Source organism: Rhabdothermus arcticus (assembly GCF_055382915.1).
Genome location: NZ_AP043808.1, coordinates 1,808,784 through 1,863,239, shown reverse-complemented (window position 1 = coordinate 1,863,239; position 54,456 = coordinate 1,808,784). Strand labels below are relative to the sequence as shown.

Genomic DNA, 54,456 nt, shown 5'->3' with positions numbered 1-54,456 from the left:
CTCCGCCTGGGCCCGGTAGCGGGCCGCCTCCTCAAGGAGCCGTTGCGCCTTGGGTGAGAGCGCGAGCGCAAGGCCCAGCGCCGCGAGGATCAAGAGGGTCCAGACCCGTTTTCCCATGCCGACCTCCCACGTTTCCCAGGGTAGCCGCTTGCCCCAAGCCCTGGATGAGGGCTATATTGACCGCAGATGGCGGCCTTCTTTTTTCGCTAGGGGCGCGGGAAGCCGAGCTTCCCGCGGGGCGGCGTAGGGCCGCCCCCGCTTTTTGGAGGCGCGATGCTGGAAGACTGGTTGGCGGAGATCCGCGCGGCACCCACGCTGGAAGCACTGGACGCGATCAAGGTGCGCCTGCTGGGCAAGAAGGGCGAGCTCACCCGGGCCCTCAAGGGGCTCAAGGACCTCCCCCCCGAGGCGCGGCGGGAAGAAGGACGGCGGCTCAACGAGGCCAAGCAGGCGATCGAGGCGGCGATCGCCGAGCGCCAGCAGGCGCTCAAGCAGGCGGCCCTCGAGGCCCGGCTCCGGGCCGAGGCCCTCGACGTCACCCTTCCCGGGATCCCCTTTCCCGCCGGGAACCTGCACGTCCTCGAGCAGCTGATGCTGGAGCTGGTGGGGATCTTCGAGCGCATGGGCTACCGCGCCGTGCTCGGGCCGGAGGCCGAGGAGGAGTTCTACAACTTCGACGCGCTGAACATCCCCGCCCACCACCCGGCTCGGGACATGCACGACACCTTCTGGCTCAAGCCCGCCGAGGGGTTCGAGGGTGCCTTCCCCAAGCCCCTTTTGCTCCGCACCCACACCAGCCCGCTCCAGGTCCGCTACATGGCCAGCCACACCCCGCCCTTCAAGGTCGTCGCCCCCGGCAAGGTCTTCCGCCACGAGGCCACCGACGCCACCCACGAGGCGATGTTCCACCAGCTCGAGGGCCTGGTGGTCGGCGAGGACATCACCATGGCCGACCTCAAAGGCGCCCTGCTCTCGATGGCCCGGGCGCTCTACGGCCCCGACGCGCGGGTCAACTTCCGCCCCAGCTACTTCCCCTTCGTCGAGCCCGGGGTGGAGTTCGAGGTCTGGTGGCACAACCCCAAGACCGGGAAGGGCGGCTGGCTTGAGCTTGGCGGGGCGGGGATGGTCCACCCCGAGGTCTTCAAGGCAGTCGACGCCCTGCGCGAGGCGCGTGGCCTGGCCCCGGTCTACCGGGGCAAGACCGGTTTCGCCTTTGGCCTTGGCGTGGAGCGGGTGGCGATGCTGCGCTACGGCATTCCCGACATCCGCTCCTTCTTCCAAAACCGCCTGCCCTTCCTCGAACAGTTTCGGGAGGAGGTCTAGATGCGGCTCGTCTACTCCTGGTTGAAAGAACGCCTGCCCGAGGCCCCCGAGCCCGAGGCCCTGACCCCGGTCCTGGCCAAGCTGGGGCTCCCCGTCGAGGAGCTCCACGTCCTTCCCGCCCCCCCGGCGGGGGTGCGCTTTGCCCGGGTGCGCGCCGCCGAGCCGGTGCCGGGCACCGAGCTCAAGACGCTCACCCTCGACGTCGGCGACCGCGAGGTCACCGTGGTCAGCGCCGCCCCCAATGCCAAGGCCGGGGTGGGCGTGGCCTGGGCCGAGCCGGGAACGGTCCTTCCCGGCGGGGTGGAGGTCGGGGTGCGCCGTCTGGCGGGGATCGCAAGCGAAGGCATGGCTCTCTCCCCCGCGGAGATGGCGGTCGGCGAGTACGCGGGCGGGCTCTTGGAGCTGCCCGAAGACGCCCTTCCCCCGGGCACCCCGCTGGCCGAGGCCTGGCCCGAGGAGGTGGTCTTGGAGCTCGAGATCACCCCCAACCGCGCCGACGCCCTCTCGGTGCTGGGCGTGGCCCGGGACCTCGCGGCGGCGCTCAAGCTCACGGTCCGCGTCCCCGATCCCAAACCGCGGCGCGCGCCGCTCGGCTTCCCCATCGAGGTCCGGGTCGAGGACCCCCACGGCGCCGATCGCTACCTCGCCGCCTACGCCCGGAACCTCACCATCGCCCCCGCCCCCCTCCTCGCCCAGCGCCGCCTCCTGGCCGCCGGACTGCGCCCGATCAACAACGTCGTCGACGCCACCAACTACGTCCTCTTGGAGCTCGGAAACCCCCTGCACGCCTTCGACCGGGCCCAACTCCACGAGGGACTGGTGGTGCGCCGGGCCCGCGCCGGCGAGCGCATCGTCACCCTGGACGGCCTGGAGCGGGTCCTGACCCCCGAGGACCTTGTGATCACCGCCAAGAAGGGCGAGGCGACGTTCCCGGTGGCGATCGCCGGGGTGATGGGCGGGGCCAACAGCGAGGTCACCGAGGCGACCCGGGAGGTGGTTCTCGAGGCCGCCCACTTCGACCCCGTCTCGATCCGCAAGACCGCCCGCCGGCTGGGGCTCAAGACCGAGGCCAGCTACCGCTTCGAGCGCGGCGTGGACCCCAACCTGCCGCCGCTCGCGGCGCTACGCTTTTTGGAGTTGGTCCAGAAATGGGCCGGGGCCGAGGTCAGCGCCGACTGGGTGGACCTGGGCGGGGAGAAGCCGAGAAAGACCGTTCCCTTCCGCCCTAGCTACGCCAACCGCCTCCTGGGCACGGACTTTCCGGTCCCCGACCAGCTCGACGCCCTGACCCGCCTCGGGGTCGAGGTCCAGGGCCGGGCCGAGCCCTACACCGCCCGCCCCCCAACCTGGCGGGTGGACCTGAACATCGAGGAGGACCTCGTCGAGGAGGTCGCGCGCATCCTCGGCTACGAACACATCCCGGAGCGCCTGCTGGCGTTCTTCCCCGCCCCCGACAACCTCGACGCCGACGCCGACTGGCGCCGGGAGACCCGCTACCGGCGGGTGCTCTCGGGCCTGGGCTTTTTCGAGGCGATCAACTATCCCTGGCTAAGCCCGGCCTACCTGCACGCGCTGCGCGCCCCGGCCCCGCGGCTCCTCCTCGCCAACCCCACCAACGCCGAGGAGTCGGCGCTGCGCACCGCGCTCTACCCCAGCCTGATCAAGAACCTCCTGCAAAACCCGGCCCGCCCCCAGGTCCTCCTCTTCGAGCTGGGGCACGTCTTCCTGGAGAACGAGGAGGTCCACCTCGCGGCCCTGCTCGAGGGGGCCTACCACCCGAAGAGCTGGCAGCCGCCGATGGCCGGGGGCTACTTCGCCCTAAAAGGGCTGCTCGAGGCCTTCGCGCGCCGCCTCGGGGCCGAGGTCGAGGTCCGTCCCAAGGCCCACCCCCCGCTCCACCCGGGAATCTCGGGAAGCGTCTTCTGGAACGGCGAGGAGGTCGGCTTCATCGGGGAGCTGCACCCGGAGATCGCCGAGGCCCTGGAGATCGCGGCCCCCGTCCTCTTTGAGCTCAGGCTGCCCCTGCCCGAGGCCCCGCGGGCCTTCGAGGACCTCCCCCGCTTCCCCGCCGCCACCCGCGACCTGGCGGTGGTGGTACCCGAGGCCACCCCCCACCTCGAGGTCGCAAAAACGCTCCGGGCGGCCGCGGGAGGCTACCTGGAAGGGCTCGAGCTCTTCGACGTCTACCGCGGCAAGCCCCTGGCGCCGGGGGAGAAGAGTCTGGCCTACCGGCTTTACTTCCGCGCCCCCGACCGCACCCTGACCGACGCCGAGGTCGAGGGCTTCATCGCCGCGATCCTCGAGGCCATCCGGGCCAAGGGCTGGCGGATTCGCGGGTAGGGCGGCGGTATACTCGGGGCGTGCTCACCTGGCTGGACGTCCTGGTGCTGTTCTCGATGGCGGTCACCACCGCCGTGGGGGCACGAAAGGGCGCGGTCTTCCTGCCCACCTTCCTGATCGGGCTCTTGCTCTACGCGCTGGCGATCAGCTGGGTCCCGAGCTGGAGCTGGCCCATTCTGGGCCTGGTGGCGGGCCTTCTCGCCGCCCAGGTCGCGGGACGGCTGGGGCTCTTTTGGACCAGCCCGACCCTCGACGCCGCGATGGGCGCGTTGGGAGGGCTGCTCTGGGGAGGGCTGCTCGCGGTGGCCCTGTGGACCGGCCTCCCCGCCGAGTACAGCGTGGCCACCGGAAGCCTCCGCTACCCCTCGCCGGAGCTCCCGGTGGTCGTTCAGGAGGCGGTTCGCGACAGCCCCTTCGCGCTGAAGGTCTTCGACTTCGTTCAAAAACGCCCGGAGCTGCGGCGCCTCTTCCTGAGCGAGCGCATCGCCGACACCCGGCTCACCCGCCTACCCCGCTAGCACCCGCGCCAGCTCCACCAGCTCGAGGTCGATCGACTTCTTCTCGCTAACCGCCTCCTGCAAGGGGGTGAGGCGCACCTCCCCTTCGACCTCGCCCACCATCACCCCGCTCGTGCCCTCGAGCAGGGTGCGCGCCCCGGCCGCGCCGAGCCGGCTTCCCAAAAGCCGGTCCTTGGCCGTGGGGCAACCGCCGCGCTGGATATGCCCGAGCACCGTCACCCGGGCCTCGAAGCCAGAGATCTGGCGCACCGCCTCGTAGAGCTTCGCGGCCCCGCCCGGGTAGCCCCCCTCGGCGACCACGATGATCGAAGAGCGCTTGCCCTTGGCGAACGAGGCCTCGATCGTCTGGGCGATGTCCTTGGGGCTGATCGGCACCTCGGGAAGCACGATGACCTCCGCGCCCCCGGCAAGGCCCACGTCCAGGGCGATGAAACCCGAGTAGCGCCCCATCACCTCGATGAAGAAGACCCGCTCGTGGCTCGCGGCAGTGTCCCGGATGCGGTCGATCGCGTCCAGCGCGGTGTTCACCGCGGTGTCGAAGCCGATCGTGTAGTCGGTGCCGAAGAGGTCGTTGTCGATCGTCCCCGGCACCCCGACCACCGGGATGCGGTGCTCCTCGATGAACTTCATCGCCCCGCGGAAGGTGCCGTCGCCACCGATCGCCACCAGACCCTCGATCCCCGCCGCCTTGAGCCGCTCGGCGGCCTCGGCTCGTCCCTCGGGCTGCAGGAACGCCTTGGAGCGGGCGGTGAGCAGGATCGTGCCCCCGCGCTGGATGATGTTCGCCACGTCCCGGGGCCCCAGCGGGAGGAAGTCCCCCTCGATCATCCCCGCGTAGCCCCGGCGAATCCCCACCACCTCCACGCCCAGCGCCGCGGCCTGGCGCACCACCGCCCGCAGCGCCGCGTTCATGCCCGGGGCGTCGCCGCCACTGGTGAACACACCGATCCGTTTCATTCCCCGTATTCTAGAGCCAAGCGGTAGGCCTGGTTGCGCGGCACCCCAGCCTCGGCGAGGGCCTTGGCCAGGGCCTTGCCGCGAAGCCCCCGGGCTGCGAGCGATGCCAAGAGCCCCCGCGCGTCCGGCGGCGGGGGCCCCTTGGCTGGCGGGGCGAGGACCAAGACGAACTCCCCCCGGGGTTCCTCGAAGTGGGCCAGGGCCTCGTCAAGGGTGCCGCGAAAGACCTCCTCGTGGGCCTTCGTCAGTTCCCGGGCGACGGCGACGGAATGCCCGGGACCGAGCCGCTCGGCCAGCTCGGAGAGCGTGGCCCTGAGCCGGTGGGGCGATTCGTAGAGGATCACGGTGCGGTCCTCGGCGGCGATGCGATCCAGCCGCGCCGCGCGCTCGCGCCCGCGCCGGGGCAAGAACCCCTCGAAGGCAAAGCGGTCGCTGGGCAGGCCCGAGGCCACCAGCGCCGGGATCAGCGCGGTGGGACCGGGAAGCGCCTCGACCTCGCCGCCCCGGGCCAGCACCCAGGCCACCAGCTCCGCGCCGGGATCGCTGATCCCCGGGGTTCCGGCGTCGGTGACGTAGGCCAAGTGGGGGTGCTCGGCGAAGATCCGCTCCGCCCGGTTCAAGGTGTGCTGGTCGAGCCGCACCAGCGGTTTTTCGATCCCGTAGTGGACGAGCAGCTTCCGGGTGCGCCGGGTGTCCTCGGCGGCGATCGCGTCCGCCGCGCGCAGCGCGTTCAGGGCACGAAGGGTGATGTCCTCGAGGTTGCCGATCGGGGTGGGCACGAGCACCAGGCGCACGCCCTTAGCCTAGCGCCCGAGCTGGCTGTAGACGGTGGCCAAGAAGACCAAGCACGCCCCGATCACCCCTTGCGGCCCGAGCGCCTCGCCGAGGACCAGGTAGGCGAAGAGCGCGGCCCAGACCGGTTCGAGGGCGTAGAGCACCGCGGCCTCGGCGGCGCTGACCTGCTTTTGCCCGTAGGTCATCAACCAGGTGGTGAAGGCGGTGGCGACGACCCCCAGGTAGAGCACCGCGGGCCAGGGGATCCGGGCAACGGCGGGGGATTCGGCCCAGACCCAGACCCCGGCCCAGAGCAGCATCCCGCCGACCTGGGCCGCGCTCAAGAACCCCACCGGAACCCGGCGCAGGTAGGCCTCGAGGCGCAGGATGAAGATCGCGTAGGTCACCGCGGTGCCGAGCGTCCAGAGGTCCCCGCGGTTGGGCGGGGCGGCGTCGAAGGTCAAAAGCCCCACCCCGACCAGGGAAAGCGCCGCCCCGACCCAGACCCGGCGGGGCACCCGCTGCCCCAAGAGCCCGGCGAAGATCGGTACCAGCACCACGCTGAGCGCGGTGATGAAGGCGCTGCGGCCGGCGGTGGTGTAGGTCAGCCCCACCGCCTGGGTCCCGTAGCCCAGGGCCAGCCAGAGGCCGAGCTCGAGCCCGGCCAGCGCCACCCCACGGCCGCCGCGCATCCAGGGAAGGGAGAAGAGGGCGGCCACCAAAAAACGCAAGAACACCAGAAGGCTCGGGGGAAAGCTCGCCACCGCGTCGCGAATCACGACGAAGGACGACCCCCAGATCAGGGTCAAGAGCACCAGCGCGAGGAGCCCGCGCAGCCGCGGGCTCACCGGCCAAGCCCCGACAACCACGCCAGGAGCACGCCCAGGAGATTGAGGGCCAGGCTGAAGAGCAGGCTCAACAGCAGCATCGAGGTCAGGGGAATGTAGATGTAGACCCCGTCACGCTCGATGCGGATGTCGCCGGGAAGGTGGCCGAACCAGGCCAAGCTCTTCGGGGCCAGCCACAGCAGCGCCCCGACGAGGATCAGGATCACACCCAGGACGATCAGCCAGCGACCGATCTCCATGCCCTTTCTTATACTCTAGGCGATGGCCTTTGTCATTCGCGAAATGCAGGGGCTGGCGGAGGCCCTTGCGGTCGAGAAGCTGCAGATCGCCGCCTGGGGCTTCAGCGACCGCGAGGTCGTGCCCCACTCCTCGATGATCGTGGCCCAGCACACCGGGGGGCTGGTGGCCCTGGCCTGGGTCGGCGAGGAGGCCGCGGGCTTCGTCTACGGCCTCGCCGCCTGCGACGGGACGCGGCGCTGGCAGCACTCCCACATGCTGGCGGTCAAGCCCGAGCATCAGGGCAGCGGGATCGCCCCGGCCCTGAAGTGGTTCCAGCGCGCGTGGGCGCTTTCGCGCGGGATCGAGCTGGTCACCTGGACCTTCGATCCCCTCTTGACCAAGAACGCCCGGCTCAACTTCGGTAAGCTCGGGGCCTTTTCCCGCACCTACTACCCCGATTTCTACGGCGTCCGCTCCGGCCTCTACGCCGGCCTCCCCGCGGATCGCCTCTACGTCGAGTGGCGGCTTTCCGACCCCAGGGTCGTGGCCCGGGCCCAGGGGGAGGTGCCCCCGCCGCCCGTGCCCGAGGGCGCGCCCCTCAACCGCACCGAGGGCGAGGGGGTGAGCCTGAGGCCGGTCGCGCTGCTCGCGCCCAGCGCCCCCAAGGTCTACCTCGAGGTGCCCCGGGACATCGAGGCCATGAAGCGGGCCGACCTCGAGCTCGCCAAGGCCTGGCGCCTGCACACCCGCGAGGCCTTCCAGCGGGCATTCGCCGCCGGCTACAAGGTGGTGGACCTGGCAAGGGAGGGGGAACGGGTCTTTTACCAGCTAGAAATGTAAGGGACGGGGCCCTTGGCCCCGTCCGCTTGGTGTGGTGGGCGATGGTGGACTTGAACCACCGACCTCACGCTTATCAGGCGTGCGCTCTAACCAGCTGAGCTAATCGCCCGCCCAGCACCCATCAGCTTAGCGAGTTTCCTGGGCCTGGTCAAGCTTTAACGCTCGCTCGGTGCGCTGGCCCACGGCATCCACCGCGATGACCCGGGCCGCCGTCGCCGGAACCTCGACGAAAAAGCGCACTTCCCGCCCCTTGGGCAGGTTCAGCCGCGCGTAGGTCTTCCCGTAGCGCACCACCACGCGGTCCACCTCGACGTCGTCGGTGGCCACCCCGACGATGCGCATCCGCCCGTCCACCGCCTCCACGCGCTCGATGCGCACGCTCGGCGGCGCCTCGTCGAGGACCAGCTTCAAGGTCCGTTCCCGGCGGTGACCGGCGGCGTCCTCGGCGACCAAGGGCACCTCGATCTCCCCCGCCTTGGGCGCCTTGAGCTGGAAGCGAAAGCGCACCAGGCGCTTGCCCTTTTGGTTTTCGGTCAGGACCTCGGTCCCGGAGGCGCGGACGCTGACCACGCCGCGGTCATCGAAGGCATACCCCCGCACCTCGACGCCCTGGCCCTTGGCGATCGCGCCCCCGCCCGGGGAGGTCACCCCCAAAAAGGGCGGGGTTTCGTCGGGCCGCGCGGCGCAGGCGGTGAGCAGCAGCAAGACCGGCCAAAGGGGCCAAAACGCGCGCATACCAGGCCATCTTACTTCCTCGTGTGCTGCAAGAATGAAAAAAAGGGGGGCAGGCGTGATGCCCACCCCCTTTTCGCCACCTAAGGCTTACCTAAAGAGCAAGCCGAACTTCGAGTCATACACGATGGTGAAGATCCCAGATCCACCGCCGAAGATCATCGCCGGTCCGGCCCCCACCTCGGTAAAGATCGAGAGGTCGCTATCGGGTAGGGCCAATTCAAGGCCACCCATGCCATGGCCCTGAACGTACATGCCCGCCACCCCGAACGCGGTCACGATGCCACCGCCACCGCCGACTCCGTAGTAGAACTCGAGGGTCTGCTCGGACTCCTTCAACAAGTCGACCTTGCCAAGCATCAGGTCCAGGCTGCCGCCAACGGCGATGCCGACGAGCGGGGTGACCCCGATGCTGGCCCGCAGGTTGTCGCCTAGGAAGAACTGGCCGCCAAGCATGCCGTCGTAGCCATAGCCGGCGTAAAACCCATACTTTTGGGCCGCACCGAGGCTTCCCAGGGCCAACGCAGCCATCGCAAACAGGACCCACAACCCTTTCCTCATAAGACCCACGCTCCTTTCGTTTACGAACCCAGGATAGCACAACTTGCGCAGACCGCCATCAAATGTCCTTAGGTCGTGTACTCGGCGTTAAAGCGCACGTACTCCGGGCTGAGGTCGGGGCCCCAGGCCTGGGCTTCGAACGCCCCGTTTCTCAAGTCGACCTCGACGCGGACCTCGAGCTTGTCCAACGCCCTCCGCGCTTCGTCGCGATCGAAGGGCAGCGGCTCGCCGTCGTAGGTGGGGATCCCCTCGAGCTCGATGCGCACCCGGAGCGGGTCGAACGCCGCCCCGGAGTTGCCGAGCGCGGCCAGCACCCGCCCCCAGTTGGGGTCGTTTCCGTGAAAGGCGGTCTTCACCAGAAGGCTCGAGACCACCGCCCGGGCCGCCCGCCGCGCGTCCTCCTCGCTGGCGGCATGGCGCACCCGGACCTCGATCAGCTTGGTCGCCCCCTCGCCGTCGGCGGCGATCTGCCGGGCCAGGGCCCGGGCCACGATGTGGACCGCTTCCCAGAAGAGCTCCAAGGAAACCTTGCCCTTCAAACCGCTGGCGAAGATCGCCGCCATGTCGTTGGTCGAGGTGTCGCCGTCCACGCTGATCTGGTTGAAGGTCGCGGCGACGATCCCCGGCCAGCCCGCACGCAGCGCCTCCTGGTCCACCGCGGCGTCGGTAAAGAGAAAGGCGAACATCGTCGCCATGTTGGGGTGGACCATCCCCGCGCCCTTGGCGACCCCGACCACCCGTGCCCCGCCGGGGAGGGTGGCCTCGGCCAGCTTGGGCCGGGTGTCGGTGGTCAGGATGGCCTCGGCGAAGGCGTCGGCGCGGGGCTCGAGGCCCAGCCCCGGCAGGGCGGCGGCGATCTTCTCCACCGGCAGGGGCACCCCGATCACCCCGGTGCTCGCGGTCAGCACCTCTTCGGGCTGCACGCCGTAGCGCTCGGCGACGAGCTCGGCAAAGCGCAGGTCGTGGGCCACCCCCTTCAGCCCGGTGCCGGCGTTGGCGTTGCCCGCGTTCACCGCCAGCACCCGCAGGTGCCCGCCCCCTTCGAAGAGCTGCTGGCCGCGCACGACGCAGGGCGCGGCGGCCCGGTTCTGGGTGGCCACGAAGGCCCAGCCAAGGGGCAGGCTGGCGTAGGCCACCGCCAGGTCAGGGTTCCCCGAGGGCTTGATCCCCGCCCGCGTCGCCGCCATCTCGAAACCTTCAGGAAGCTCCATGTCCTTCAGTTTAGGGCCAGCGTCCGAAGGCCTCGAGCCCCAACCCCTCCTCGAAGCCGTGCATCAGGTTGAAGTTCTGCAAGGCCTGCCCCGCCGCCCCCTTGACCAGGTTGTCGATCGCCGAGAACACCACCCACCAGCCGGTGCGGGGGTCCTTGTGGGGCGTGATCCAGACCCGGTTCGCGCCCATCACCGCCTTGGTCCGGGGCAGGGCGCGGTCCAGGTGCACGAAGGGCTCCCCGGCGTAGAACGCCCGAAAGGCCGCCTCGACGTCCTCCGGCGTCGCCGCCTTTGGCAGGCGCAGATAGCTGGTGGCCAGGATGCCCCGGGTCATCGGGACCAGGTGAGGGGTGAAGCTCACCCGCACCGGGGCCTCCGGCCCCCAGGTGGTCGGCCAGCGCCCCTGGGCGCGCACCCGCCCCAGGTTCTGCTCGATCTCCACGGTGTGGCGGTGGGTCCCGGCGGGCTTGTAGGGGCGAAGGTCCTCGTTCACCTCGGCGAAGGCGGTCCCCTGGGCCTCCCGCCCCGCCCCCGAGACCCCGCTCCCCGCGGCCACCAGGACCTCTTCCACCCAGCCCCGGGCCACCAGCGGCGCGAGCGCCAGGCTCACCGCGGTCACGTAGCAGCCGGGGTTGGCGACCAGGGTCGCGCCCTTGATCTCCGGCCGGTGCAGCTCGGAAAGCCCGTAGACCGCAGTGCTCAAGACCTCCGGCGCGGCGTGCGCTTGGCCGTACCACCGGGCGTAGCGCTCGGCGCTGAGGCGAAAGTCCGCGGAGAGGTCCACCACCCGCTTGCCCGCGGCGAGGAGCGCCGGGGCCAGGGTCATCGCCACCCCGTTGGGGGTCGCCAGAAAGACCGCCTCGGCCTCGCGGACCGCCTCTTCTGGATCCGCGAAAGAGGGCAGGTCGGCCCCGGCAAGCTGGGGCCAGACCGCGCCCACCGGCTGCCCCGCGTGGCGGCGGCTGCCCAGCCCCACCACCCGGGCCCTGGGGTGGGCGAGCAGCCCGCGCAGGAGCTCGGCGCCCCCGTAGCCGCTGGCCCCGACGACGGCGACGTCTACCATCCGCCCTCCGCGATCCGGGTGAGCACCGCCTTGGCCGCGTGCAGGCGGTTCTCCGCCTGATCGAAGACCCGGCTGCGCGGGTGATCGACGACCGCCGCCTCCACCTCCTCGCCGTAGTGGGCGGGCAGGCAGTGCATAAATATCGCGGTGGGCTTGGCCTTCGCAAAGAGGTCCAGGGTCACCGTGTAGCCCGCGAAGTCGCGCAGCCGCTTTTGGCGCTCTTCCTCCTGCCCCATCGAGGTCCAGACGTCGGTGTAGACCGCGTCCGCCCCGGCGACCGCTTCCTCGGGGTCGCGCACGATCTCGATGGGCAGGGGCTCGGCCGGCTCGTAGCCCTCGGGGATCGCGGCCACCACCTGCATCCCCTCCCGGGCCAAGGCCTTGGCCAGGGAGGCAAGGACGTTGTTCCCATCCCCCACCCAGGCCAGGCGCAGCCCCGCGAGGTCCCCGAAGGCCTCGCGCAGGGTCTGCACATCGGCCAGGGCCTGCAGGGGATGGGCCCGGTCGGAGAGGGCGTTGATCACCGGCAGGCCGCTGTGCTCGGCGAAGCCCTCCAGGGTGCGGTGGTCGTTGACTCGGGCGGCGATCCCGGCCACCCAGCGGGCCAGGTTCCGGGCCACGTCGCGCAGCGGCTCGCGGCTGCCCACGCCGATCAGCCGCTGGTCCAGAAAGAGGGGGTGCCCACCCAGCTCGGCGACCGCGATCTCCAGCGTGCTGCGGGTGCGCAGCGAGGGTTTTTCGAAGTAGAGCGCCCAGGTCTGCCCGCCGAGGACCTGGGTCGGGCGGCGCTCACGCTTATGGCGCGCGGCCAGGTCCAGGAGGTCTTTGAAGACGGGCTCGGGAAGGTCGTCGATGTCCAAAAGGAGCGGCGGCATGGCCGGATTTTATACCGCAGCCCCTCAACTTCATACGCATTTATTTAAGTCTTGAAACTATTTAAATCTTAAAGGTAAAATGAGGGGCGTGGAACGCGCGTTCCTCACCCGCCTTTGGCGGCTCGAGCGCCGCCTGCTCGAGCGCGCCCGCCCCTGTCTGAAAGCGACCGGCGTGCCCATGCGGGCGGTGGTCGTCCTCGCCCACCTCGACGCCCACCCCCATCCTAAGGCGCTCGCCGAGGCCCTGAGCCTACCCCCCGCGCGGGTCAGCCAGATCCTCGGGGAGCTCGAGCGCGAGGGGTGGATCTTGCGCGGACCGGACCCCGAGGACCGGCGCCGCACCAAGCTCAGCCTCACCGAGGCCGGGCGCAAAGCGCTGGGACACGCCCGCGGCTGCCTGGAGGCGGCTGCGCGGGAGGCCTTTGCCGCCCTCAGCGAGGAGGAGCGCAAGACGGCGCTCTGGCTCCTGGAGAAACTGGAGGCCCATCTATGAACCGAACCATCACCCTTACCCTGGTCGGCATCTTCATTAGCATCTTCCTCGCCGCGCTGGACCAGACGATCGTCGCCACCGCCCTCCCGCGCATCGTCGAGGAACTCGGCGGCATCGACAAGTACGCCTGGGTCGCGACCAGCTACCTCCTGGCCTCGACGATCGCAGTCCCCATCTTCGGCCGCCTCGCCGATCTGGTGCGGTCCAAGGTGCTCCTCTTCTGGGCGGTGCTGATCTTCCTGTTGGGTTCGGCCCTCTCCGGCCTGTCCGGGAGCATGGAGGCCTTGGTCGCCGCCCGCGGGCTCCAGGGGATCGGCGGCGGCGCCCTCTTCGCGGTGGCGGTAACCACGATCGGCCTCCTCATCGCCCCCCGCGAGCGAGGCCGCATCCAGGGGGCGTTCGGGGCGGTCTTCGGCATCGCCAGCGTGATCGGCCCCTGGCTCGGCGGCTGGCTCACCGACCACCTCTCCTGGCGCTGGGTCTTCTTCATCAACATGCCGGTAGGCGCGGTCGCGCTCTGGTTCATCTGGCGCTACATGCCGAGCGTCCAGCCCCCCTCCCGGCACCGCTTCGACCTCTGGGGCGCGGCGACCCTGATCCTCTGGACCGTCCCCCTCTTGCTCGCGCTCTCCTGGGGCGGCCAGACCTACGCCTGGACGGACCCCGTCGAGCTCGGGCTCTTCGCGCTGGCGCTGGTCGGTCTGGGGCTCTTCGTCTGGGTCGAGACCCGCGTGCCGGAGCCGCTCTTCGACCTCACCCTGTTCCAGAACCCGGTCTTTCGCTGGGCGGTGGTGGCGCTCTTCTTCTTCGGCGCGGCCTTCCTCTCGGCGATGTTCTTCCTGCCCCTGTACCTGATCCAGGTCAAGGGGATCAGCGCCACCCAGTCCGGGCTGACCCTCTTGCCGCTCACCCTGGGCGCGGTCGTCGGCAGCCTGGGCGCCGGCCAGCTCGCGAGCCGGAGCGGGCGCTACAAGCCCTACATGCTCGCGGGCAACGTCTGGCTGCTGTTGAACTTCCTGGCCATGCACGCGGTGATCGCCATCGACACCCCGCTCTGGGTCGTCTTGGCGCTGATGGTCAGCATGGGCCTCGGCCTCGGTCCCTCGATGCCCCTCTACACCCTGGCCGTGCAGAACTCGGTGGAGCCCGCGCGCATGGGCACCGCGAGCTCGGCGACGCAGTTCTTCCGGCAGATCGGCTCCACCCTGGGCACCGCGTTGCTCGGCGCGGTCCTGGCCTCGAGCCTGACCAGCGCGATCCAGGCCCACCTGCCCCCGGGCAGCGGCGAGGTGGCGGTCTCGATGCGCAACCCGGCGGCGATCGAGGCGACCTTTGAGCGGCGCGTCTCCGCCACCCTGGAGACCGTTCGCCGGGCCCTCGACGGCGACCCCCAGGCGATCGCGGCGCTCGAGCAAAGCCCCCTCTTCCCCGAGGAGATGAAGCGGATGCTGGGCCGGCCGGTGCCCCCGGCACTGAAGGCGCAGATCCTCGAGGCGGTTGAGGCCCGCCTCAAGGCCCAGGTCGAGGCCATGAAGCGCGAGATGGAGCGTGCCCTCGACGAGGCGATCGTCAAGGCCATCAAGCAGGTCTACTTCTACGGGGCCCTCTTCGTGCTCTTTGCCCTCCTGGCGACGCTCCTCATCCCCGACGCCGAACTCAAGCGGGAGGCGGCGGTGGCGGTGTGACCCGCTCCCCGAGCCGTCGCTCCTCCCCCCGCCAGAGCCGACGGATGTTCTCGCGGTGGGTGAAGTAGATCAAAAGGGCGAGCAGGAACAACGTCCCCCGTTCCCACTCCGGCCGCACGAGCGCGAAGGCCAGGTCCACCGCGGCCGCCGCCCCCACCAGGCTGCCCAGCGAAACGTAGCGGGTGAGGAGGAGGGCGACGAGCCCCACCGGCACCGCGTAGAGGGCGAGCCAAGGATCGAGGAAGACCAGGGTGCCGAAGCCGGTGGCCACGCCCTTGCCCCCTTTAAAGCGCAGCCAGGGCGAGAAGACGTGGCCGAGGACCGCGGCAAAGGCCACGCCCCCCAAGAGCGCCCCCTCCAGCCCAAGGACGCGGGCGATCCAAACCGCGATGCCCCCCTTGAACGCGTCGAAGAGGAAGACGAAGAGCCCTGGCAACCAGCCCAGGGTGCGCAGCACGTTGGTGGCCCCGATGTTCCCCGAACCCACCTTTTGGATGTCGACACCGTAGAGCCGCGCGACGACGACGCCGGCGGGGATCGAGCCAAACAAAAAGGCCAGGAGGAGCGTCAGCAACGTGGCGGCGTCGTAGGTCATGCCGGGGCGATTTTACCCTCAGCTCGACGCCGAGCCGTACCACCTGAGGGCGTAGCGCCAGAACGCCCGCGAGGCAAGGTTGAGGACGAGGGCGAGGCCCGCCACCGCCAACAGCCCCTCCGGCCCCCGCCGTCCCAAGGCCACCTCGGCGGGGACGGTGGTCATGAAGTAGACCGGCAGGACGTAGGTCATGAAGAGGCGAAAGGGCCGGTCGAAGGCGCTGGTCGGATACTGGGCATTCCAGAGCACCGTGCCCAGGAAGTTGACCACGTTGTAGAGCTTGACGAACCAGATCGTGGTGGTGGCGAACAGGAAGGCCAGCGCGTAAAAGAGCAGAATGGCGGCGACCAGCGCAGCCAGGTAATAGGCCCAGGAGAGCCCCACCGCTCCGGCGACGAAGGCCGCCATCGCCGCGCCCACCAGGATCGAGGGCAGCCCCCAGATCGCGACGTCCTCGACGCTGACCCAGAACTGGCTGTCCACCGGCTTCAGGAGGACGAAGTCCAGGGTGCCCTGCTGGACCCGATCCGAGATACGCTGCAGGTTCGGCGCGAGCCAGGAGGCGTAGACCCCCTCCAGGATTCGCGCCGAAGCCATGACCAAGAGCGCCTCCTGCCAGCGCCAGCCGCCGAGGTCGTAGCCGTTTTGGTAGAAGAGGAAGAGCCCAAAGAGCATCCCCAGGGACTCGAGCACCACGATCAAGGAGGCGACCAAGAAGTTCGCCCGGTACTCCATCCGCGCCGAGAGCGCGGTCTGAAAGAAGATCACGAAAAGGCGCAAATAGCGCATCACGCCCCCATCGCGGAAAAGCGCTTAAGCCCCGCCCGCCAAAGCCCCCGTGCGAGGAGGTGGGCGAGGAGCGTCCAGGCCAGAAGCACCAAAAGCGCCTCGCCCACCCGGGGAAAAGGGGCCCCGGCCCAGAGCATCGCCGGAAGGTAGGTGAGGTAGGGAAAGGGCGTGTAAAAGAGGAGCTGCCGCACCGCTTCGGGATAGAGGTCCAAAGGCGCGAGGTAGCCGGAAAAGAGCATGAAGAAGACGTACCAAACCTCGTAGAGGTCGGTCGCCTCCTCGAGCCAGAGGGCCAAGAGCCCCAACGCGTAGCCGACGAAGAAGTTGAGCAAAAAGCCGAGGGTCGCGGCGAGCAGGCCGAAGAACACCCGCCCCCAGCCGGGCCAAACCAGCGCCCCCGGATAGAGCAGCCAGAACGCCCCGAAGAGCACCGCGATCATCGGCAGCCGCACCCCGCGCTCGGCGACGTGCTGGGCCAGGTAGTGCCAGAGGGGGTCGATCGGCTGGAGCAGCTTGAAGCTAAAGCGGCCGTTCTTGATCTCCTCCGAGAGCGTCCAGGTGACCCAGGCCACCTGCAGCTGGCGGGCCACGAAGACGAAGAAGAAGTAGCGGGCGAAGGCCAGCGGGTCGCGCTCGGTCAACCCCTCTCGAGCGGCGGCGACCCAGATCGCCATGAAGAAGAAGGGGGCCAGCCCAGAGAGCAGCCAGAAGAGGATCTCCCCCCGGTAGACGGTCATGTGGGCGTGGTAGACGGCGAGGAACGTCCGGACCTTCCTAAGCAACCCGCCCCTCCCGAAAGACACGGCCGATCACGTCCTCAAGCGGCGGCTCGTCGACGCTCAAGTCGCGCACCGCGAGGGTGGCAAGGATCCTCGCCACCACCTCGGTGACCCGGGTCTTCTCCACCAAAAGCCGCGCCGCCCGCCCCTCGACGGCCACCACCTCCCCAAAACGGCGAAACGCTCCGGGGTCGGCGGGGGCCGCGAGCTTGATCCGCACCTCCTTGTACGGGGCAAAGCGCGCGACGAGGTCCTTGAGGGCACCGTCGAAACGCAACGTCCCCTCGTGGATCAGGATCACCCGTTCGGCCAGGGCCTCGATGTCCGCCATGTAGTGGCTGGTGAGGAGCACCGTGGCCTCCGCTTGCGCGTAGCGCCGCACGAAGGCGCGCACCGCGGCCTGGGCGTTGACGTCGAGCCCCAATGTCGGCTCATCCAAGAAGAGCACCCGGGGGTGGTGTAAGAGCGCGGCCATCAGCTCGGCCTTCATGCGCTCGCCCAACGAGAGCTTGCGCACCGGCTGGGTCAGGACCGCCTCGATCTCCAAGAGCCTGGAAAAGCGCTTGACCCGCTCGCGGTAGATGGCCTCGGGGATCTCGTAGACCGCGGCGTTGATCCGCAGGGTGTCGAGGACCGGCAGGTCCCAGAGCAGCTGGGCCTTGTTGCCCATGACCAGGGTGATCTGCTTCAGGAACTCGGGCCGCCGCGCCTGGGGCACGAACCCCAGCACCCGGGCCCGGCCCGAGGTGGGGTAGACGAGGCCCGTGAGCATCTTCAAGGTGGTGGTCTTCCCCGCCCCGTTGGGACCCAAAAACCCCACGATCTCGCCGGGCTGAAGGACGAAGCTCACGCCCTTGACGGCCTCGATCCGCTTGTAGCGGCGGCGGAAGAAGTGGCGCAGCGTGCCCCGAAACCCGGGGTCCTTCTCGGCCACCAGGTAGGTCTTCGAGAGGTCTTCCGCGACCACCGCGCCCGTCAAGGCCACCCCCTTTTGCGTCAGCCTTCGGAGCGTTCGCGAAACGGCGGGCCGTAAGCCCGAACCTCGCCCTGGGGAAAGGCCGCCCGCAGGAGGCGCTCGAGGTGGCCCGCGGCACGGGGCAAGAGCCCCCGGCAGCCCCAGACGTAGACGAAGAGGAAGCGGGGGTTTCGGGGGGATTGGGAGAAGTGAAGGCAGCCGCGGTACTCCGGGAAGTAGTCCAAAAAGGCTTCGAAGACCGCCCGCATCCGCGGCCCCGCCAGGGGCAAGCGCTCGCCGGGTCGCTGCGGACGCACCCAGAAGGTGCGAACCACCCGCTTCAACGCGGCCTCCAGACCGGCTCCGCGACGCCGAGCCGGTGGTTCAGGACCCGGGCCAGGGCGAAGAGCAGATCGGAGAGGCGGTTGAGCACCTTGGGCACCACCGGGTTCACGGGCTCGGCGCTGGCAAGGGCCACGACCCTTCGCTCCGCCCGGCGTACCACCGCGCGCGCAAGCTGCAGCGCGGCCGCCGCGGGGTGGCCGCCAGGGAGGACGAAGTGCTTGAGCGGGGGCGCCTCGGCCTCGAGGGCATCGATCGTGGCCTCCAGCTCCGCGATCACGGTGGCCTCGAGCCGCCGCACGTGGGCCTCTCCAGGGCTACCCTCGGGCGTCGCCAGGTCCGCCCCCACCTCGAAGAGCAAATGCTGCAGCCGGTCCACGATCGCCAAGAGCTCGGCCTGGTCCTCCGGCCAGAGGCTTCGGGCCAGACCCAGGGCGCTGTTGGCCTCGTCGACCTCGCCGTAGGTCTCGACCCTCAACGCGTGCTTGGGCACGCGCTCGCCGCCAAAGAGCGAGGTTTCGCCTTGATCCCCGGTGCGCGTGTACAGCGGCATCGTGCGTCCAGTCTACTCCTTCACTTGAGCGCGTCCGCTTCCCGGGAGGGAAGCGGACGGCTCAGGAGGGAGGGATTCCTTTAGACCCAAATGCGGCCTACTCCCAGGATAGGCCGCGTCCCAGGGACAGTTGTCCTGGGCCTAAACTGAAGGGCGTGCGCGCCACCTGGCTGGAGATCGACCTCGCCCGCCTTGGGGTCAACCTGCGCCTCCTCCAATCGCACCTCGGGCCCAGGACCCGGATCATCGCGGTGGTCAAGGCCAACGCCTACGGCCACGGCGCGGTGGGGGTGGCGAAAGCGCTCCTTGCCCTCGGCGCCGCGAGGCTCGCGGTGGCCACCACCGGTGAGGGGGCCAAGCTTCGGGCAGCAGGGATCGAGGCCCCGGTCCACCTCCTGGGAAGCCTCCACCCAAACGAGGCCGAGGACGCCCTCGAGGCCAAGCTGATCCCAAGCCTCGCCACCCTCGAGGCCGCCCGCGCCCTCGCCGCCCTGGCCCCGGGCACCCGGGTGCACGTCAAGGTGGACACCGGGATGGGCCGGGTCGGCGTGGCGCCGGACGCGCTTGCCGGCTTCCTCGCCGAAGTCGAGGCGATGGGCCTCGTCGTCGAGGGCCTCTTCACCCACTTCGCGGCCGCCGACGAAGATCCCGCCTTCACCCGCGCCCAACTCGCCCGCTTTCTCGCGGCGGTCCGCCCGCTAAACAAACGCTACCTCTTGCATGCCGCGAACTCCGCCTCGATCCTCACGGGCATCGGCACTGACCTCGACTTCGTCCGCCCCGGCATCGCCCTCTACGGCCTGCCCCCGGACCAGGCGCTCAAGAGCGAGCTGCGGCCGATCCTGACCTGGCGCGCCCGACCCACCCTGATCAAGCGCCTCCCGCCCGGCCACGGGGTCGGCTACGGCCGCACCTGGCGCGCAAGGGGCGGGGAGTGGCTCGCGACCCTTCCCTTCGGCTACGCCGACGGCTTTCCCCGTGCGCTCTCCAACCGGGGCGTCGTCCGGCTCCACGGCGACTATCTCCCCGTCGTCGGCCGGGTGAGCATGGACCAGACCACCGTCTTGGTTCCCGAGGGCACCGGCCTCGACGCGGTCATCGAGGTGGTGAGCGCCGACCTCGACCCGAAGACCAGCCTCACCGGCCGGGCCCGGACGCTTGGAACGATCAACTACGAGCTGGCGACGCGCCTCAGCCCGCGGCTGCCGCGCACCTACCTCGGCTAAGCCAAGCCCCTGCCCGGCCGGGCACAAGGCGGGCCCAGGCGTTCGCCCGACGCGTTTGGTGTCATGCCCCGTCAACGCCCAGCACCCGCGGCAGCACCTCGTCCAGCCGCCGCCAGGCAAGGTCGAAGTCGGTGACGAAGCCATCGGGATCCGCGGTGTTGCTCACGAGGAGCATGGCGAGCTGGTCCGGGGTGATCGGCGCCCCGGGCAGGCGCGAAAGCAGCGCGAAGAAGGCCACCGGCAGGAGCAAAAGGGGTTTCTTCGAGCCCAGCGCGTCCCGCACCTTGACCACGAGCTCGGCAAAGGTCAGGACCTCGGGCCCCACCGCGGGGTAGGTCCGCCCCACGGTGCGCGGTCGCGAAAGCGCCTGGAGGGTGGCCTGCGCCACGTCCCCGGCCCAGACCGGCCGGAAGGAGTATTCGCCGCGCCCGATCAGGGGGATGAAGGGGAGCGGCCGCCGCACCAGCCCTTTGAGCACCCCGCCGAAGAAAGCGTCTCCCTCGCCGAAGATCAGGCTGGGGCGGAGGATCGTCCAGTCGAGGCCGCTCGCCCGCACCCGCACCTCGCCCGCGGCCTTGCTCTTCAGGTAGCGGCTCTTCGCCATGGGCTCCGCGCCCAGGGCGGAGACGTGCACGAGGCGCCGCACGCCGTGGGCCTGCATCGCCGCCACCACGTGGGCGACGCCCTGATCGTGGACCGCGTCGAAGGTCTGCTCGCCCTCCCGGATGATCCCGGCGAGGTAGACCACCGCGTCGGCCCCGGCGAGCGCGGATAGCCCCTGGCCCCGGGCAGCGTCCCCCTTCAGGTAGCGCACCTCGCTTAGCGGCCCCTTCCCCCGGCGGGCAAGCGCGGACACCCCGTGCCCCTCCCGGAGCAACGCCCGGGCCACGTGGGTGCCCAAGAACCCGCTTCCGCCGACCAGCAAGACCCGCATCCTAGCCGAAGCGCTCCTCCTTCCAGGGGTCCCCCCTGGGGTGGTAGCCCCGGGCCTCCCAGTAACCGGGCGCGTAGCGGTCAAGGAGCTTGATCCCCATCAGCCACTTCACGCTCTTCCAGCCGTAGAGGTGGGGGACGACGAGGCGCAGCGGCCCGCCGTAGGGGGCGGGCAGGGGGCGGCCGTTTAGCCGGGTAGCGAGGAGCACGTCTGGCTTGAGGGCCTCCTCCAGGGGCATCACCGCGGTGTAGGCGCCGTAGGCGAAGGCCATCAGCCAGCTCGCCTCGGGCAGGAGGCCAGCGCGCTCGAGCACCGCGAAAAGCGGCACCCCTTCCCAGGTCACCCCCTCCCGGGTCCAGCCGGTGACGCAGTGGAAGTCGTGCATCACCACGGCCGGGGAGGCGGCCTCGAGCTCGGCCAGGGAGAGCGAAAGCGGGGTCTTCACCCGCCCGCGGACCCAGACGCGGTAGGCCTCGGCCGGCGGCAGTCCCGCCGGGGGCACCACGGTGAAGACGGGGAACTTCTTGGCCCGCACCTGGCCCGGAGGAAGCGGCACGGCTAGGCCTCCCCCCGGCGGTACCAGACGACCTCGACCCGCTCCAGGGTCACCAGCCCCTCCTCGATCAACGCGTCGAGCTCGGGCAAAAAGGCCTCGATCTTCTCCTGGGTGTCCACGATCTCGATCATCATCGGCAGGTCCTCGGAGAGCCGGAGCACCCGCGCGGTGTGGATCCGCGAGTGCCCACCAAACCCCATCAGGCCCCGAAAGACGGTGGCCCCAGCCAGGCCCCGCGCCCGCGCCCGCTCCACGATGACCTCGAAGAGCGGCCGACCCTTGTGCCGGTCCGACTCACCGATGAAGATGCGCAAAAGCTTTGCCTCGCCCCTCAGCCCCATCGCTACCTCCCTGCCAGGACCACGCCCAAGAACGCCGCGCCGATCCCCAGGATAAGCGAGCCCAAAGCATAGAGCAGCGCCAGCCCCAGCGCCCCCTCGCGCACGAACCCCAGCGCCTCGTAGCTCAACGTGGAGAAAGTGGTGAACGCCCCCAGCAGCCCCACCGCGAAGAAGAGGCGCAGCTCCGGGGACACCAGGGTGCGCAGCGCGGTCTCGTAGAACCAGCCGAGGAGGAAGCTGCCGACCAGGTTCACGGCCAGCGTGCCCCAGGGAAAGAGTCCCCCCAACCGCTCCTGCACCCAGCCGGCGGCCGCGTAGCGCAGCACCGCCCCCACCGAGCCCCCAAGGGCGACGTACAGGTAAGCCTTCACGCCCCAAAGCCTACCGCTTCACGGCAACGCACCCCCTTTAAACCGATAAAATGCCTTATTTATGGGCAGACCCTGGAGCGAGCGGCAACACGGCCGCGTCTTGAGGGCGGTCTTCCTGATCCTCGCGCTGGCCGCGGCGGTGGGCTTTGCCGCCACGAACGGCCGGGCGCTCGAGGACTACGCCCTGCTCGCCGCCAGCGTCTGGTTCTTCGGGCTCGGGGCGTTTGGCCGCCCCGGGCGCCATCTGGACCTGCTGGCCCTGAGGAGCGCGGAGGCCTTCCTGCTGTTTACCGTGTATTTGGGCAGCTACCATCTCCCCCTCGGCCTCTGGCCGTCGCTCCTCTGGGCCCCGCTCCTCTTCCCCACCGCCTACGTGATCCTTCCTCCCCAGCAGGCCAAGCGCTTCGGGTATCGCTACTTCTTCCTCCTAATGCTCACCTCGCTGGTGGGCTTCGCCCTGGGCAGCCGGACCTACGGGCTGCGACTCGGCGACGTCAGCGCCTTCGTGCAATGGAGCCTCTCCGAAGCGGGGATGTTCGCCCTCTCCACCCTGCTCTTCGCCCTCAGGGAGAAGGCCGACCGCTCCGAGGTCGCCGAGGACGAGGCCCGGACCGATCCCCTGACCCAGCTGGCCAACCGGCGCCGTTTCTTCGAGGTGCTCGCGACCGAGCTCGCCCACGGTCCCCGGAACCGCCCCGCTCCCCACCTTTTGCTCATCGATCTCGACGGCTTCAAACGCGTCAACGACCGCCACGGTCACGCGCGCGGGGACGAAGTCCTAAAGGCGCTGGCGGCGATCTTCAAAACGCACGTTCGCGAGGGAGACCTCCTGGCCCGGATCGGCGGCGACGAGTTCGCGCTTTTGCTCTTCGGCGGCTCGCTGCGCGAAGCCCTGGCGATCGCCGAACGGCTGCGTCGCGAGGTCGCCGAGGCCAGGCACAGGCTCTCAGGGGTCACCCTGAGCATCGGCCTCGGCCAGCTGCTCTCCGGCGAGACCGCGAGCGAGTTTTTGGCCCGGGTGGACGCCCGGCTCTACCAGGCCAAGGCCGCCGGGGGCAACCGGGTGGCCCTGGCCCGGGCGGGCTAAGCTGGAGGGGTGAACCCCCTGGACTTTCTCCTGGAGGACGAGCCCCGCCCCTTGGGGGAGGCGGCCCCGGCCATCCACACCAGCTCGCTCTTCGCCTTCGAGACCGTCGAGGACCTGGAAGCGGCGATGCTCAGCGGCGAGGCCCCCTACTACTCCCGGGTCGACAATCCCACGGTCCGCCAGTTCGAGGAAAAGATCGCCCGCCTCGAGCGCGCCGAGGACGCGCTGGCCTTCGCCAGCGGCATGGGGGCCCTGGCCGCAAGCCTGATGGCCTTCCTCAAACCCGGGGACCGGGTGGTCGTCGCCGGCCCCATCTACGCCGGCGGCTACCACCTGCTGCGCCGCCTCGAAGCCTGGGGGATCGAGACCCGCTGGCGCGACGCGCTGGACCTCGAGGGCGTCGAACGCGACCTCGTGGGGGCACGGCTTTTGTACCTCGAGGCCCCGACCTCCTACACCTTCGAGGTGCCTCCGGTGCTGCGGCTCGCCGAGGCCGCGCGGCGAGCCGGGGCACTCAGCCTCATCGACGCCACCTACACCGCGGGGGTGCTCGCCAACCCCCGGGAACAGGGGGTGGACCTCGTCGTGCACTCCGCCTCCAAGTTCTTCTCCGGCCATTCCGACACGATCGCCGGGGTGGTCGCCGGGGACCGGGAGCGGATCGCGGCGATCCGCCCCTGGCGCACCCTCTTGGGGGCCAAGCTCAGCCCCTACGAGGCCTGGCTCTTGCTGCGCGGCCTGCGCACCCTGCCCTTGCGGCTCGAGCGCCATGGCGAGACCGCGCGCGAGCTCGCGGCGTTCCTCGCCGAGCACCCCGCGGTGAAGGCGGTGCACTTTCCCCAGCCGGGCAAGTACCTGCGGGCACCGGGGAGCCTCTTTGCCCTCGAGCTCGCCGACGAGGGCGCGGCCCGTCGCTTCGCCAACGCCCTGAAGCGCTTCAAAAAGGGCGTCTCCTGGGGCGGGCACGAGTCCCTGGTCCTGCCCCTCGCCGCCCAGCCGCGCATCCGCGAGGCCTACGGCTTTCCCGGGGGCTTGGTCCGCCTGCACGCCGGGCTGGAATCGCCCGAAGCCCTGCGCGAGGACCTGGCCCAGGCCCTCGAGGTGATCTAAGGGCTCATTCGGAGAGCGTGCCCTCGCACCGAAACGCACCGCAAGCCCTCAGGCGCACCCGTACCCGGCAAGGCGAGAGCGGATGGGGCCCCTTGGCGAAGGCTTCATCGCCTAATCCTGAGTTAACCGGTAGACATTAAAACGATTGACCGCTAAACTGAACCTAGCCCTTCGGGGCCATGGGAGGGTTATGGACATGGAGAAGAAGCTTGAAATTAAAGACCTCTGGGTCTCGCACGACGGTCAGATGATCCTCAAGGGCGTCAACCTCAGCCTGCCGCTCGGCGAGGTGCACGCCTTGATGGGGCCGAACGGCGCCGGGAAGAGCACCCTGGGCAAGGTCATCGCCGGGGACCCCACCTACGAGGTGGAAAAGGGCGAGATCTTGCTGGACGGCGAGCCGATCACCGGGCTCGAGCCCGACGAGCGGGCGCGCAAGGGCCTCTTCTTGGCCTTCCAGTACCCGGTGGAGGTGCCCGGGGTCTCGATCGCCAACTTCCTGCGCCTGGCGCTCAAGGAGCGGCTCGGCCGCGACGTCCCGGTCACCGAGTTCTACGAGCGGGTGCAGCAGGCCCTCAAGGTCCTGGAGTGGGACGAGGAGATCCTCTCCCGCTACCTGAACGAGGGCTTTTCCGGGGGCGAGAAAAAGCGCAACGAGATCCTTCAGCTGCTGGTGCTCAAGCCCCGCTACGCGGTGCTCGACGAGACCGACTCGGGCCTGGACATCGACGCCCTCAAGATCGTCGCCCGGGGCGTCAACTCGATGCGCGGCCCGGAGTTCGGCGCGCTGGTCATCACCCACTACCAGCGCCTTTTGAACTACATCGTTCCCGACGTCGTGCACGTGATGATGGACGGCCGGGTGGTCAAGAGCGGCGGGCCCGAGCTCGCGCTGGAGCTGGAGAAGCGCGGCTACGACTGGCTGAAGGAGGAGGTGGCAGGTGCCTGAGGACCTGAAACACATCGCCGACGACTACCGCTGGGGCTTCAAGGACGAGGTCGAGCCCGAGGTCGCCCTGAAAGGGCTGACCCCGGAGACGGTGAGGAAGATCTCCGAGATGAAGGGCGAGCCGGCCTGGATGACCGAGTTCCGGCTCAAGGCCCTGGAGACCTTCTTCAAGCTCCCCATGCCCAAGTGGGGGCCGGACATCAGCGAGCTGGAGAAGAAGTTCGACGACTTCTACTACTACGTCAAGCCGCCCTCGCGGGGCCCGGTGGAGCGATGGGACGAGGTCCCCGAGGAGATCAAGAAGACCTACGAGCGCCTGGGCATCCCCGAGGCCGAGCGCAAGGTCCTCGCCGGGGTCGGGGCGCAGTACGACTCCGAGGTCGTCTACCACAACATCAAGGAGGAGCTGGAGAAGAAGGGGGTCATCTTCGTCTCCATCGAGGAGGGGCTCAAGACGCACGAGGAGCTCTTTAAGAAGTACTTCGCCAAGATCGTGCCCCCCTCGGACAACAAGTTCGCGGCTCTCAACTCCGCGGTCTGGTCCGGTGGCTCCTTCGTCTACGTGCCGCCCGGGGTCGAGGTCGAGGTGCCCCTGCAGGCCTACTTCCGGGTGAACACCGCGGGCTTCGGGCAGTTCGAGCGCACCCTGATCATCGTCGACGAGGGCGCCAAGGTGCACTACATCGAGGGCTGCACCGCGCCGCTCTACACCACCGAGGCGCTGCACACCGGGGTCATCGAGATCTACGTGCACAAGAACGCTCACTCCCGCTACACCACGATCCAGAACTGGCCGACCAACATGTACAACCTGGTCACCCAGCGGGCGATCGTCGAGGAGAACGGCTACCACATGTGGCTCGACGGCAACCTGGGCTCGAAGGTGACGATGAAGTACCCCTCCTCGATCCTCAAAGGGCGGGGGGCGCGGAGCGAAGTGCTCTCGATCGCCTTCGCCAAGACCGGCCAGCACCTGGACACCGGGGCCAAGCTGATCCACCTCGCCCCGGACACCTCCGGTCAGATCGTCTCCAAGTCGATCAGCAAGGGGGAGGGGCGCTCGAGCTACCGCGGCCTGGTCAAGGTCAACAAGACCGCCGACCGCGCCCGGGCCAACGTCGAGTGCGACGCGCTGCTCATCGACCCCGCCTCCAAGACCGACACCTACCCCTACATGGACATCGAGAACGAGACCGCGCAGATCGGCCACGAGGCCACGGTGAGCCGCCTCGCCGACGACCAGATCTTCTACCTCCAGACCCGCGGCCTCCCCGAGGACGAGGCCGCGGCCTTGATCGTGCGCGGCTTCATCGAGCCGGTCTCCAAGGAGCTGCCGCTGGAGTTCGCGGTCGAGCTCAACCGCCTGATCGAGCTGGAGATGGAGGGATCCGTCGGATGATCAAGGCCCTTCCCTACGACCCGGAAAAGCTCGCCAAGCGCCTCGGCGAGCCGGCCTGGCTGATCGAGGCCCGCAAAGGGGCGCACGCGGTCTTCGAGGCCGTCCCCTGGCCGGACAAGAAGACCGAGGAGTGGCGCTACTCCGCCGGGGTCTTGAAGCAGGTCCCCTTCGACCTGCCGCTGGGCCTGCCCAAGGAGCGCACGCTCAGCCGCGACGCGCTCCCCGCGGTGGTCCGTAAGCGCCTCGAGGACACCGACTTAAGCGCCTTCTTGGTCTTCCTGGGGGCAGACCTGGTCTACGCCGAGGTCCCCGAGGCGCTACGCCAAAAGGGCCTGGTCCTGACCAGCCTGCACGAGGCCCTTGCGACCTACCCCCACCTCGTCGAGGCCAACCTCTACAAGGCCATCCCCGCGCGGCAAAAAGGCGACGCCAACGACAAGCTCCCGGCGCTGAACGCCGCGCTTTGGACCCACGGGGCCTTCCTCTACGCCCCGGCGGGGGTCGAGCTCGAGGCCCCGGTCGGCGTCTTCTTCGTCGCCGAGCCCGACGAGCTGGCGCTCAGCCGCACCCTGATCCTCCTCGACGATCACGCCCGCCTGGCCTACGTCGAGGAGCACCTCACCGAGACCGACCACGAGGCGGTCCACGTGGGGATGACCGAGCTCTTCCTGCGCCCGGGGGCGGGGCTGATCCACGCCAACGTGCAGACCCGGGGGAAGGCGGCGAGCCACGTCTACCGCCAGCGTGCGGTGCTGGAAAAGGACGCCAGCCTCAAGGACCTGATGGTCAACCTCGGCGCCCGCTTCGCCCGCGCCGAGGTGGGCTCGGAGCTGATCGGCGCGGGGGCGGACTCGGAGATGCTCGGGGTCTACTTCGCCACCGAGACCCAGCACCACGACCACTACACCCTCCAGCACCACGTCGCCCCCCACGCCCGCAGCGACGTCTACTACAAGGGCGCGGCCAAGGACCAGGGCCGGGTCGTCTACCAGGGCCTGATCAAGCTCGAGCCCGGCGCCCAGAAGACCGACGCCTACCAGACCAACCGCAACCTCCTGCTCTCCCGCACCGCCCGGGCCAACAGCGTCCCGCAGCTGGAGATCGCGGCCAACGACGTGCGCTGCTCCCACGGCTCCTCGATCGCGCCGGTCGACGAACAGCAGATCTTCTACTTGGAAACCCGGGGAATCTCCCGCCAGAGCGCGGAGAACCTCCTCGTCGCGGCCTTCCTCGAGGACGTCCTGGGGCGTATCCCCTTGCGCCCCCTGGCCAAGCACCTGGCCCGGGTCATCGAGGAAAAGATCCGCATCTAACGCCCTTCGCGTTCGGCGGGCCGGGGCCTCCCGGCCCGCCCGACGTTTTTTAGGGAGTAAAGCGCCAACAGCGCAAGCCCGGCGCTTCCCAGCAAGAGCGCCTCTGGGCCGAGCCGGGGCATCAGCCAGCCGAACGCCCCCGCCCCGAAGAGCTGGCCCAGGTTGCCCGCCGCCCAGCCCAGGGAGAACGCCCGCCCCAGCAGCCCCGCGGGCAGCACCTGCTGAAACAGGGTGTTGAGCCCGAGGGTGAAGTTCGCGATCGCCACCCCCTTCAAAAACGCCCCCGGCAGCAGGCGCCCAAGGCCCAAGAGCGCGTTGCTCAACGCGTGCAAAAGGACCCCCAGCGCGGCCACGGATGCCGGCCGAAACGGGCCCCGCATCCGCCACAGCGAGGTCAGGAGCCAGCCCGCCCCGAGCGCGGAGAGCAAAACGCCGTAGGCCTGGCCGCCGCCGCTCAAGACCGGCAGCGCGGCGTGGACCACCCCGCTCCCGATCGCCACCCAAAAGACCGCCAGGCTCCCCCAGACCACCGGCGGCTGCACGGCGGCCTGCCGCCAGCCCGCCTCCTTCGCCGGGGCCCGCCCGGTGGACAGCCCCAGCGAAAAGCACAGCGCCGCAGCCGAGGCCAGGGCGGCGATCCAAAGGGGGGCAAAGGGCCCCCAGGCCTCGGCGATCGCCCCCGCCAGCGCGGGGGCCAGGGCGAAGAGCACCCCCGAGCCCGCGGACCAGACCGCGTTGGCCCGGGCCACCCGCGCCCCGGGGACGAGGAGCGGGATCGCCGCGGGCACCAGGGCATAGAGCAACTCGTCGGCGACCGCAAACGCCGCCCCCACGAAGACCCCCAGCACAAGCTCGGGGACGGCCACCAGCGCGAGCAACCACAGCAAGGGCAACAACGGCAAAAGCGCCACCGCCCGGCCCCGGTCGGTGCGGTCCAGCCAGGGACCGAGCAGGAAGACCGCGGGGAGCTGCACGCCGTTATAGAGCACGAAATAGGCGCTGACCCAGCCTGCCCCGCCCCGGGCCTCGAGCCAGGAGACGACGCCGAGGAAGCCGAACCAGGACCCGAGCTCGTACAGCCAGGCGACGAGGAAGAGGCGCCAGGGCATCCCCGCCCGAGGCTACCGCGCCTGGGCTGCCTTGAACCCCTTTAGGTTGTCAAGTGTAAACTACGGGAGCCTATGACGCTCCGCTACCTCTTTCTGGACATGAACGCCTACTTCGCCTCGGTCGAGCAACAGGACCGCCCCGAGCTCCGGGGAACGCCGGTCTGCGTGGTCCCGGTCGAGGCCGAGACCACGGTCTGCATCGCCGCCAGCTACGAAGCGCGCAGGTGCGGGGTCAAGACCGGCACCCCGGTGTTCGAGGCCCGGGCCCGCTGCCCCGGCCTACGGGTGATCCAGGCCCGGCCCCGGCGCTACGTCGAGGTGCACCACGCGATCCTTCGCGCCGTCGAACGCGTGCTGCCCGTCGAGGCGGTGCGCTCGGTCGACGAGATGCGCTTTCGCCTGCTCAAGAACGAGGCCCCCCACGCCCGCGCGCTGGCCCTGGCCCTCAAGGAGGCCATCCGCCGCGAGGTGGGCGCGCACCTTTACGCCTCGGTCGGGGGCGGGCCCAACCGCTTTCTGGCCAAGGTCGCCACCGAGCTCGAAAAGCCCAACGGCCTGGTGCTGATCGAGCAAAGGGACCTCCCCGAGGTCCTCTGGACGCTCGAGCTCACCGACCTCTACGGCATCGGCCGCCGTATGGCGCGCCGCCTGAACCGCCTCGGCATCTTCACCGTCCGCCAGCTCACCGAGGCCCCCCTCCCCCTCCTGCGCAAGGCCTGGGGCGGCGTCCTCGGCGAGCGCATGTACTGGAACCTGCGCGGCGAGGACCTGCCCGAGGTCCCCACCCGCCGCCGCTCCTTCGCCCACTCCCACGTCCTCGCCCCCGAGTTCCGCCCGCCCCCAACGGCCCGCATGGTGGCGGTGCGCCTTCTGGTCAAGGCCGCCGCCCGCATGCGCAAGGCGGGGTACGCGGCGGGGTCGCTGGGCCTCCACCTGCGCTTTTTGGAGGGCGCGGATCACGCCGCCTTCCTCCACCTCACCCCCACCCAGGCCACCCGCACCCTGATCCAGGCCCTCGACCGGCTCTGGCCCGAAGACGCGCGGCGCCCGGTGCTCAAGGTGGCGGTGGTCCTGGGCGACCTCTCCCTGAGCCCGGGCCTCTCCCTCTTCCCCGAGGAACGCAAGAACCAGCGCTTGAGCGACGCCCTGGACCGCATCAACGCCCGTTTCGGCCCGGACGCCGTCCGCCCCGCCACCCTCGACCTCGTCGGCGACGCCGGCGAGTACCGCATCGCCTTCGACAAGCTGCCAGACTTCGCGGTGTGACGAGGCCGAATAACCCCGCGCTCGCCAAAATCCACGCTAGCCTGGGAGAAACATGATCCATTACCTCGAAGCCCGATGGACCCCCAAAGCGCCCGGCACCCTGCCGTTCGCCTACCGCGAAGCGCTGCAAGGCTTGATCTACCACCTCCTCCCCGAGGACCTGAGCACCTGGCTGCACGACGAGGGTCTGACCACCCCGCAGGGGCGCTGGAAACCCTTCGTCTTCTCCCGCCTCACCGGCCGGCTCACCCCGGACACCGCCACCAAGACCTTCCGGGTCACCGGTCCAGTGCGCTTTAAGTTCGCCTCGCCGCTGCCCGAGGTCGTCGAGGCCCTGAGCATGGCCCTGATGCGGATCTACGCGCTGCGGCTCGGCGGCATGACCCTGTTCCAGGACGAGCTGATGGCCACCGAGGTCGTCCCGCCATCCGGGCCGGTGACCCTCGTCGCCCGCTCCCCGGTCACCGTGTTCCGCAAGGAGAACGGACGCCGGCGCTACTTCCGCCCGGAAGAGCCCGCGTTCGCCGAGCTCCTGGTCCGAAATATCCGCACCAAGGCCGCGGCCCTGGGTAAAACCGCCGAGGAGGTGCGGGTGACCCCCATCGAGATCACGCCCCGGCACAAGAAGATCGAGCGCTTTCGCAAGCTCGTCGTCGAGGGCTGGATGGGGCGCTACCGCCTCGAGGCCAGCCCCGAGGCCACCTGGGTGGTGTTGACCTCGGGGCTCGGGGCCCTCGGGAGCCAGGGGTTCGGGTTCGTGGAGGCCGAACGTGGTTAGGGAGCTCATCCAGATCGGGAACGCCGTGCTCGAGGGCGACGCCGGGGAGGTGCTCGAGGCCCTGGTCGCCCCCGTCGAAAAAGTCGGCAGGCCCCCAAGGGGGCAGCCACGGCTTCTGGCCATCCTGGACCTTCGGTCCGACCCACCCGCGCTCGAGGTTCGCACCGAAGTCCTCGACGAGGAACGCGCCCGGCGCTACCTTTGGCTGGGCAACCCCCGGGCCAACGACCCCAAGGTGCGGCTGACCACCAACCGCCTCGACTACCTCCTGGGCCAGACCTTCTACGCGCTCACCCAGGACGCGAACACGCCCCCAGAGCTCCGCGAGCGCTTGGATGACGTCTTCCCCGACCTCTTCGACACCGACCCCGAGGCCAGGGGAGGCGACCGCAAGTACGCCCATCTCCTCGATGCGCGGCGCCTTGGCCTCGTTGACGATGCGACCTGGAGCGAACTGCGCACCCTTTCGCCCAAGGAGCGGGCAGGAACGCTAGCTTCCCTGCTCCTCGAACGCCTCGACCTTCCCAAGCGGGGCGTGCTCTTTAGCCTCGCCATCAACGGGACCCCCTTGGCCCTGCTTCCGGCCTACCGCCAGTACATGCTGCAAACCATCGTCGGAGAAGCGTTTGAGGAAGCCCGGCAGGGACGCTGCCACGGCTGCGGCGAGGCCGCCCGGGTGACGGGGAACTTCAAGCACTTCCAGCTCAAGTTCTTCATCAACGACAAGGTGAACTTCGCCTACGCGCTGGACCCCGCCAACTGGCCCAAAAACTACGGGCTTTGCCGAGCCTGCTACACTGCCGCGCTGGCCGGAGAACGCTACGTGACGCGCCACCTGGAAACGCGCGTGCTGCAGACCGCCACCTTGATCGTGCCCACCCTGGGACCCAAACCCTACACGCGGGATGAGCTAGACGCCTTGAGCGAGGCGTTGACGAACGCCACCAACGGCCTCGAGCGCATCGAACGCCTGCCCGAGCTGCTCGGGCGCCTCGCAGAGATTAGCGACCTACCTCAAATCACATTGCTCTTCATCGAACGCGCCAACTCGGCCACGAAGATCAAGGAGACCGTGCCCGAGGTCGAGCCCAGCTGGATCCTGTCGCTCCTGCAAGCCTTCGGCGAAGCCAACCGGACGATGGAGCAAGGGTTCGGCCCCCCACCCTGGAACGACCACGGCAAGTGGCTTGCCGGCATGATCGCCCTGCTCTACCTCCTTCCGCTCCACGCCAGAAGGGATGGGCCGGAGGTCGGCCCGGCGCTCACCGCGCTGAAGGCGCTGCTCTTGCAAGAGCCGCAGCTCGAACGCGACTGGGTGCGCCGGTTCCTTGCCGTGCTTCGCTTCGTCTACCGGAACAACCCTAGCCTTTACGTCAGCAAAGGCTGTCCCGACGACTGCCCCGACGTCGAGACGGTCCTCCTGCAAATGGCGGCTTGGCTGATCTTTCTGCGCAAGACGGGGCTCTTGGAGGAGGTTGGTATGGACACGGCAACGGAGACCGGCATCCCAAGCGAACCGCTGCGCGCGTTGGGCCTGGAGGACGAAAAGGCCGCGTTGTACCTGCTGGGCGTCCTCTTGGCCCGGGTTGCCAGCGAGCAGTACAAACGCGGGAAGAGCAAACCCATCCTGGAGAAGGTGGGCTACCAGGGCATGCCGCTCGAAAAGGTCAAGCGGTTCGCGGTCGAGCTCTTCGAAAAACTCGGGGAGTACCGCCGCCTGGACGCGGACAGCGAAGCCCTCTTCGCAACCGCCATGGAGTTGCTGGCCCGCCATGAACCCAGATGGCGCCTGTCCGACGAAGAAAACGCCTTTTTCATCCTGCTCGGCTACGGCATGGAAACCCGCCGCATCCTGAACCTGGGCGCGGCACGAAGGAAAGGAGAGGACGCATGAAGCGCTTGGACGGAGAGATTCTGTTCCTTTACGACGCCAAGATGGCGAATCCGAACGGCGACCCGGACGAAGAGAACAAACCACGGATGGACCACGCGACGGGCCGGGCCCTCGTCTCCGACGTCCGCCTGAAACGCTACCTTCGGGATTACTGGCTGGACAATGGGCAAGATGTCTGGGTGCGCACGCTCGACGGCGACACGGTCAGCGCCGATCAACGCTTGAAGGCCTTGGCCGAGGCGTACAAGGAGGCCACCGGCGAAGCCATCGACATCAGGAAGAGCGTGCCCCAAACCTTCGTCGCCTGGCTCCTCGACAAGCTGATCGACGTGCGCCTCTTTGGGGCGACCATGCCCATCAAAGGCGAAGGCGCCGGCCAGGGTGGCGGCCTCACCTTTACCGGTCCGGTCCAGTTCGCCTGGGGCTACACCCTTCACCCGGCGGAGATCGTCGAGTCGGCAACGATCTCCTCGACCTTCGCCGGACGGGAGAACGAGTTCGGCACGTTCGGCAAGGACTGGCGCCTTCACTACGGCTTGATCGCCTTCATGGGCAGGGTTTCGGCGGCACGCGCGAAGGCCACCGCGCTAAGGGAAGCCGACCTCGATGCGCTCGAAGACGCCCTGCTCCGCGCGATCCCCGCCCAAGCCACGACGCGCAGCAAGTTCGGGCAGACGCCCCGTCTGTACCTGCACGTGCGCTACCGCGAAGGCCGGTATCCCTTCCCGCCGGTCGGCGACTTCCGTGACCTCGTGCGGTTCCTTCCCAAAGAAGGCCTCTCCCCCCGCAAGGTGCGCTCCGTCGAGGACTACACGCTGGACCTGACCCCACTCGCCGAGGCGCTGGTGGAACGCCAGCACGACATCGAAGAGGTTCGGCTTTGGGTCCACCCGGACCTCAAGGCGGCCGGACTGGAGGCGTTGCCCGCGGTGCAGCAGGTGGGGTGATGCGCGCCCTTCGCTTCGTGATCTCTGGAAAGCTCGCGCATTTCCGGCGCTTTTACACCAACTCCTCCTCGCTGTCCTACCCCATCCCCCCGCCGCCCACCCTGAGGGGCATCCTGGGCGCCGCCATGGGCCTGGGTCCGGAGTACGCCGTCCGCTTCGAAGCCTGGCGCTTCTCGGTGCGTCCCCTGTCGCCCTGGCGCTACCTCATGCAAACCGTGAACCATCTGATGATCAAACAAGGCGCGCCGGCGAAAAACCTCGCCGGGGGCGAGCACACCCAGGTCCCCCTTCAGCTCATCGTGCCGCGGACACCGGAGGAGCGGGTGCGCTACGAGGTGATCGCGGTCGGAGAAGACCCTGAAGCCCTGATTCAGGCCCTCGCCCGGCCACGCTTTCCCCTCTCATTGGGTTCGGCCTTCGCGCTGGCCTTCGTCGAAGAAGCGGGGTGGGTCGAGGGCGAGGTCCAGGAGGGGGCGTCTGGTCCCCTCCTGGGGGCCTTCGACATCGCCAAGGTACGGCGCTTCGAGGGCGGCGGGCGGATCCTCCACGACCGCTACCCCCTGCGCCTTGACGCCCAGAGGAACCTGCTCGACATCGCCAATCTGGGCATCGAGGCCACCGGCCGCGCCGTTGGCCTCGACTACGCCGGCCCGGTCTTCGCAGCCAGAACGCGACGCTGGGCCCTGGAAGGCTGACGCGTGCTCTGCTCCAGGCCCGGCGAACCCCTGATCGAGCACCTGCGGGGCGTGGCAGCACTGGCCGCGAGCTGGGCACCGGACGACCTGCGCCAGGAGGCCGAACTGGCTGGGCTGGTCCACGACCTCTACAAGGCCACCCCCTGGTTCCAGGCCTACCTCTTCGCGGACGAAACCGAGCGACGCGCGCTCAAAAGGACCCACGGCAGAAGGCTGCACCACGCCTTCGCGGGCGCCCTCTTCGGCGCCTGGGTGGCCCACCAACGAGGGCTCGACGCCCCGGCCGTCTTCCTTGCCGTCGCCAGGCATCACGGGCACCTCGCAACGCCCACCGCGCTGCTCCCGGACCGCTACGACCCCGAGGTCCTCAAGTCCGGCGCATCCCCCTACGCGGTGGTCGCCGAGCAGACCCGCGCGCTGGCCCAAAGCGAAGCAGCGGTCGCGCTCATCGAGGAGCTGGGTTTGGCGAAGGCCTTTCGTTCCTACCAGGCCGGGGACCTCGAGGCCTTCGCACAACGGATGCGCCGCAGCTTCCGGCGTCACGGCGACTACTGGCGCACCACCCGGCTCTTTTCCCTGCTCATCGACGCCGACAAGCGTCTCGCCGCCGGGGTGCGTGCCGCTCCACGTCTGCCCCTCCCCAGCCACGCCGCCGAGCAGCGGGTCAGGGCGCTGCGCGACACCAGCAACCTCGCGCCCTTTCGGGCACGGCTCTTTGCCCACGTGGACGCGCACGTCGAGACCGCGCCGCTCGGCGACCTCTTCCCCGCGGCCCTCACCCTCACCGCGCCCACGGGGTCCGGCAAGACCCTGACGCTGTTCAACTTCGCGCTCAAGCTTCGCGAACGCCTAAGAAAGGAACGCGGCCAGGAACCACGCATCATCTACGCGCTGCCCTTCATCAACCTCATCGAGCAAAACCGCGAGGTCTTCGCCAAGGCCCTCTCGGAGGCGGGGGGCGACCCAAAGCGGCTCCTGCTCGCCCATCACCACCTCAGCGAACTGGGCCCGGAGGACGAACTCGCCCCCCTCGAGGACACCCTTTTGCTCGCGGAAGCCTGGGAGGCCGAGGTCGTGGTCACGACCTTCGTCCAGATCGCGGAGACGCTCTACGGCCACCGCAACCGCATGCTCAAAAAGCTCCATCGCTTGACCGGTGGAAGCATCCTCCTCCTCGACGAGGTCCAGGCCTTCCCCGTCGAACACTGGCCGCTGCTGCGAGCGCTTTTGGAAGAATACATCGCGCTCGGCAACACGGTGGTCCTGGCCACCGCCACCCAGCCAGCCCTCCTTCCGAAGGCGCGCGAGCTCGCGCCGAGCCTCGCGGGATACCCGGTTCGCGTGCGGATCGAAGCCGCGCCAGGCCCTCCCCAAACCCCTCCCGAGGCCCCCCGCCTGATCGTGGTCAACACGATCACCCGTTCCCTTCAGCTTTACCGCGAGCAGAAGGCCCTGGGCTGGCCGGCCTTTTACCTCTCCACCAACCTCACCCCAAGGGATCGCGAGGCCACCCTCGACAAGGTCAAAGGCGCACTGAAGGCGGGTGCTCCCTTCACCCTGGTCGCCACCTCCATCGTCGAGGCCGGTCTGGATCTGGACTTTTACGAGGCTTGGCGCGACCTGGGGCCGGCCGAAGCCGTGGTCCAGGTAGCGGGACGGGTGAACCGATCGGCGCAGCGCCCCGTAGGCACCCTTCATCTCATGCCCGACGAAGGCACGCTCGGTCGGGTCTACGGCCGGGTGCTCTCGGACGTCGCCAGGAAGTTCTTTGAACAGGAGCTCCCCGCCACGGATCTCGAGCTCAACGCGGCCCTCGGCGCGTACTTCGACGACATCGCGCGCAGGCTTACCAGCGATCTCGCACGGGGCTTCGTCGAGGCCAAGCAACGGCTGCGTTTCTGCCGGCGAGGCTATCCGGAAGGGTGCGGCGCCTGCGCCCCGGGTCAACCGGACGCCTGCGACGTTTGCTGCTTCTCCCTGATTCAGGAACGCCTGGTGCGCGTGCCCATCTTCGTCGAACAAGACGAACTCGCCTCCGAGGTGCTCGATCGGCTCCACGCCATCCTCGAGCTCGAGGACCCCCACCGACGACGCACCGAGCTGCGCGCCCTCCGCCCCCACCTCAACCGCTACACGATCAACCCCATCGCGCACGTCGCCGCCAAGAACCTGCCCTCCTCGACCCTCTTCGGCCGGGAGGATTACCTTCTCATCCCCCGGGACGAGCTGGACGCCTTTTACGACCAGGAAACGGGGTTCAAATGGGAGATCGGCTTCGAGGACCAGTTCCTTTAGGCGGCACCCTCGTTTGGTATTACGCCATCTGCCCCCGGGAGGCCTGGCTCATGGCCCACGCGATCGAGCCCTGGAGGGACCACGAGCGGTTAAGCTTGGGGCGGCTCCTCCACGCCACCGCCTATCCGAAATCACGACACGAAGTCCACCTGCCCGGCATGAAGGTGGACCTCATCGAACGCAAAGACGGCGCGCTGGTCGCGGCCGAAGTCAAGCTCTCCAGCGGCGCCACCCACGCGCACCGCCTGCAGCTGGCCTACTACCTCATGCGCCTCGAAGCCGAGGGCGTCAAGGCCCGGGGAGAACTCCGCTACCCCCGGGAGCGACGCGTCGAGCAGCTCGCCCTCACACCCCAACTGCGTCAGGAGGTACACAAGGTCCTAGAGGAGCTTGAATCCCTGCTACCGCAGCCCACGCCCCCCACCGCCCAACGCATCCCATACTGCACGAGCTGCGCCTACTTCGCCTTTTGCTGGATCGCCGAACCATGAAGCCCGTCTACATCTTCTCAAACGGAAGGCTCACCCGCCACCAGAACACCCTGTTCCTGGAGACCGAAGACGGAAAACGCGCGCTCCCCGTCAAACAGGTCTCCGAGATCCACGCGTTTGGCGAGCTGGAGCTCAACAAGCGGCTGCTCGAGTTCTTGACGCAAAACCGCATCCTCATGCACGTTTACAACCGCTATGGCTACTACGCGGGAACGTACTACCCGCGCGAATATTTGAGCTCAGGGCACCTTATCCTCAAGCAAGCCGAGCACTACCTAAAGTTTACGTTGCGCATCGACCTGGCCAAACGCTTCGTTCGGGGGGCCACCGAAAACCTCGCACGCGTCCTAAGCTACTACCGACGAAGAGGCGCGGAGCTGGAGGACGCGATCGCGACCATTCGCCTCCTGCAAGGCCGGGTGGAGGAGGTGCTCAACGTGGCCGAACTCATGGCCATTGAAGGCAACGCGCGAGAAGTCTATTACCACGCGTGGAAGGCGTTCATGCCCGACGCCTTCGCCCTCGATCAGCGCACGCGCCGCCCTCCCGCCTCGCCGATCAACGCCCTCATCAGCTTCTTGAACTCCCTGCTCTACACCGCGATCCTCAGCCAGATCTATCAGACGCATCTCGATCCCAGGATCGGCTATCTTCACGAAACCAACTTCAGGCGCCACACCTTGAACCTCGACGTCGCCGAAGTCTTCAAACCCACGTACGTCGACCGGCTCATTTTCCGGCTCGTGAACCGCGGCCAGATCCAGACAAAACACTTCCTTCAGGAAGGCGGTGGGGTCTTTCTCAACGAACGCGGGCGCAAGCGGGTGGTCGAGGCATGGGAGCGCTTTTTGCAAACCAGCTACAAGCACCCGGCACTCAAGCGGTCGGTATCGTGGAGGACGACGTTGCGCTTGGAGCTCTACAAGCTTGAAAAACACCTGCTTGGCGACGCGCCCTACGAGCCGTTCAAGCAGAGGTCCTAACCATGTACGTCATCATGGCCTACGACGTCAACGTCGAGCGTGTGGTAAAAGTGCTCAAGGTCGGACGGCGCTACCTTACCTGGGTGCAGAACTCGGTCCTCGAGGGCGAGCTGACCCCGGCCCAGTTCGAGCATTTGAAAGCCGACCTGCGCAAGGTCATCGAACCCGACGTGGACGCGGTTCGCTTCTACATCATCAAACGCGATGCCTGCCTCGCCAAGGAGTTCCTAGGTACCAGCAAAAACGAACCCGAGCAGATTCTTTGAGTCTTACGTCGACCCCCAATCGGTCAAAAACCCCGGGGGGTCGACGCAAGATGTGCTAAGCTGTAGACGCAGGCCCCGAGGGCCTTGCTGGGCACACCTGTGATCCAGCGCGCTCTTTGACAGCTCGGGACGACATTCACATTCTCGATGCTCACGCTATTTTATGGGTTCCCAACGTTCCTTCTGGGATTTGAAACTGGTTTGTTGGCGGAGCCGTTGGAGCTGGTGGAGGACGTTCCCAACGTTCCTTCTGGGATTTGAAACCGGCCCAGGCGTGGAAGGCCGGATAGACCATGGGCGGTTCCCAACGTTCCTTCTGGGATTTGAAACACCATCGCCGGTGCTAGTTCCACCGGCGACGGTGCGGTTCCCAACGTTCCTTCTGGGATTTGAAACGTCCTCCTTCATGCGGGCCTCGAGGTCCTTGGCCCCGGTTCCCAACGTTCCTTCTGGGATTTGAAACACCAACGCCATCCGCGAGGCCGTCGCCAAGGCGATCGGGTTCCCAACGTTCCTTCTGGGATTTGAAACTCAACCCCTCTATGGCCATGCATCATGCAAAAAAAAAGTTCCCAACGTTCCTTCTGGGATTTGAAACTCTCGCGCGCCAACGGGGATGTATGCTGCAAAGCCCCGGGTTCCCAACGTTCCTTCTGGGATTTGAAACGCCTCGGCGGACGTCAAGGCCGCTAGAAATTCGTCGGTTCCCAACGTTCCTTCTGGGATTTGAAACTACATTACGCCCCCCTAGCAAACTGAGCAAGCGTTTCCTCGTTCCCAACGTTCCTTCTGGGATTTGAAACACCCCCTCGATCTCGAGGACCTCCTTGCGGGCGCGGCGCGGTTCCCAACGTTCCTTCTGGGATTTGAAACACCCCCGGCCAGGCCGAGGCGGTTCGCCAGGCCGTGGCCGAGTTCCCAACGTTCCTTCTGGGATTTGAAACCTTCATCGTACTCTCCTTTCTGCCCTTTTTAAGGGCACCGTTCCCAACGTTCCTTCTGGGATTTGAAACCCTCCTTCCCGGCCCGGGGTAGGATCACACCCCGGGCGCGTTCCCAACGTTCCTTCTGGGATTTGAAACATACTCATTCCAATCACTAGTATCAGGCTCAAGCCCGGCAGTTCCCAACGTTCCTTCTGGGATTTGAAACGCGAAGCCTACCCTGATGTCGTCGGCGGGTTTACCCTGTTCCCAACGTTCCTTCTGGGATTTGAAACGAGGCACAGAGTAGGTGTGAAAGCCTAATGTTAAAGGTGTTCCCAACGTTCCTTCTGGGATTTGAAACGACTATCGCCGAGACCAAAGGCCGAAGCCCGAACCAAAGTTCCCAACGTTCCTTCTGGGATTTGAAACCGCCACAGGCCGAAGAAGACATCGGCCTTCGTGAACCCGTTCCCAACGTTCCTTCTGGGATTTGAAACCCGTACGCCTGCGTGCGCGGCAGCTACGGGCAGAGGGGAGTTCCCAACGTTCCTTCTGGGATTTGAAACAACGGGTTCATGACAAGCTCATCGTTGCGGTCGCCGGGGTTCCCAACGTTCCTTCTGGGATTTGAAACTCTATAAGGGCTTCAAGGGCTTCACTGGGGCTATGCGGTTCCCAACGTTCCTTCTGGGATTTGAAACGTGTCTACACGGAGGGGGTCTATAACCTTGTCATTCCCGTTCCCAACGTTCCTTCTGGGATTTGAAACGTGTCTACACGGAGGGGGTCTATAACCTTGTCATTCCCGTTCCCAACGTTCCTTCTGGGATTTGAAATGGGCTAAACCCGCAATATTTGCCGGTAATCTTTATCGCTTGTTCCCAACGTTCCTTCTGGGATTTGAAATTCCCGGAGGAGGATCTCGGCACAAGGGTTGACCCCTTGTTCCCAACGTTCCTTCTGGGATTTGAAATTCCCGGAGGAGGATCTCGGCACAAGGGTTGACCCCTTGTTCCCAACGTTCCTTCTGGGATTTGAAATGGGTGGAAATGGGAAAACTTCGCAAGGTTCTGCTTGGTTCCCAACGTTCCTTCTGGGATTTGAAACCCTCAATGTAATCGAGAATATCGCGTTCGATTCCGAGTTCCCAACGTTCCTTCTGGGATTTGAAACCCGCAGAACCCATTCGAGTTTCTGCGGCTCCCCAAAGGGTTCCCAACGTTCCTTCTGGGATTTGAAACATGGCGTCGCTTAGCGTGTTGACCTTGTTCGCCGTTTGTTCCCAACGTTCCTTCTGGGATTTGAAACTAGTAGTCCTCACGCGCCATGCGAAGCGCCTCACCGATCGTTCCCAACGTTCCTTCTGGGATTTGAAACCCCGCTACGACCCGTTCGGCGAGGGGAGCACTCTTTGTTCCCAACGTTCCTTCTGGGATTTGAAACAACTGCTCCCACGGCAAGAGCCGCCGAGCGTCATGTTCCCAACGTTCCTTCTGGGATTTGAAACCTTTTGCCAAACGGACGAGAGCTTCTTGAGCATGGTCAGTTCCCAACGTTCCTTCTGGGATTTGAAACATGTAGCAGCCCACCAGGCGGTCGGTGACCACCTGCCCCCCGGAGTTCCCAACGTTCCTTCTGGGATTTGAAACGGATCCTGAACACCTTCTTCCCGGTTTCCGAGGTGCTGTTCCCAACGTTCCTTCTGGGATTTGAAACAGCTGGTTGAAGCGTTGGGGCGGAAAGCCCTGGAGGCCGTTCCCAACGTTCCTTCTGGGATTTGAAACCGTCATACTTCATCACACAAGCCCGAGCACGCCCCTTCCCGTTCCCAACGTTCCTTCTGGGATTTGAAACTCACCGCCAATATGGCGGCATGATCGAGGCTTGATGGCCGCTGATCGCCTTAGAGTTTGCGTGTTTCACTCAAAGCCAACCCCTGGGGGAAAGCTTCCTGGGTTGTTGAAGGAACTCGCCGACCCCCCGCAGGGCCACGCTGTCGCGGTTAAGGGGCGACCAGGGCCTTTTCGTAGGCCATGCCAAGCGCCGTACAGGGCCTCATGGCCCCAGGGCCCAGCGAGGAGTTAACGAAGAGGACCGCCTCCACCTGGCGCGGGAACCAGAGCACGCAGGTGTGGAGCTCGGCGCGGGCGTTGGGGTTGGTCGTCTTGCCCTCGTAGTAGGTGATCCAGTCCCCGGCCTTCAACAGCCGCGCGGTCTCCGGTGCACCGCTTTCGAAGGCCTGGAACCAGCCGAGCGCGTCCTGGGTCATCGCCGCCCGACTCTCCGGTCCCAGGATGAGGTTGGTGTAGCGGACGTAAGCCAGCAGACGGGCGAGCTCGAGCACCGACATCTGCAACCCGGCGTGGCCGCCGCAGCCCACGTCGCCCTTGTCGTAGAGGAAGCCCGCCTCCCGGGGGCCATCGAAGTCGTAGTACATCGCGTAGTCCCGGTAGCCGCGGCAGTCCACCCGGCGGGTAATCCCGATCGGGGCCATCACGAACTGGTTGAGGTACTCGAGGTAGGCCGGGCCCGCGGTATCCTCGGTGATCGCGACCAGGGGGGCGACCCCGGACAGACGCAGGATGCGGGGGATCAGGACCCGGAAGAAGGCGCTGTTGGCGTTCTTGTACTTCCGGGGCGAGTTCGGCGTGGTCCCCAGGGAGACGATGTACTTAAGCCCCTCCCAGCCGTTGTTCCAGAAGGCCTGCGCGTCCTCGTCGAGCCCGTCCCAGCGCTGGGCCAGACCGCTGGTGTGCGCGAGGAGCTGGAAGAAGGTCACTCCACCGGTCAGCGAAAAGCCCATCCCCCGCTCCCAGGTCGGGGGCAGCCAGAGGCCCACCGGTGAGCCCAATCCCAGGTAGGCGTCGCCCTTCTCGGCCCGGACGCGCTCGAGCACGTGGAAGAAGTAGATCGCGTTCACCGTTTTGCTCACGCTCGCCAGGTGCATTCGGGTCGTGGCCTGCATGGGCAGGCCGCCGTCCACCGAGCGCCGAGCAAGGCCCCAGCCACCGGCGCGGGCGAGCTTCCCCTGGTGGTTAATCGCGTAGCCAAACCCCACCACCTTGCCCTCGTACGCCTCGCGCAGCGCGGCCTCCATCGCCGCGGGGTCGAAGACCACCTTGTCCACGATGCCACCGGGGCCGGGCGGGGTGCAGGCGGACAGCAAGCCAAGCCCCAGGAGCATCAGCCAGATCGGATAACGTTTCATCTCCTCCCTCCGATCGCCCAAGGCTAGCCCCCCGGCCGTGGCCAAAGCGTGGCGAGGCGGCGGGTAAGCTGGGGCATGTTCCTGGCCATCGATCAGGGCGGGCACGCGAGCCGGGCGATCGTCTTCGACGCAAAGGGGCGCGAGGTCCTGCGCTCGGTCCGCGAGGTGACGCCGATCCAGCCCGGACCGGGCAGGCTCGAGTACGCCCCGGACGCGCTTTTGGCCTCGATCCTGGAGGTGGTGGAAGATGCCCTCGCCGCTCTGGGCCCAAAGCGCTCCCAGGTGATCGCCGCGGGCCTCGCCACCCAGCGCTCGAACGTCGCCTGCTGGGACCGGACCACCGGCGAAGCGCTGGGGCCGGTCCTCGGCTGGCAGGACGTGCGCGGACAGGCCCTGGTCGAGGCCTTGCGGCCCTTCGAGGCGACAATCCACCGCCTTAGCGGCCTCTTCCTCTCCCCCCACTACGGCGCGAGCAAGCTCCGCTGGTGCCTTGCGCACCTTCCAAAGGTGCGCCGCGCCGCCGAGGAAGGGCGGCTCGGCTTCGGTCCGATGGCCAGCTGGCTTGCCGCAAGGCTCACGGGGCGCGTGCCCCTGGTCGCGGACCCGGTGAACGCCCAGCGCACCCAGCTTCTGAACCTGAAGACCCTGGACTGGGACCCCTGGTTGATCGAGCGCTTTGCCCTCCCCCGCGCGCCCCTACCCGAGGTCCGCCCCAACGCCACCACCATCGGCGACCTCCGGGGGGTGCCCCTGGAGCTGGTCACCGGCGACCAGCAGGCCGCGCTCTTCGGCCACGGACCGCTCTTTGAGGCGCTGGCCTACGTCAACGCCGGGACCGGGGCCTTCGTCCTCCGGCCCACCGGGAAGACGCCGAGGCGCCACCCCCGGCTCCTCACCGGGGTGCTGCACGCGGACGCCAGCGGCCCGGCCTACCTCCTCGAGGGCACGGTGAACGGGGCCGGGGCAGCGCTCATGTGGTTCGCCCGCACCCACGGGGTCGAGGACCTCTTTGCCCGGCTCCCCGCGTGGCTCGACGCCGGCCCCTCGCCGGTCCGCTTCCTCAACGCGATCAACGGCCTCGGCGCCCCCTACTGGCGCACCGACGTCGAGAGCCGCTTCGTCGGCGCGGGCGACCTGCGGGACCGGGCGGTGGCGGTGGTCGAGAGCATCGTCTTCTTGATCGTGGAAAATCTAAAGGCGATCGAGACCGTCCTTTCCCCGGCCCGCGCGATCCACCTCAGCGGCGGCCTGGCCCGGCTCGACGGCCTGGCCCAGCGCCTCGCCGACCTCAGCGGCCGGCCGGTCTACAGGCCCCGGGCGATCGAGGCCACCGCCCGGGGGCTGGCGTTCTTGCTCGCCCAAAGGCCCGCGGACTGGGCGGGAGCGGCGACGACCTTCACGCCCCGGGAAAACCCCGAACTGCACGCCGCCTACGCCGCCTGGAAGGCCGAGCTAGCCGCGCTTTTGGCGTAGGCGGTTGCGCAGGTCGCCGAGGTGGAAGCGCACCCGCCCCTGGATGCGCACCGCCCCGGCGGGAAAGCGCATCGGCGGATAAGCGGGGTTCTCCGAGACCAGCACCACCTCGTCCCCCTCGCGGTAGTAGCGCTTCAAGGTGGCGGTCTCCTCGCCGGGAAGCAGCGCGACCACCACCGCGCCGGGCTCGGGCTCGGCCTCGAAGGGGCGGACGACGACGTAGTCCCCGGGGAAGATGCCGAGCCCCTGCATCGAGTCACCGCGTACCCGCAAGAGGAAGTCCCCCGGCTGCAGGGGAAAGAGGTCCGCCAGCCGCTCCGCGTAGCCCTCGCGGCGGGCGTCGGCAAAGCCGGGCTCGCCGGCGGCGATCTCCCCGACGATCGGCAGTCCCCCCAGGCCCAACCAGCGCTTGCCGGCCTCGGTGAGCTCGACGATCGTCCCCCGGCGCGGGCGCACCGAGGTGCGCACCAGCCCCTTTTGCGAAAGGGCCGAAAGGTGCTTTCGGATCGCCTGCCGGGTGATCCCCAGCTGGGCCGCGAGCTCGCTCGCCCAAACCGGGGGGCGGGCCCCGGCCAGGGCCCGCAAGACCCGGGCCTGACCTGGCGGTAAGGTTTCCACGTGAACCACTCTAACGCGCTAGGCTTAGAACATGAACCCCCTGGTTCTGCGCGAGGATTTCCCGATCTTTGCCGAGCACCCCGAGCTCGTCTTCTTGGACTCCGCGGCCTCGGCGCAAAAGCCGCGGGCGGTGATCGAGGCGATGGCCCGGTTCTACCAAACCCGCTACGCCAACGTGCACCGCGGCAGCTACCCCCTCTCGGAGGCGGCGACCGAGGCCTTCGAGGCCGCCCGGGCCACGCTGGCCGGCTTCTTCGGCACCCCCGACCCCGAGGAGCTGGTCTTCGTGCGCAACGCCACCGAAGGGCTGAACCTGCTCGCCCACGGCCTCGGGGAGGCCTTCTTGAAGGCCGGCGACCGGATCCTCCTCACCGAGATGGAGCACCACGCGAACCTCGTCCCCTGGCAGCAGGCGGCGCGGCGAACAGGGGCGCGCATCCTGGCGGTGCCCTTCGACGAGACGGGGCGGCTGGACCTGGAAGCCTTCGAACGCGCCCTGGAACACGCGCCCAAGATCGTCGCCTTCACCCAGATGTCCAACGTCCTGGGCACGGTGAACCCGGTGCGCGCGCTCGCCGAACGGGCCCGGGCCGCGGGGGCGGTGGTCGTCGTCGACGGGGCGCAAGGGGCGCCCCACCTGCCGGTCAACGTCCGCGCCCTGGGGGCCGACTTCTACGTCACCAGCGGCCACAAGATGCTCGGTCCCACCGGGGCCAGCGTGGTCTGGGGACGGCGCGAGCGCTGGGAGGCCCTGCCGCCGTTCCTGACCGGGGGCGGGATGATCGAGCGGGTGGAGATCGAGCGGAGCACCTTCGCCCCGCCACCGACGCGCTTCGAGGCGGGGACCCCGCCCTTCGCCGAGGCGGTGGGCCTCGCCGCGGCGGCGGAATACCTCGCCGCGGTGGGTATGGAGAACGTCTGGCAGCACGATCGGGCCCTGACCCGGCGGGGCCTCGAGGCCCTCGCGGAGGTTCCCGGCCTCAGGGTCTTCGGCCCCGAGGGGCCGGACCGCGGCGGGGTGATGAGCTTCGTCTTCCCCGGCGTCCACGCCCACGACCTGGCGACCTTCCTGGGGCAGAAGGGGATCGCGGTGCGCAGCGGCCACCACTGCGCCCAGCCGCTGCACCGCCGCCTGGGGGTCCCGGCGACGGTGCGGGCCAGCGTCTACCTCTACAACACCGAGGCCGACCTCGACCGGCTCGTCGAGGCCCTACAGGAGGCGCGCCGCTTCTTCGCCGCCTGGATCGACTAGGATAAGGGCGATGGGCCTTTTAGAAGAGCTCTACCAGGAGGTCGTCCTCACCCGCTACAAGGCGCCGAAAAAGCGTGGCGTCCTGGAGCACCCCTCCCGCGTCTCCGGCGGGCACAACCCCAGCTGCGGGGACCAGATCGAGGTCTACGTGGCGCTCGAGGACGGGCGGATCAAGGACGTGCGCTATCAGGGGGAGGGCTGCGCGATCAGCCAGGCATCGGCGGACCTGATGGCCGAGCTGGTCAGCGGCAAGACCGTCGCCGAGGCGCTGGACCTGGCCCGGAAGTTCAAGGCGATGGTCGTCGAGGGGGCCCCGCCCGCGCCCGAGCTCGGCGATTTGGCGGCGCTCGCCGGGGTGGCCAAGCTGCCCTCGCGGGTGAAGTGCGCGACGCTCGCCTGGCACGCCCTGGAGGACGCGCTGAAGGAGGCGGCGTGAAGGCCTTCCCGGCCCAGGAGGTGGCCGGGGTCCTGGTTCGCGACCGCGAGCTGATGGCCCGCTACAAGGCGGCCGCCGCCGAGGACAAGCTGATCGCCAAGAGCAAGGACGGCAAGAACTGGGTCCTGGTCCTCGACGAGGCGCTGGCCCGGGACCTCGAGGCCCGCGGCCTGCGCCCGGTCGCGTGGGAGGAGGCGCCGTGAAGCCCGCCTACCCGGTGGTCTTTTTGCACGCCTTCCCCTTCTCCGCGCGGATGTGGCGGCCCCAGCTGCGGGCGCTCGAGGGGCGCTACTCCGCCCACGCGGTGAACCTCCCCGGCTTCGGCGGCGAGGCCCCGAGCGCGCGCACCCTCGACCGGTTCGCCGAGAGCGTGCTCGAGGAGCTCGACGTGCTGGGGGTGGAGCGGGCGGTCTTCGTCGGGCTCTCGATGGGCGGCTACGTCGCCTTCCGCCTCTTCGACCTGGCCCCGGACCGCGTGCGCGGCCTGCTCCTCGCCGACACCCGCGCCGGCGCCGACCCCGAGGCGGGCAAGGCCCGGCGCACCGCGCTCGCCGAAGCGGTGCGGCGCTCGGGGACCGGCGCCCTCCTCCCGGACTTCCTCGAGGCGGTGCTCGGCGAGACCAGCAAGCGCCGCCGCCCCGAGCTGGTTCGGGAGGTCGAGGCGATGATCCTCGAGGCCGACCCCGAGGGGGTGGCCAACGCCCTCCTGGCAATGCGAGACCGGCCCGACGCCTTCGACCTCCTGCCCCGGATGGCCTTCCCGGTCCTCTTGGTCTTCGGCGAGGAGGACGCCCTGACCCCGCCCGAGGAGGGACTCAAGATGCTCGAGCGCCTGCCCCAAGGCCGGATGCTGACCGTCCCCAGGGCCGGCCACATGGCCAACCTCGAGGCCCCGGAGAGCTTCAACACCGCGCTCTTGGGCCTCCTCACGGAGGTGTACCGATGAGCCAGCCGGACCCCTTCGAGCAGCTCACGCTGATCCGCAGCATGCTGATGCACGCCAAGGAGAAGGCGCAAAAGGACCGAAACTTCGAGGAGGCGGAGCTGATCCTGGACCAGAGCCGGGCGCTGATCGAGGACGTCCGGCCCCACGTCACCCCGGAGCTCTACGACGAGCTCAAGCGGGAGTGGATCGGCAGCGTGCTCTTCGTCGAGCACGCCCGCGGCGACTTCCCCCCGGACCCGGAGATGGAGCCCTAGCCCTACTCGGGGCGGGGGCTGCGCTGCATCAGCTCGGTGAGGACGCTCGCCGGGTCGTCGCCCCGGAAGGCGACCCGGTGGACCGCCTCGGTGATCGGGAGCTCGAGCCCCCGCGCCCGGCCCCAGGCGTGGGCCGCCTCGGTGGTGGGGAGGCCCTCGACGGTGCGGCCCTCGAGCGGCTCGCCGCGCACCAGCCGGGCCCCCGCCCAGCGGTTCCTTGAGTGGCGGCTGGTGGCGGTGGCCACCAGGTCCCCCAGCCCGGCCAAGCCGTAGAAGGTGGCCTCCTCGGCGCCGAGCGCCCGGCCGAAGCGGGCCATCTCCTTGAGCCCGCGGGTGATCAGCGCCGCCTTGGCGTTGTCCCCAAGCCCCAACCCGTCGACCATCCCCGCGGCCAGGGCGATGACGTTCTTGAGCGCTCCGCCGAGCTCGACCCCGACCAGATCCCGCTGGGTGTAGACGCGAAAGACCGGGCTCTGGAAGGCCCGCTGCACCATCTCGGCAAAGGCCGGGTCAGCGCTGGCGACGACCGCCGCCGCGGGCAGGAGCCGCCCCACCTCCTCGGCGTGGTTGGGGCCGCTGAGGGCCGCCACCCGGCGCACCCCGGTGACCTCGGCGATCACCTCGGTGGGCCGGCGCAGCCCCCCGCCGGCGAAGAAGGCCCCCTTGGTGCCGCTGACGTAGGCCGGAGCCGGGGGCAGGCCGGAAAGGGCCTCCTCGAGCGCCCGGCTGGGCAGGGCGACGACCGCGAAGGCCGCCCCCTTGAGCGCCTCCTCGGCGTCGGCGGTGGGGCGCACGTAGGGGGGCAAGGGCGCCCCGGGCAGGCGACGGCTCTCCCGGGTCGCCTGCATCGCCCGGGCCTCCTCGGGGTCGCGGGTCCAGAGCGCCACCGGCACCCCCTTGATCCCGAGGACGATCGAAAGCGCCGTCCCCCAGGCCCCGGCGCCGAGGACCGCGACCTTCAAAGCAGCACCTCGAAGGCCTCGTACCAGGCTGCGACGAGGAGCAACACGGTGCCCAAAAAGGCGCTCCTCAAGAGGACCTGCCAGCCGGCGCGGAACCCGCGGCCGGACGCGACCTCGCCGAGCAGGGCCAGCCCCCCGAAGACCACGGTGTTGTAGGCCCCGAGCTCAAGCAGGATCACCGGCAGGTGCAACAGGAAGCGATCGAGCGGCAAGAGGGCCGGGGAGAGGGCAAGCCCCAGGACCAGGTAGCGAAAGAAGTTGAAAAGCAGCGCCGGGATGCCAAAGGCCAGCGCCGGCAAAAAGGTGGTGAGGACGAGGCCGCGGGTGAGGTTCCAGTAGAAGATCACCGTGGCCAGGCCCAGGGGGCCGTAGCGCGCCGCGTCCTCGAGCCCGATCGAGGTCAGGCTCATCCCCACGAAGTCCTGGATGAGCCGCGCCACCTCGGGGTTGGCGTAGGCCGCCGCCGCCCCCAGGAAGAAGGCGAAAAAGAGCGTCGCCTGGGTGGCGAAAAAGAGCCCTTTTCGCCGGCGCACCTCGGCCAGCGTCCCCAGCCACGCATCCCGCAGCCGGCCGCGAAAGACCGAGAGCAAAAACGCCCAGCTCAGGATCAGGAAGACCGGGCCCGCCCAGGGGGTGCGCAACCACGCGGGCAGCATCCCCCCTTCGGGCCGCCAGAGCACCCCGATCGCGCGCCCGTCCTTGACCCGGACGACGACCTCGCCGGGCTGGTCGTGGAGCGCGGCGGGAAAGCGCACCCAGACCTCGTCCCCCCTTGGCTCGGCCTCGGGTTCGTCGAGGTTGACCTCGAGGCCCTGGGGAGGCGGAGGAAAGGCGAGGAGCCGCTTTAGGGTCCTGAGCGCCTCCTCGGGGTTTTCGGAGAGAAGGGCGCTGGGACTGGCGGCGGACGACCCCGAGCGCAGCCAGGTCTCGACCGCCTGCCGCGCGATTTGCACCGCGTCGCCGGGAACGGCCAGGGCGAACACGAAGATCAGGGAAAGCAAGGTCCATGCGCGTCGCACGTCGTCCCCCATAATAAGCACGTGGAACGTCCCAAACGCGGGCTGATCGTGAAGGAGCCCTACGCCTCGATGATCGTGGACGGCGAGAAGACCTGGGAGATCCGCAAGCACCCCACCCGGCTCCGGGGCAAGATCGGCATCGTCAGCCGCGGCCAGCTGATCGGGGAGGCGGAGATCGTCGGGGTCGAGGGGCCCTTCACGGTGGAGGCGCTCAAGGCCCACGAGGACAAGCACAGGGCCGGGGCCTTCCTCGAGGCCTACGCCCAGGGGAAGCCGCTTTGGGCCTGGGTGCTAAAGCACCCGCGCCGCTACGAACGGCCGATTCCGGTGCCGTTGCGCCGGGGGCGGATGATGTGGGTGGACCTCGAGGCCGCCTACGCCGACACGGACCAGACCGAGCCGTAGCCGACGTAGACCACCTGGTCGGGCTCCAGGGCCTCGAGCACCTCGCTGCGGTGGGTGGCGGCGACGAGGGTGATCCCGGCCTCGCGCACGAACTTGGAGAGCCCCCTGGCGACGCGCCGGGCGGTGGCCATGTCGAGGTGGGCGGCGAGCTCGTCGATGAGGAGCAGGTCCGGGCGCTCGGCCAGGAGCAGGGCCAGACGGAAGCGCTCCTTCTGCCCGGTGGAGAGTTCGCGGGGCTGGGCCCGCCAGAGCACGGCGTCGGAAAGCCCCACCCGGTTCAGCACCTCGATCGCCGCGGTGACGTCGCCGAGGCGGCGGTGGACCGCCTCCAGCACCGCCGCCTCCTCCAGCTCGGGCTCGACCTCACCGGGCAAAAAGGCCTCGACCCGGCCCTTTGGCCGGGTGACTCGGCCCGCGTCCGGGGCCTCACCGAGGATGAGCCGCAAGAGCGTGGTCTTCCCCGCCCCCGACGCCCCCCAGAGGACGCTCACCGACCCCGGGTCGAAGCGGAGGTTGACCTCCCGCAAGACCACCCGCTCCAGCACCCGCCGGCGCACCCCGAAGGCCTCGAGGACCGCCCGCAGGTCCTCGGGAAGCGCGCTCAGGTCCAGCGTGCTGCGGTAGGCCTTGTGCACCCCCTCCAGCACGATCGGGGCCTTCAGCCCCTGGACCCGGCCGTAGCGGGGCTGGTAGAGCCGCCCCCCGTGGGCCCTGGCCACCGGGTCCTCGGTCAGGAAGCGCTCGATTCGCACCCTGGCCTCCTCGCTCAGGGGATAGGCCAAAACCGGGCGGCCGGAGGCGGTCTCCCAGAGGTAGCGAAACCCGACCTTCTCGAAGAAGGGGTGGTAGCGGGCCATCTGGGCGATGGTGCAGACCAGGTGCTTTTCCCGGCGCATCTCCGGCACCCGCCTGGCCCGCACCCAGTCCAACGCCAGCTGCACCAGCCGCGCCCCCAGCCCATCGGAGCGGTAGTCCGGATGGACGACGACCCGGGCGACGCGGGTGGCCGCGGTCTCCACCCGGTCCAAGACCGCTTCGGCGAGCGCCTTCCAGTCGGCCTCGGAGAGGGTGGCCTCGTTCTGGGCGTCGATCAAGGCCTCCTTGAGGTCGAAGGTGGGGTGGAACCAGTCCTCGGGGAAGACCCGCTCGCGGATGTCCCGCACCACCCGGCCGTCGGGGAGGCGGCGGTGCATCTTGGGGACCGGCGGATCGAGCCGGATGTAGCCGACGATCCGGGGCTCGAAGGGGAGGCGCTCGGCCAGCTCCAGCACCAGAAAGCGGCTCGCCGGGGTGGAGCCCTTGATCTCCCGCAGCCGGGCCTCGCCCTCGGAGCATTCGGGCTTGGCATTGGCCGCGATCAACCGCCCCTGGCACTCCCAAAGGGCCACGGTCTCGTGCTCCGAGGCATAGTGGAACTGCTCGAGCTCGGCGATCGCCTCGAAGTCCGACTCGAAGCGGGCCTCCCGGGCGACGAGCCGGTACTGGTAGAGCACCTTCCCGGAAAACCCGCTTCTGGGGTGGGTCACCTCCGTCTCGTGGGGGGGCCAGAGGGGCAGGCCGTCGGCCCGCTTCAGGGAGAAGGCGTCCTCGAACCCCAGGACCTGTTTCCGGGAGCGGGTCTCGAGCACCAGCGCCTCCCCCACGCGAATCCACTTCACGACGTCCCCGGGGAGGTAGACGCGGCGCCCGTCCGCGAGCTGGACCCAGCCCGCCCAGCGATACTGCACCGCCTTGGCTTCAACGACGACGCGCATGCCCCCCACTCTACGCGGGTAAACTGGCCCCGTGCTGCAGGCCCAGCCCAACTGGGAGGACCCCCAAAAGCGCCGCCTGGCCGCGGTGCGCGCGGCCAGCGAGCGGGACGTGGCGACGCTCTTGAACCTCCTCGCCTACTACCTGCTCTACAAGAGCAAGAAGCGCTCGCTCACCAGCCTGCACACCTTTCGCGTCTACGGCCAGGGGGTGCGGGACTGGATCAACTGGGCCTGGCCGGAAGGGGCCAAGGGCCCCCGGGTCCCGCTCTTAAAGGCCAGCCCCGACGACGTCGACCGCTGGCTCTCCGAGCTCCTGGACAGCGGCGGCCACCTCGGCGAGGCCCGCCCCCTCAAGCCGGCGACGGCGGCGGTCTACCTCGCCGCGGTGCGCGCCTTTTACCGGGCGCTGAAGTGGGCCGGGGCGGTCGGCGAGAACCCCGCCGCGGAGGTCGCGGCCCCCCGCGATCCCACCCCCCGCCACGAGCGCCGGCCGGCGCTGCCGCGGACGCTCTACCGCAAGCTCGTCGCCCACCTCGAAGCCGGGGAGGGGCCCGAGGCGGCCGCCGACCTGGCCCTGGTGCGGCTGATGGGCGAGGCCGGGCTGCGGATCTCCGAGGCGGTGGGGCTGGACCTCGAGGACCTCGACCCCTCCGGCGAAGCCCTGGTCGTGCGCCACGGCAAGGGGGGCAAGGCCCGCACCGTCCCCCTCACCCGCGCCACCCAGGCCGCGCTCGCCGCCTGGCTGAAGCTGAGGCCGGCCTACGCCGCGCCCGGGGAGACCGCGGTCTTCGTCAACACCGGGGGCCGCCGGGCACGGGGGCGGCGGCTCAAGGCCCACACCGTGCGCCGGCGGCTCGGGGCCTACTACCGCCAGCTGGGCTTTCCCGCGCGCTACCGCGGGGCCCACACCCTGCGCCACCTCGCCGGCACCCGGCTCTACCAGGTCACCAAGGACCTCCACGTCACCGCCAGCCTCCTCGGCCACGCCGACGTCTCGACCTCGGCGATCTACGCCAAGATGGACGACGAGCGCCTCAAGGAGGCGGTGCGCCGCCTCGAGGACGAGGCCTAGCGCCCCGGGGGCAAAAGCTCGACCCGGGCCCCCGGCGGCACCGGGGTGGCCAGGTTCGCCAGGTGCCGCGCGTCCCGCCCCTCGACGAGGAGCGTCCAGCCAGGCTTGAAGCGCCAGCGTACGACCTCCTCCATCCAGAGCCCGGCCTCCTCGGCCTCGGGCACCGGCTCCAGCGCCGCGTCGACCAGCTCCGGGGCGAAGGCGAAGACCTTTTCCACCAGCGCCTCAAGGGTGCCCGTCTCCAGGCGCAGGTCGATCGGAGTCTTCCAGTGGCGGCGGGCCACCCCCATCACCGAAAAGCGCACCGGCACCGCCCCCTGCTTGAGGCGCTCGGCGAGGGCCTGCCCGCGCTGCATCACCTCTTCCTGGGCCTTGAGGTAGGCGCTCCACTGGGGCAGCCGCTCGGGGGCCACCTTGCCGGTGAACTTGCCGAGGATGAAGGCGTAGGCCATCCCCACCCACTCCGCCGGGACCTCCCGGGCCTCGGGGCCGAACCCCGCGTGCACCCGGCCGGCGTGGTGCAGGTAGCGGGCGAACTCTTTGGAGGTGTCCACGCCGATCGTCCGCGCCAGCCAAGCGGAGAAGAAGGCCCGGCGCAGGTAGAGGCCCTCCTGGGGCACGTGGGTCTCCCAGCCCAGCGCCTTGGCGGTGTCCGGGTAGCGGGCCAGGGCGTCGTAGGCCTCGCGCACCCAAGCCGCGGCCTCCTCCAGAAGGTGCTCGGCGTCGAGGCGCATTCCCCGGATCGCGGCCTCGTCGATGCCGGAAAACTCCAAAAGCTTACCGAAGGTCTCCTCGGGGAGCGGGGGCAGGGCGAAGGTGCCCTCGAGCCGCGCGTGGATCCCCCAGACCGCCTTTGCCGCGTTCATGGAAAAAGTATACCGCCGGCGTGCCGGCGGTATACGGAACCCGCTTGCGTCAGGCCTTGTCGGCCAGGTGCCCCCACTTCTGCAGGAAGGCGTCGTAGTCCATCTCGTAGTAGTCCTTGTTCACCTCGGCGAAGAACTGCCACTCCTCGGGGAGGTCCTCCTCGGGGTAGATGGCGCTCACCGGGCAGGCCGGAACGCAGGCGCCGCAGTCGATGCACTCGTCGGGGTGAATAAAGAGCATGAACTCGCCCTTGTCCTCTTCCTCGGTGGGGTGGATGCACTCGACGGGGCAGACCTCGACGCAGGCGCGGTCCTTGGTGCCGATGCAGGGTTCCGCGATAACGTGAGCCACTCAGATCACCTCCTTTACTCCTCTAGCTTGCGGGGCCCTCCGCGCCAAAGTCAAGCCCCATCGCGTCCACACGCCGCTTGATGGCCTCGGGGATCTCGGCGATCTCCGGCCAGGGGCGGTCGTGGCCCTCTTCCGGAAACTTCCGGGTGCCGTCCAGGACCAGGACCGGCCCCGCCCCGGTGGCCTCGACCCAGGCGTCGCGCTCGGGGTCGATGTTGTTGAGGACGTACCAGAGGAGGGTGTCCGGATCCTCGGGGCGGATCGCCTCGTCGGCGAGGAGCAAGAGCCGGGTGCCGGCGAGGGCCGGGTCGTCGCGGAGCGCCCGCGAAAGCGCCCGGCCCTGGTGGGGGCGGGTCTTCTTGAAGGTCAGGGCCAAGAGCCCCGGCCAGGCGGCCTGGGCCAGGACCTCGGGGTGGTGCACCGGGCCCGGCCGGGCCGGAGGCGGGGGGGC

The 54,456-nt window shown here is 68.8% G+C and carries 58 protein-coding genes, 1 tRNA gene and 1 CRISPR repeat array (2 of these 60 running past the window's edge); of the genes, 29 read left to right on the top strand and 30 right to left on the bottom strand.

Annotated features, from left to right (window positions below):
* Window positions 1-117, bottom strand: the start of a protein-coding gene (locus ACZ48Y_RS09790; protein ID WP_464740829.1) for a tetratricopeptide repeat protein. 984 nt of this gene lie to the left of the window's left edge; only the first 117 of its 1,101 coding nucleotides appear in the window; its start codon is at window positions 115-117; the stop codon falls past the left edge of the window.
* Window positions 118-273: 156 nt separating this feature from the next.
* On the opposite strand from ACZ48Y_RS09790, the gene pheS reads away from it, so the two are divergent.
* Genes pheS through ACZ48Y_RS09775 form a run of 3 tightly spaced genes read left to right on the top strand, consistent with a single transcriptional unit; the run spans window position 274 to window position 4,181 of the window.
* A complete protein-coding gene (pheS, locus tag ACZ48Y_RS09785; RefSeq protein ID WP_464740827.1) occupies window positions 274-1,323 on the top strand; it encodes a phenylalanine--tRNA ligase subunit alpha in 1,050 nt (349 codons plus the stop codon).
* Window positions 1,324-3,663: a phenylalanine--tRNA ligase subunit beta gene (gene pheT / locus ACZ48Y_RS09780; RefSeq protein WP_464740825.1), complete on the top strand. Its 2,340-nt coding sequence runs from the start codon at window positions 1,324-1,326 to the stop codon at window positions 3,661-3,663.
* A gap of 20 nt (window positions 3,664-3,683) precedes the next feature.
* Window positions 3,684-4,181 carry a hypothetical protein gene (locus ACZ48Y_RS09775; protein WP_464740823.1) on the top strand — a complete coding sequence of 166 codons (498 nt, stop codon included), beginning with the start codon at window positions 3,684-3,686 and terminating at the stop codon, window positions 4,179-4,181.
* Here the strand turns inward: ACZ48Y_RS09775 and pfkA are convergent.
* Genes pfkA through ACZ48Y_RS09755 form a run of 4 tightly spaced genes read right to left on the bottom strand, consistent with a single transcriptional unit; the run spans window position 4,170 to window position 6,999 of the window.
* A complete protein-coding gene (pfkA, locus tag ACZ48Y_RS09770) occupies window positions 4,170-5,138 on the bottom strand; it encodes a 6-phosphofructokinase (protein WP_464740821.1) in 969 nt (322 codons plus the stop codon). The genes ACZ48Y_RS09775 and pfkA overlap by 12 nt on opposite strands.
* Window positions 5,135-5,932 carry a 16S rRNA (cytidine(1402)-2'-O)-methyltransferase gene (gene rsmI / locus ACZ48Y_RS09765; protein ID WP_464740819.1) on the bottom strand — a complete coding sequence of 266 codons (798 nt, stop codon included), beginning with the start codon at window positions 5,930-5,932 and terminating at the stop codon, window positions 5,135-5,137. Before rsmI ends, pfkA begins: the two co-directional genes overlap by 4 nt.
* A gap of 9 nt (window positions 5,933-5,941) precedes the next feature.
* Window positions 5,942-6,760, bottom strand: a complete 819-nt coding sequence (locus ACZ48Y_RS09760) for a DMT family transporter (RefSeq protein ID WP_464740817.1) — start codon at window positions 6,758-6,760, stop codon at window positions 5,942-5,944.
* Entirely contained in the window at window positions 6,757-6,999 is a 243-nt protein-coding gene (locus ACZ48Y_RS09755; protein ID WP_464740815.1) for a DUF2905 domain-containing protein, read from the bottom strand. The genes ACZ48Y_RS09760 and ACZ48Y_RS09755 overlap by 4 nt, the downstream gene beginning before the upstream one ends.
* A 22-nt stretch (window positions 7,000-7,021) precedes the next feature.
* Here ACZ48Y_RS09755 and ACZ48Y_RS09750 point away from each other — a divergent pair, with 22 nt between their 5' ends.
* Entirely contained in the window at window positions 7,022-7,819 is a 798-nt protein-coding gene (locus ACZ48Y_RS09750; protein WP_464740813.1) for a GNAT family N-acetyltransferase, read from the top strand.
* Between the two features lie 32 nt (window positions 7,820-7,851).
* Here ACZ48Y_RS09750 and ACZ48Y_RS09745 read toward each other — a convergent pair.
* The 6 genes from ACZ48Y_RS09745 to argF form a co-directional block, all read right to left on the bottom strand.
* A tRNA-Ile gene (locus ACZ48Y_RS09745) sits at window positions 7,852-7,928 on the bottom strand.
* A 17-nt stretch (window positions 7,929-7,945) separates the two neighbouring features.
* Entirely contained in the window at window positions 7,946-8,554 is a 609-nt protein-coding gene (locus ACZ48Y_RS09740) for a hypothetical protein (RefSeq protein WP_464740811.1), read from the bottom strand.
* A gap of 87 nt (window positions 8,555-8,641) precedes the next feature.
* Window positions 8,642-9,112, bottom strand: coding sequence for a hypothetical protein (locus ACZ48Y_RS09735; RefSeq protein WP_464740809.1), 471 nt, complete (start codon window positions 9,110-9,112; stop codon window positions 8,642-8,644).
* A gap of 68 nt (window positions 9,113-9,180) precedes the next feature.
* Window positions 9,181-10,323, bottom strand: a complete 1,143-nt coding sequence (gene argJ / locus ACZ48Y_RS09730) for a bifunctional glutamate N-acetyltransferase/amino-acid acetyltransferase ArgJ (protein ID WP_464740807.1) — start codon at window positions 10,321-10,323, stop codon at window positions 9,181-9,183.
* A 10-nt stretch (window positions 10,324-10,333) separates the two neighbouring features.
* Window positions 10,334-11,386: an N-acetyl-gamma-glutamyl-phosphate reductase gene (gene argC, locus ACZ48Y_RS09725; RefSeq protein WP_464740805.1), complete on the bottom strand. Its 1,053-nt coding sequence runs from the start codon at window positions 11,384-11,386 to the stop codon at window positions 10,334-10,336.
* Complete coding sequence (gene argF / locus ACZ48Y_RS09720) at window positions 11,380-12,261, bottom strand: ornithine carbamoyltransferase (protein ID WP_464740803.1); 882 nt, start codon at window positions 12,259-12,261, stop codon at window positions 11,380-11,382. Before argF ends, argC begins: the two co-directional genes overlap by 7 nt.
* An 88-nt stretch (window positions 12,262-12,349) precedes the next feature.
* On the opposite strand from argF, the gene ACZ48Y_RS09715 reads away from it, so the two are divergent.
* On the top strand, window positions 12,350-12,754 hold the full coding sequence (locus ACZ48Y_RS09715; protein WP_464740801.1) for a MarR family winged helix-turn-helix transcriptional regulator: 405 nt from the start codon (window positions 12,350-12,352) through the stop codon (window positions 12,752-12,754).
* Window positions 12,751-14,439 carry an MDR family MFS transporter gene (locus ACZ48Y_RS09710; protein WP_464740799.1) on the top strand — a complete coding sequence of 563 codons (1,689 nt, stop codon included), beginning with the start codon at window positions 12,751-12,753 and terminating at the stop codon, window positions 14,437-14,439. Before ACZ48Y_RS09715 ends, ACZ48Y_RS09710 begins: the two co-directional genes overlap by 4 nt.
* On the opposite strand, the gene plsY is transcribed toward ACZ48Y_RS09710, so the two are convergent.
* Genes plsY through ACZ48Y_RS09680 form a run of 6 tightly spaced genes read right to left on the bottom strand, consistent with a single transcriptional unit; the run spans window position 14,411 to window position 18,452 of the window.
* Complete coding sequence (plsY, locus tag ACZ48Y_RS09705) at window positions 14,411-15,034, bottom strand: glycerol-3-phosphate 1-O-acyltransferase PlsY (protein ID WP_464740797.1); 624 nt, start codon at window positions 15,032-15,034, stop codon at window positions 14,411-14,413. The genes ACZ48Y_RS09710 and plsY overlap by 29 nt on opposite strands.
* Before the next feature lie 18 nt (window positions 15,035-15,052).
* On the bottom strand, window positions 15,053-15,823 hold the full coding sequence (locus ACZ48Y_RS09700; RefSeq protein ID WP_464740795.1) for an ABC transporter permease: 771 nt from the start codon (window positions 15,821-15,823) through the stop codon (window positions 15,053-15,055).
* On the bottom strand, window positions 15,823-16,605 hold the full coding sequence (locus ACZ48Y_RS09695) for an ABC transporter permease (RefSeq protein ID WP_464740793.1): 783 nt from the start codon (window positions 16,603-16,605) through the stop codon (window positions 15,823-15,825). Before ACZ48Y_RS09695 ends, ACZ48Y_RS09700 begins: the two co-directional genes overlap by 1 nt.
* Window positions 16,598-17,587 carry an ABC transporter ATP-binding protein gene (locus ACZ48Y_RS09690; protein WP_464740791.1) on the bottom strand — a complete coding sequence of 330 codons (990 nt, stop codon included), beginning with the start codon at window positions 17,585-17,587 and terminating at the stop codon, window positions 16,598-16,600. The genes ACZ48Y_RS09695 and ACZ48Y_RS09690 overlap by 8 nt, the downstream gene beginning before the upstream one ends.
* Before the next feature lie 11 nt (window positions 17,588-17,598).
* Window positions 17,599-17,892: a hypothetical protein gene (locus tag ACZ48Y_RS09685; protein ID WP_464742906.1), complete on the bottom strand. Its 294-nt coding sequence runs from the start codon at window positions 17,890-17,892 to the stop codon at window positions 17,599-17,601.
* Between the two features lie 5 nt (window positions 17,893-17,897).
* Complete coding sequence (locus ACZ48Y_RS09680) at window positions 17,898-18,452, bottom strand: cob(I)yrinic acid a,c-diamide adenosyltransferase (RefSeq protein WP_464740789.1); 555 nt, start codon at window positions 18,450-18,452, stop codon at window positions 17,898-17,900.
* A gap of 155 nt (window positions 18,453-18,607) precedes the next feature.
* On the opposite strand from ACZ48Y_RS09680, the gene alr reads away from it, so the two are divergent.
* Entirely contained in the window at window positions 18,608-19,678 is a 1,071-nt protein-coding gene (gene alr / locus ACZ48Y_RS09675; protein ID WP_464740787.1) for an alanine racemase, read from the top strand.
* Between the two features lie 61 nt (window positions 19,679-19,739).
* Here alr and ACZ48Y_RS09670 read toward each other — a convergent pair whose 3' ends face one another.
* The 4 genes from ACZ48Y_RS09670 to crcB are packed head-to-tail and all read right to left on the bottom strand — an operon-like array spanning window position 19,740 to window position 21,880.
* The gene (locus ACZ48Y_RS09670; protein WP_464740785.1) at window positions 19,740-20,612 is read right to left on the bottom strand and encodes a complex I NDUFA9 subunit family protein; all 873 of its coding nucleotides are present in this window, start codon (window positions 20,610-20,612) and stop codon (window positions 19,740-19,742) included.
* Between the two features lies 1 nt (window position 20,613).
* Window positions 20,614-21,168 carry a molybdopterin-dependent oxidoreductase gene (locus ACZ48Y_RS09665; RefSeq protein ID WP_464740783.1) on the bottom strand — a complete coding sequence of 185 codons (555 nt, stop codon included), beginning with the start codon at window positions 21,166-21,168 and terminating at the stop codon, window positions 20,614-20,616.
* 2 nt (window positions 21,169-21,170) lie between these two features.
* Window positions 21,171-21,509 (bottom strand): DUF190 domain-containing protein, encoded by a 339-nt coding sequence (locus ACZ48Y_RS09660; protein ID WP_464740781.1) that lies wholly within the window; start codon window positions 21,507-21,509, stop codon window positions 21,171-21,173.
* Between the two features lie 2 nt (window positions 21,510-21,511).
* A complete protein-coding gene (crcB, locus tag ACZ48Y_RS09655; RefSeq protein ID WP_464740779.1) occupies window positions 21,512-21,880 on the bottom strand; it encodes a fluoride efflux transporter CrcB in 369 nt (122 codons plus the stop codon).
* A gap of 61 nt (window positions 21,881-21,941) precedes the next feature.
* Between crcB and ACZ48Y_RS09650 the strand changes: the two genes are divergently transcribed.
* The 5 genes from ACZ48Y_RS09650 to sufD all read left to right on the top strand — a co-directional run bounded on the left by ACZ48Y_RS09650 (window position 21,942) and on the right by sufD (window position 27,738).
* Complete coding sequence (locus tag ACZ48Y_RS09650) at window positions 21,942-22,967, top strand: GGDEF domain-containing protein (RefSeq protein WP_464740777.1); 1,026 nt, start codon at window positions 21,942-21,944, stop codon at window positions 22,965-22,967.
* A 9-nt stretch (window positions 22,968-22,976) separates the two neighbouring features.
* Window positions 22,977-24,077: a trans-sulfuration enzyme family protein gene (locus ACZ48Y_RS09645; RefSeq protein WP_464740775.1), complete on the top strand. Its 1,101-nt coding sequence runs from the start codon at window positions 22,977-22,979 to the stop codon at window positions 24,075-24,077.
* A gap of 196 nt (window positions 24,078-24,273) precedes the next feature.
* Window positions 24,274-25,026 (top strand): Fe-S cluster assembly ATPase SufC, encoded by a 753-nt coding sequence (gene sufC, locus ACZ48Y_RS09640; protein ID WP_464740773.1) that lies wholly within the window; start codon window positions 24,274-24,276, stop codon window positions 25,024-25,026.
* On the top strand, window positions 25,019-26,425 hold the full coding sequence (gene sufB, locus ACZ48Y_RS09635) for a Fe-S cluster assembly protein SufB (protein WP_464740771.1): 1,407 nt from the start codon (window positions 25,019-25,021) through the stop codon (window positions 26,423-26,425). The genes sufC and sufB overlap by 8 nt, the downstream gene beginning before the upstream one ends.
* The gene (gene sufD, locus ACZ48Y_RS09630; protein WP_464740769.1) at window positions 26,422-27,738 is read left to right on the top strand and encodes a Fe-S cluster assembly protein SufD; all 1,317 of its coding nucleotides are present in this window, start codon (window positions 26,422-26,424) and stop codon (window positions 27,736-27,738) included. Before sufB ends, sufD begins: the two co-directional genes overlap by 4 nt.
* Here the strand turns inward: sufD and ACZ48Y_RS09625 are convergent.
* Window positions 27,735-28,847 (bottom strand): MFS transporter, encoded by a 1,113-nt coding sequence (locus tag ACZ48Y_RS09625; protein WP_464740767.1) that lies wholly within the window; start codon window positions 28,845-28,847, stop codon window positions 27,735-27,737. The genes sufD and ACZ48Y_RS09625 overlap by 4 nt on opposite strands.
* Before the next feature lie 72 nt (window positions 28,848-28,919).
* On the opposite strand from ACZ48Y_RS09625, the gene ACZ48Y_RS09620 reads away from it, so the two are divergent.
* Genes ACZ48Y_RS09620 through cas2 form a run of 9 tightly spaced genes read left to right on the top strand, consistent with a single transcriptional unit; the run spans window position 28,920 to window position 38,462 of the window.
* The gene (locus tag ACZ48Y_RS09620; RefSeq protein ID WP_464740765.1) at window positions 28,920-30,113 is read left to right on the top strand and encodes a DNA polymerase Y family protein; all 1,194 of its coding nucleotides are present in this window, start codon (window positions 28,920-28,922) and stop codon (window positions 30,111-30,113) included.
* Between the two features lie 52 nt (window positions 30,114-30,165).
* Window positions 30,166-30,891 carry a CRISPR-associated endoribonuclease Cas6 gene (gene cas6 / locus ACZ48Y_RS09615; RefSeq protein WP_464740763.1) on the top strand — a complete coding sequence of 242 codons (726 nt, stop codon included), beginning with the start codon at window positions 30,166-30,168 and terminating at the stop codon, window positions 30,889-30,891.
* Window positions 30,884-32,785, top strand: coding sequence for a TM1802 family CRISPR-associated protein (locus ACZ48Y_RS09610; RefSeq protein WP_464740761.1), 1,902 nt, complete (start codon window positions 30,884-30,886; stop codon window positions 32,783-32,785). The genes cas6 and ACZ48Y_RS09610 overlap by 8 nt, the downstream gene beginning before the upstream one ends.
* Window positions 32,782-33,732, top strand: a complete 951-nt coding sequence (gene cas7b / locus ACZ48Y_RS09605) for a type I-B CRISPR-associated protein Cas7/Csh2 (RefSeq protein ID WP_464740759.1) — start codon at window positions 32,782-32,784, stop codon at window positions 33,730-33,732. The genes ACZ48Y_RS09610 and cas7b overlap by 4 nt, the downstream gene beginning before the upstream one ends.
* A complete protein-coding gene (gene cas5 / locus ACZ48Y_RS09600; protein ID WP_464740757.1) occupies window positions 33,732-34,427 on the top strand; it encodes a CRISPR-associated protein Cas5 in 696 nt (231 codons plus the stop codon). The genes cas7b and cas5 overlap by 1 nt, the downstream gene beginning before the upstream one ends.
* 3 nt (window positions 34,428-34,430) lie before the next feature.
* Window positions 34,431-36,722, top strand: a complete 2,292-nt coding sequence (locus tag ACZ48Y_RS09595) for a CRISPR-associated endonuclease Cas3'' (RefSeq protein WP_464740755.1) — start codon at window positions 34,431-34,433, stop codon at window positions 36,720-36,722.
* 50 nt (window positions 36,723-36,772) lie between these two features.
* Entirely contained in the window at window positions 36,773-37,213 is a 441-nt protein-coding gene (gene cas4 / locus ACZ48Y_RS09590; protein ID WP_464740753.1) for a CRISPR-associated protein Cas4, read from the top strand.
* A complete protein-coding gene (gene cas1b / locus ACZ48Y_RS09585; protein WP_464740751.1) occupies window positions 37,210-38,196 on the top strand; it encodes a type I-B CRISPR-associated endonuclease Cas1b in 987 nt (328 codons plus the stop codon). Before cas4 ends, cas1b begins: the two co-directional genes overlap by 4 nt.
* Window positions 38,197-38,198: 2 nt before the next feature.
* Window positions 38,199-38,462 carry a CRISPR-associated endonuclease Cas2 gene (gene cas2, locus ACZ48Y_RS09580; RefSeq protein ID WP_464740749.1) on the top strand — a complete coding sequence of 88 codons (264 nt, stop codon included), beginning with the start codon at window positions 38,199-38,201 and terminating at the stop codon, window positions 38,460-38,462.
* A gap of 167 nt (window positions 38,463-38,629) precedes the next feature.
* A CRISPR array of direct repeats spans window positions 38,630-41,242; the repeat unit is 30 nt; unit sequence GTTCCCAACGTTCCTTCTGGGATTTGAAAC.
* Window positions 41,243-41,390: 148 nt separating this feature from the next.
* Here cas2 and ACZ48Y_RS09575 read toward each other — a convergent pair.
* A complete protein-coding gene (locus ACZ48Y_RS09575; protein ID WP_464740747.1) occupies window positions 41,391-42,596 on the bottom strand; it encodes a serine hydrolase domain-containing protein in 1,206 nt (401 codons plus the stop codon).
* Window positions 42,597-42,671: 75 nt separating this feature from the next.
* On the opposite strand from ACZ48Y_RS09575, the gene ACZ48Y_RS09570 reads away from it, so the two are divergent.
* Window positions 42,672-44,069 carry an FGGY family carbohydrate kinase gene (locus ACZ48Y_RS09570; RefSeq protein ID WP_464740745.1) on the top strand — a complete coding sequence of 466 codons (1,398 nt, stop codon included), beginning with the start codon at window positions 42,672-42,674 and terminating at the stop codon, window positions 44,067-44,069.
* Here ACZ48Y_RS09570 and lexA read toward each other — a convergent pair.
* Window positions 44,049-44,687, bottom strand: a complete 639-nt coding sequence (gene lexA, locus ACZ48Y_RS09565; RefSeq protein ID WP_464740744.1) for a transcriptional repressor LexA — start codon at window positions 44,685-44,687, stop codon at window positions 44,049-44,051. The genes ACZ48Y_RS09570 and lexA overlap by 21 nt on opposite strands.
* A 31-nt stretch (window positions 44,688-44,718) precedes the next feature.
* Between lexA and ACZ48Y_RS09560 the strand changes: the two genes are divergently transcribed.
* From ACZ48Y_RS09560 to ACZ48Y_RS09540, 5 genes are read left to right on the top strand one after another with little or no spacing between them, the layout of a single operon-like run.
* Entirely contained in the window at window positions 44,719-45,939 is a 1,221-nt protein-coding gene (locus tag ACZ48Y_RS09560) for a SufS family cysteine desulfurase (protein ID WP_464740742.1), read from the top strand.
* 10 nt (window positions 45,940-45,949) lie between these two features.
* Entirely contained in the window at window positions 45,950-46,375 is a 426-nt protein-coding gene (sufU, locus tag ACZ48Y_RS09555) for a Fe-S cluster assembly sulfur transfer protein SufU (protein ID WP_464740740.1), read from the top strand.
* Window positions 46,372-46,578, top strand: coding sequence for a hypothetical protein (locus ACZ48Y_RS09550; RefSeq protein ID WP_464740738.1), 207 nt, complete (start codon window positions 46,372-46,374; stop codon window positions 46,576-46,578). Before sufU ends, ACZ48Y_RS09550 begins: the two co-directional genes overlap by 4 nt.
* Window positions 46,575-47,321 (top strand): alpha/beta fold hydrolase, encoded by a 747-nt coding sequence (locus tag ACZ48Y_RS09545; RefSeq protein WP_464740736.1) that lies wholly within the window; start codon window positions 46,575-46,577, stop codon window positions 47,319-47,321. The genes ACZ48Y_RS09550 and ACZ48Y_RS09545 overlap by 4 nt, the downstream gene beginning before the upstream one ends.
* Complete coding sequence (locus ACZ48Y_RS09540) at window positions 47,318-47,575, top strand: hypothetical protein (RefSeq protein ID WP_464740734.1); 258 nt, start codon at window positions 47,318-47,320, stop codon at window positions 47,573-47,575. The genes ACZ48Y_RS09545 and ACZ48Y_RS09540 overlap by 4 nt, the downstream gene beginning before the upstream one ends.
* A gap of 2 nt (window positions 47,576-47,577) precedes the next feature.
* On the opposite strand, the gene ACZ48Y_RS09535 is transcribed toward ACZ48Y_RS09540, so the two are convergent.
* Window positions 47,578-48,537 (bottom strand): NAD(P)H-dependent glycerol-3-phosphate dehydrogenase, encoded by a 960-nt coding sequence (locus tag ACZ48Y_RS09535; protein ID WP_464740733.1) that lies wholly within the window; start codon window positions 48,535-48,537, stop codon window positions 47,578-47,580.
* Window positions 48,534-49,556: a stage II sporulation protein M gene (locus ACZ48Y_RS09530; protein ID WP_464740731.1), complete on the bottom strand. Its 1,023-nt coding sequence runs from the start codon at window positions 49,554-49,556 to the stop codon at window positions 48,534-48,536. Before ACZ48Y_RS09530 ends, ACZ48Y_RS09535 begins: the two co-directional genes overlap by 4 nt.
* Window positions 49,557-49,577: 21 nt before the next feature.
* On the opposite strand from ACZ48Y_RS09530, the gene ACZ48Y_RS09525 reads away from it, so the two are divergent.
* Window positions 49,578-49,961, top strand: a complete 384-nt coding sequence (locus ACZ48Y_RS09525; RefSeq protein WP_464740729.1) for an ASCH domain-containing protein — start codon at window positions 49,578-49,580, stop codon at window positions 49,959-49,961.
* Here ACZ48Y_RS09525 and ACZ48Y_RS09520 read toward each other — a convergent pair.
* Window positions 49,931-51,715 (bottom strand): GNAT family N-acetyltransferase, encoded by a 1,785-nt coding sequence (locus ACZ48Y_RS09520; RefSeq protein ID WP_464740727.1) that lies wholly within the window; start codon window positions 51,713-51,715, stop codon window positions 49,931-49,933. The genes ACZ48Y_RS09525 and ACZ48Y_RS09520 overlap by 31 nt on opposite strands.
* Window positions 51,716-51,746: 31 nt before the next feature.
* Here ACZ48Y_RS09520 and ACZ48Y_RS09515 point away from each other — a divergent pair, with 31 nt between their 5' ends.
* Window positions 51,747-52,787 carry a tyrosine-type recombinase/integrase gene (locus ACZ48Y_RS09515; RefSeq protein ID WP_464740725.1) on the top strand — a complete coding sequence of 347 codons (1,041 nt, stop codon included), beginning with the start codon at window positions 51,747-51,749 and terminating at the stop codon, window positions 52,785-52,787.
* Here ACZ48Y_RS09515 and ACZ48Y_RS09510 read toward each other — a convergent pair.
* The 3 genes in view from ACZ48Y_RS09510 to ACZ48Y_RS09500 are tightly spaced (at most 49 nt apart) and all read right to left on the bottom strand, a layout consistent with a single transcriptional unit that may run on beyond the window.
* Complete coding sequence (locus tag ACZ48Y_RS09510) at window positions 52,784-53,653, bottom strand: protoglobin domain-containing protein (RefSeq protein WP_464740723.1); 870 nt, start codon at window positions 53,651-53,653, stop codon at window positions 52,784-52,786. The two genes, ACZ48Y_RS09515 and ACZ48Y_RS09510, sit on opposite strands and share 4 nt — an antisense overlap.
* Window positions 53,654-53,702: 49 nt before the next feature.
* Window positions 53,703-54,005, bottom strand: coding sequence for a 4Fe-4S dicluster domain-containing protein (locus ACZ48Y_RS09505; protein ID WP_464740721.1), 303 nt, complete (start codon window positions 54,003-54,005; stop codon window positions 53,703-53,705).
* A gap of 22 nt (window positions 54,006-54,027) precedes the next feature.
* Window positions 54,028-54,456, bottom strand: the final stretch of a protein-coding gene (locus tag ACZ48Y_RS09500; RefSeq protein WP_464740719.1) for a menaquinone biosynthesis decarboxylase. Its footprint extends 1,368 nt past the window's final position; 429 of the gene's 1,797 nt are visible here — the last part of the coding sequence; the start codon falls outside the window, past its right edge — the gene reads right to left on this strand; the stop codon is at window positions 54,028-54,030.

Coding starts and splice junctions, on each gene's coding strand:
- pheS (WP_464740827.1), top strand. CDS start 274: ATGCTGGAAGACTGGTTGGCGGAGATCCGCGCGGCACCCACGCTGGAA.
- pheT (WP_464740825.1), top strand. CDS start 1,324: ATGCGGCTCGTCTACTCCTGGTTGAAAGAACGCCTGCCCGAGGCCCCC.
- pfkA (WP_464740821.1), bottom strand. CDS start 5,138: ATGAAACGGATCGGTGTGTTCACCAGTGGCGGCGACGCCCCGGGCATG.
- ACZ48Y_RS09755 (WP_464740815.1), bottom strand. CDS start 6,999: ATGGAGATCGGTCGCTGGCTGATCGTCCTGGGTGTGATCCTGATCCTC.
- ACZ48Y_RS09750 (WP_464740813.1), top strand. CDS start 7,022: ATGGCCTTTGTCATTCGCGAAATGCAGGGGCTGGCGGAGGCCCTTGCG.
- ACZ48Y_RS09740 (WP_464740811.1), bottom strand. CDS start 8,554: ATGCGCGCGTTTTGGCCCCTTTGGCCGGTCTTGCTGCTGCTCACCGCC.
- ACZ48Y_RS09735 (WP_464740809.1), bottom strand. CDS start 9,112: ATGAGGAAAGGGTTGTGGGTCCTGTTTGCGATGGCTGCGTTGGCCCTG.
- argJ (WP_464740807.1), bottom strand. CDS start 10,323: ATGGAGCTTCCTGAAGGTTTCGAGATGGCGGCGACGCGGGCGGGGATC.
- argC (WP_464740805.1), bottom strand. CDS start 11,386: ATGGTAGACGTCGCCGTCGTCGGGGCCAGCGGCTACGGGGGCGCCGAG.
- argF (WP_464740803.1), bottom strand. CDS start 12,261: ATGCCGCCGCTCCTTTTGGACATCGACGACCTTCCCGAGCCCGTCTTC.
- ACZ48Y_RS09710 (WP_464740799.1), top strand. CDS start 12,751: ATGAACCGAACCATCACCCTTACCCTGGTCGGCATCTTCATTAGCATC.
- plsY (WP_464740797.1), bottom strand. CDS start 15,034: ATGACCTACGACGCCGCCACGTTGCTGACGCTCCTCCTGGCCTTTTTG.
- ACZ48Y_RS09700 (WP_464740795.1), bottom strand. CDS start 15,823: ATGCGCTATTTGCGCCTTTTCGTGATCTTCTTTCAGACCGCGCTCTCG.
- ACZ48Y_RS09680 (WP_464740789.1), bottom strand. CDS start 18,452: ATGCCGCTGTACACGCGCACCGGGGATCAAGGCGAAACCTCGCTCTTT.
- ACZ48Y_RS09670 (WP_464740785.1), bottom strand. CDS start 20,612: ATGCGGGTCTTGCTGGTCGGCGGAAGCGGGTTCTTGGGCACCCACGTG.
- ACZ48Y_RS09660 (WP_464740781.1), bottom strand. CDS start 21,509: ATGGGGCTGAGGGGCGAGGCAAAGCTTTTGCGCATCTTCATCGGTGAG.
- ACZ48Y_RS09650 (WP_464740777.1), top strand. CDS start 21,942: ATGGGCAGACCCTGGAGCGAGCGGCAACACGGCCGCGTCTTGAGGGCG.
- sufC (WP_464740773.1), top strand. CDS start 24,274: ATGGAGAAGAAGCTTGAAATTAAAGACCTCTGGGTCTCGCACGACGGT.
- sufD (WP_464740769.1), top strand. CDS start 26,422: ATGATCAAGGCCCTTCCCTACGACCCGGAAAAGCTCGCCAAGCGCCTC.
- ACZ48Y_RS09625 (WP_464740767.1), bottom strand. CDS start 28,847: ATGCCCTGGCGCCTCTTCCTCGTCGCCTGGCTGTACGAGCTCGGGTCC.
- ACZ48Y_RS09620 (WP_464740765.1), top strand. CDS start 28,920: ATGACGCTCCGCTACCTCTTTCTGGACATGAACGCCTACTTCGCCTCG.
- cas6 (WP_464740763.1), top strand. CDS start 30,166: ATGATCCATTACCTCGAAGCCCGATGGACCCCCAAAGCGCCCGGCACC.
- cas7b (WP_464740759.1), top strand. CDS start 32,782: ATGAAGCGCTTGGACGGAGAGATTCTGTTCCTTTACGACGCCAAGATG.
- cas5 (WP_464740757.1), top strand. CDS start 33,732: ATGCGCGCCCTTCGCTTCGTGATCTCTGGAAAGCTCGCGCATTTCCGG.
- cas4 (WP_464740753.1), top strand. CDS start 36,773: ATGGCCCACGCGATCGAGCCCTGGAGGGACCACGAGCGGTTAAGCTTG.
- cas1b (WP_464740751.1), top strand. CDS start 37,210: ATGAAGCCCGTCTACATCTTCTCAAACGGAAGGCTCACCCGCCACCAG.
- cas2 (WP_464740749.1), top strand. CDS start 38,199: ATGTACGTCATCATGGCCTACGACGTCAACGTCGAGCGTGTGGTAAAA.
- ACZ48Y_RS09575 (WP_464740747.1), bottom strand. CDS start 42,596: ATGAAACGTTATCCGATCTGGCTGATGCTCCTGGGGCTTGGCTTGCTG.
- ACZ48Y_RS09570 (WP_464740745.1), top strand. CDS start 42,672: ATGTTCCTGGCCATCGATCAGGGCGGGCACGCGAGCCGGGCGATCGTC.
- ACZ48Y_RS09560 (WP_464740742.1), top strand. CDS start 44,719: ATGAACCCCCTGGTTCTGCGCGAGGATTTCCCGATCTTTGCCGAGCAC.
- sufU (WP_464740740.1), top strand. CDS start 45,950: ATGGGCCTTTTAGAAGAGCTCTACCAGGAGGTCGTCCTCACCCGCTAC.
- ACZ48Y_RS09540 (WP_464740734.1), top strand. CDS start 47,318: ATGAGCCAGCCGGACCCCTTCGAGCAGCTCACGCTGATCCGCAGCATG.
- ACZ48Y_RS09520 (WP_464740727.1), bottom strand. CDS start 51,715: ATGCGCGTCGTCGTTGAAGCCAAGGCGGTGCAGTATCGCTGGGCGGGC.
- ACZ48Y_RS09510 (WP_464740723.1), bottom strand. CDS start 53,653: ATGAACGCGGCAAAGGCGGTCTGGGGGATCCACGCGCGGCTCGAGGGC.